This is a genomic window from Kribbella sp. NPDC020701, assembly GCF_055562215.1.
Genome location: NZ_JBVHFT010000015.1, coordinates 54,859 through 109,591, shown reverse-complemented (window position 1 = coordinate 109,591; position 54,733 = coordinate 54,859). Strand labels below are relative to the sequence as shown.

General features: G+C 67.9%; 60 protein-coding genes, 1 tRNA gene and 1 pseudogene (1 of these 62 cut by a window edge). 34 read left to right on the top strand and 28 right to left on the bottom strand.

Annotated elements, in window-relative coordinates; genetic code table 11:
- Positions 1–414 precede the first annotated feature (414 nt).
- Positions 415–912, bottom strand: coding sequence for a MarR family winged helix-turn-helix transcriptional regulator (locus tag ACZ3HV_RS31425; protein WP_465689507.1), 498 nt, complete (start codon positions 910–912; stop codon positions 415–417).
- Positions 913–1,009: 97 nt separating this feature from the next.
- Here ACZ3HV_RS31425 and ACZ3HV_RS31420 point away from each other — a divergent pair, with 97 nt between their 5' ends.
- Positions 1,010–1,795, top strand: a complete 786-nt coding sequence (locus ACZ3HV_RS31420; protein ID WP_465689506.1) for a methyltransferase domain-containing protein — start codon at positions 1,010–1,012, stop codon at positions 1,793–1,795.
- Positions 1,796–1,797: 2 nt separating this feature from the next.
- The gene (locus ACZ3HV_RS31415) at positions 1,798–2,145 is read left to right on the top strand and encodes a VOC family protein (protein WP_465689504.1); all 348 of its coding nucleotides are present in this window, start codon (positions 1,798–1,800) and stop codon (positions 2,143–2,145) included.
- Between the two features lie 39 nt (positions 2,146–2,184).
- Here ACZ3HV_RS31415 and ACZ3HV_RS31410 read toward each other — a convergent pair whose 3' ends face one another.
- From ACZ3HV_RS31410 to ACZ3HV_RS31385, 6 genes are all read right to left on the bottom strand, one after another.
- Positions 2,185–4,647, bottom strand: a complete 2,463-nt coding sequence (locus ACZ3HV_RS31410; RefSeq protein ID WP_465689502.1) for an ABC transporter permease — start codon at positions 4,645–4,647, stop codon at positions 2,185–2,187.
- A 1-nt stretch (position 4,648) separates the two neighbouring features.
- Positions 4,649–5,428, bottom strand: coding sequence for an ABC transporter ATP-binding protein (locus tag ACZ3HV_RS31405; protein WP_465689500.1), 780 nt, complete (start codon positions 5,426–5,428; stop codon positions 4,649–4,651).
- Between the two features lie 98 nt (positions 5,429–5,526).
- Positions 5,527–6,198 carry a response regulator transcription factor gene (locus ACZ3HV_RS31400; RefSeq protein WP_360362284.1) on the bottom strand — a complete coding sequence of 224 codons (672 nt, stop codon included), beginning with the start codon at positions 6,196–6,198 and terminating at the stop codon, positions 5,527–5,529.
- A complete protein-coding gene (locus ACZ3HV_RS31395; protein WP_465689498.1) occupies positions 6,195–7,379 on the bottom strand; it encodes a sensor histidine kinase in 1,185 nt (394 codons plus the stop codon). The genes ACZ3HV_RS31400 and ACZ3HV_RS31395 overlap by 4 nt, the downstream gene beginning before the upstream one ends.
- 74 nt (positions 7,380–7,453) lie before the next feature.
- The gene (locus ACZ3HV_RS31390; protein WP_360362290.1) at positions 7,454–8,056 is read right to left on the bottom strand and encodes a TetR/AcrR family transcriptional regulator; all 603 of its coding nucleotides are present in this window, start codon (positions 8,054–8,056) and stop codon (positions 7,454–7,456) included.
- Positions 8,057–8,152: 96 nt separating this feature from the next.
- Positions 8,153–9,154, bottom strand: coding sequence for an acyl-CoA desaturase (locus ACZ3HV_RS31385; protein ID WP_465689496.1), 1,002 nt, complete (start codon positions 9,152–9,154; stop codon positions 8,153–8,155).
- Between the two features lie 121 nt (positions 9,155–9,275).
- On the opposite strand from ACZ3HV_RS31385, the gene ACZ3HV_RS31380 reads away from it, so the two are divergent.
- Positions 9,276–9,347, top strand: a tRNA-Gln gene (locus ACZ3HV_RS31380).
- Positions 9,348–9,586: 239 nt separating this feature from the next.
- On the opposite strand, the gene ACZ3HV_RS31375 is transcribed toward ACZ3HV_RS31380, so the two are convergent.
- A complete protein-coding gene (locus ACZ3HV_RS31375; RefSeq protein WP_465689495.1) occupies positions 9,587–10,018 on the bottom strand; it encodes a hypothetical protein in 432 nt (143 codons plus the stop codon).
- Positions 10,019–10,276: 258 nt separating this feature from the next.
- On the opposite strand from ACZ3HV_RS31375, the pseudogene ACZ3HV_RS31370 reads away from it, so the two are divergent.
- The 6 genes and pseudogenes from ACZ3HV_RS31370 to ACZ3HV_RS31345 form a co-directional block, all read left to right on the top strand.
- Positions 10,277–10,459 (top strand): annotated as a pseudogene (locus tag ACZ3HV_RS31370) (ArsR family transcriptional regulator); the annotation flags it as partial.
- A 10-nt stretch (positions 10,460–10,469) separates the two neighbouring features.
- Positions 10,470–11,105: an SRPBCC domain-containing protein gene (locus ACZ3HV_RS31365; protein ID WP_465689493.1), complete on the top strand. Its 636-nt coding sequence runs from the start codon at positions 10,470–10,472 to the stop codon at positions 11,103–11,105.
- Positions 11,106–11,228: 123 nt separating this feature from the next.
- Entirely contained in the window at positions 11,229–11,639 is a 411-nt protein-coding gene (locus ACZ3HV_RS31360; protein ID WP_465689491.1) for a hypothetical protein, read from the top strand.
- Complete coding sequence (locus ACZ3HV_RS31355; RefSeq protein WP_465689489.1) at positions 11,636–11,794, top strand: hypothetical protein; 159 nt, start codon at positions 11,636–11,638, stop codon at positions 11,792–11,794. Before ACZ3HV_RS31360 ends, ACZ3HV_RS31355 begins: the two co-directional genes overlap by 4 nt.
- Positions 11,795–12,032: 238 nt before the next feature.
- Positions 12,033–12,629, top strand: coding sequence for a hypothetical protein (locus tag ACZ3HV_RS31350; RefSeq protein WP_465689487.1), 597 nt, complete (start codon positions 12,033–12,035; stop codon positions 12,627–12,629).
- 21 nt (positions 12,630–12,650) lie between these two features.
- Positions 12,651–13,088, top strand: a complete 438-nt coding sequence (locus ACZ3HV_RS31345) for a hypothetical protein (protein ID WP_465689485.1) — start codon at positions 12,651–12,653, stop codon at positions 13,086–13,088.
- A 510-nt stretch (positions 13,089–13,598) separates the two neighbouring features.
- On the opposite strand, the gene ACZ3HV_RS31340 is transcribed toward ACZ3HV_RS31345, so the two are convergent.
- On the bottom strand, positions 13,599–13,883 hold the full coding sequence (locus tag ACZ3HV_RS31340; protein WP_465689483.1) for a hypothetical protein: 285 nt from the start codon (positions 13,881–13,883) through the stop codon (positions 13,599–13,601).
- Positions 13,884–13,889: 6 nt separating this feature from the next.
- On the bottom strand, positions 13,890–14,072 hold the full coding sequence (locus ACZ3HV_RS31335) for a hypothetical protein (RefSeq protein WP_465689481.1): 183 nt from the start codon (positions 14,070–14,072) through the stop codon (positions 13,890–13,892).
- 1,411 nt (positions 14,073–15,483) lie between these two features.
- On the opposite strand from ACZ3HV_RS31335, the gene ACZ3HV_RS31330 reads away from it, so the two are divergent.
- Positions 15,484–15,855, top strand: a complete 372-nt coding sequence (locus ACZ3HV_RS31330; RefSeq protein ID WP_465689479.1) for a hypothetical protein — start codon at positions 15,484–15,486, stop codon at positions 15,853–15,855.
- A gap of 67 nt (positions 15,856–15,922) precedes the next feature.
- Here ACZ3HV_RS31330 and ACZ3HV_RS31325 read toward each other — a convergent pair whose 3' ends face one another.
- Positions 15,923–16,828 carry a GNAT family N-acetyltransferase gene (locus tag ACZ3HV_RS31325; protein WP_465689477.1) on the bottom strand — a complete coding sequence of 302 codons (906 nt, stop codon included), beginning with the start codon at positions 16,826–16,828 and terminating at the stop codon, positions 15,923–15,925.
- 216 nt (positions 16,829–17,044) lie between these two features.
- Here ACZ3HV_RS31325 and ACZ3HV_RS31320 point away from each other — a divergent pair, with 216 nt between their 5' ends.
- Positions 17,045–17,713 carry a hypothetical protein gene (locus ACZ3HV_RS31320; protein WP_465689475.1) on the top strand — a complete coding sequence of 223 codons (669 nt, stop codon included), beginning with the start codon at positions 17,045–17,047 and terminating at the stop codon, positions 17,711–17,713.
- Between the two features lie 541 nt (positions 17,714–18,254).
- On the opposite strand, the gene ACZ3HV_RS31315 is transcribed toward ACZ3HV_RS31320, so the two are convergent.
- From ACZ3HV_RS31315 to ACZ3HV_RS31275, 9 genes are all read right to left on the bottom strand, one after another.
- Positions 18,255–18,587: a hypothetical protein gene (locus ACZ3HV_RS31315; RefSeq protein ID WP_465689473.1), complete on the bottom strand. Its 333-nt coding sequence runs from the start codon at positions 18,585–18,587 to the stop codon at positions 18,255–18,257.
- A gap of 804 nt (positions 18,588–19,391) precedes the next feature.
- Positions 19,392–19,646 (bottom strand): hypothetical protein, encoded by a 255-nt coding sequence (locus ACZ3HV_RS31310; protein ID WP_465689471.1) that lies wholly within the window; start codon positions 19,644–19,646, stop codon positions 19,392–19,394.
- A 598-nt stretch (positions 19,647–20,244) separates the two neighbouring features.
- Positions 20,245–20,832 (bottom strand): GNAT family N-acetyltransferase, encoded by a 588-nt coding sequence (locus ACZ3HV_RS31305; RefSeq protein WP_465689469.1) that lies wholly within the window; start codon positions 20,830–20,832, stop codon positions 20,245–20,247.
- Positions 20,833–20,990: 158 nt separating this feature from the next.
- Positions 20,991–21,395: an NUDIX domain-containing protein gene (locus ACZ3HV_RS31300; protein WP_465689467.1), complete on the bottom strand. Its 405-nt coding sequence runs from the start codon at positions 21,393–21,395 to the stop codon at positions 20,991–20,993.
- A 308-nt stretch (positions 21,396–21,703) separates the two neighbouring features.
- Positions 21,704–23,077: an alpha/beta fold hydrolase gene (locus ACZ3HV_RS31295; RefSeq protein ID WP_465689465.1), complete on the bottom strand. Its 1,374-nt coding sequence runs from the start codon at positions 23,075–23,077 to the stop codon at positions 21,704–21,706.
- A gap of 193 nt (positions 23,078–23,270) precedes the next feature.
- Positions 23,271–23,816 carry a DUF2231 domain-containing protein gene (locus tag ACZ3HV_RS31290; RefSeq protein WP_465689463.1) on the bottom strand — a complete coding sequence of 182 codons (546 nt, stop codon included), beginning with the start codon at positions 23,814–23,816 and terminating at the stop codon, positions 23,271–23,273.
- Positions 23,817–24,298: 482 nt separating this feature from the next.
- Positions 24,299–24,766: an NUDIX hydrolase gene (locus ACZ3HV_RS31285; protein ID WP_465689461.1), complete on the bottom strand. Its 468-nt coding sequence runs from the start codon at positions 24,764–24,766 to the stop codon at positions 24,299–24,301.
- Between the two features lie 241 nt (positions 24,767–25,007).
- Positions 25,008–25,586 carry a DinB family protein gene (locus ACZ3HV_RS31280; protein WP_465689459.1) on the bottom strand — a complete coding sequence of 193 codons (579 nt, stop codon included), beginning with the start codon at positions 25,584–25,586 and terminating at the stop codon, positions 25,008–25,010.
- Between the two features lie 220 nt (positions 25,587–25,806).
- Positions 25,807–26,622 (bottom strand): alpha/beta fold hydrolase, encoded by an 816-nt coding sequence (locus tag ACZ3HV_RS31275; RefSeq protein ID WP_465689458.1) that lies wholly within the window; start codon positions 26,620–26,622, stop codon positions 25,807–25,809.
- A gap of 47 nt (positions 26,623–26,669) precedes the next feature.
- On the opposite strand from ACZ3HV_RS31275, the gene ACZ3HV_RS31270 reads away from it, so the two are divergent.
- Entirely contained in the window at positions 26,670–27,212 is a 543-nt protein-coding gene (locus ACZ3HV_RS31270; protein ID WP_465689456.1) for a DUF402 domain-containing protein, read from the top strand.
- Here the strand turns inward: ACZ3HV_RS31270 and ACZ3HV_RS31265 are convergent.
- Positions 27,202–27,534, bottom strand: a complete 333-nt coding sequence (locus ACZ3HV_RS31265) for a VOC family protein (protein WP_465689454.1) — start codon at positions 27,532–27,534, stop codon at positions 27,202–27,204. The two genes, ACZ3HV_RS31270 and ACZ3HV_RS31265, sit on opposite strands and share 11 nt — an antisense overlap.
- Before the next feature lie 17 nt (positions 27,535–27,551).
- Positions 27,552–27,917: a hypothetical protein gene (locus ACZ3HV_RS31260; protein WP_465689452.1), complete on the bottom strand. Its 366-nt coding sequence runs from the start codon at positions 27,915–27,917 to the stop codon at positions 27,552–27,554.
- Between the two features lie 188 nt (positions 27,918–28,105).
- Here ACZ3HV_RS31260 and glmU point away from each other — a divergent pair, with 188 nt between their 5' ends.
- Both glmU and ACZ3HV_RS31250 read left to right on the top strand, forming a co-directional pair.
- Positions 28,106–29,572, top strand: a complete 1,467-nt coding sequence (glmU, locus tag ACZ3HV_RS31255; protein ID WP_465689451.1) for a bifunctional UDP-N-acetylglucosamine diphosphorylase/glucosamine-1-phosphate N-acetyltransferase GlmU — start codon at positions 28,106–28,108, stop codon at positions 29,570–29,572.
- Between the two features lie 13 nt (positions 29,573–29,585).
- Positions 29,586–30,566, top strand: a complete 981-nt coding sequence (locus tag ACZ3HV_RS31250; RefSeq protein ID WP_465689449.1) for a ribose-phosphate diphosphokinase — start codon at positions 29,586–29,588, stop codon at positions 30,564–30,566.
- Positions 30,567–30,611: 45 nt separating this feature from the next.
- On the opposite strand, the gene ACZ3HV_RS31245 is transcribed toward ACZ3HV_RS31250, so the two are convergent.
- Together ACZ3HV_RS31245 and ACZ3HV_RS31240 are read right to left on the bottom strand one after the other, a co-directional pair.
- Positions 30,612–31,091, bottom strand: coding sequence for a hypothetical protein (locus ACZ3HV_RS31245; protein WP_465689447.1), 480 nt, complete (start codon positions 31,089–31,091; stop codon positions 30,612–30,614).
- A gap of 114 nt (positions 31,092–31,205) precedes the next feature.
- Complete coding sequence (locus ACZ3HV_RS31240) at positions 31,206–31,886, bottom strand: hypothetical protein (RefSeq protein WP_465689446.1); 681 nt, start codon at positions 31,884–31,886, stop codon at positions 31,206–31,208.
- Positions 31,887–32,021: 135 nt separating this feature from the next.
- On the opposite strand from ACZ3HV_RS31240, the gene ACZ3HV_RS31235 reads away from it, so the two are divergent.
- The 10 genes from ACZ3HV_RS31235 (at position 32,022) to ACZ3HV_RS31190 (ending at position 43,686) form a co-directional block, all read left to right on the top strand.
- Positions 32,022–33,986: a sensor histidine kinase gene (locus tag ACZ3HV_RS31235; protein ID WP_465689445.1), complete on the top strand. Its 1,965-nt coding sequence runs from the start codon at positions 32,022–32,024 to the stop codon at positions 33,984–33,986.
- A gap of 124 nt (positions 33,987–34,110) precedes the next feature.
- A complete protein-coding gene (locus ACZ3HV_RS31230; RefSeq protein ID WP_465689443.1) occupies positions 34,111–34,539 on the top strand; it encodes a LuxR C-terminal-related transcriptional regulator in 429 nt (142 codons plus the stop codon).
- Between the two features lie 23 nt (positions 34,540–34,562).
- The gene (locus ACZ3HV_RS31225) at positions 34,563–35,324 is read left to right on the top strand and encodes a DUF1932 domain-containing protein (protein WP_465689441.1); all 762 of its coding nucleotides are present in this window, start codon (positions 34,563–34,565) and stop codon (positions 35,322–35,324) included.
- 270 nt (positions 35,325–35,594) lie between these two features.
- On the top strand, positions 35,595–36,239 hold the full coding sequence (locus ACZ3HV_RS31220; RefSeq protein WP_465689439.1) for a 50S ribosomal protein L25/general stress protein Ctc: 645 nt from the start codon (positions 35,595–35,597) through the stop codon (positions 36,237–36,239).
- 41 nt (positions 36,240–36,280) lie between these two features.
- On the top strand, positions 36,281–36,856 hold the full coding sequence (gene pth / locus ACZ3HV_RS31215) for an aminoacyl-tRNA hydrolase (RefSeq protein ID WP_360362352.1): 576 nt from the start codon (positions 36,281–36,283) through the stop codon (positions 36,854–36,856).
- Complete coding sequence (gene mfd / locus ACZ3HV_RS31210; protein ID WP_465689437.1) at positions 36,853–40,479, top strand: transcription-repair coupling factor; 3,627 nt, start codon at positions 36,853–36,855, stop codon at positions 40,477–40,479. Before pth ends, mfd begins: the two co-directional genes overlap by 4 nt.
- Positions 40,480–40,507: 28 nt before the next feature.
- Entirely contained in the window at positions 40,508–41,134 is a 627-nt protein-coding gene (locus ACZ3HV_RS31205; protein ID WP_465689435.1) for a SurA N-terminal domain-containing protein, read from the top strand.
- A gap of 9 nt (positions 41,135–41,143) precedes the next feature.
- Entirely contained in the window at positions 41,144–42,205 is a 1,062-nt protein-coding gene (locus ACZ3HV_RS31200; RefSeq protein ID WP_465689433.1) for a nucleoside triphosphate pyrophosphohydrolase, read from the top strand.
- Positions 42,206–42,517: 312 nt separating this feature from the next.
- Positions 42,518–43,375: a phosphotransferase enzyme family protein gene (locus ACZ3HV_RS31195; RefSeq protein WP_465689431.1), complete on the top strand. Its 858-nt coding sequence runs from the start codon at positions 42,518–42,520 to the stop codon at positions 43,373–43,375.
- An 86-nt stretch (positions 43,376–43,461) separates the two neighbouring features.
- Positions 43,462–43,686 (top strand): hypothetical protein, encoded by a 225-nt coding sequence (locus tag ACZ3HV_RS31190; protein ID WP_465689429.1) that lies wholly within the window; start codon positions 43,462–43,464, stop codon positions 43,684–43,686.
- 55 nt (positions 43,687–43,741) lie between these two features.
- Here ACZ3HV_RS31190 and ACZ3HV_RS31185 read toward each other — a convergent pair whose 3' ends face one another.
- On the bottom strand, positions 43,742–43,972 hold the full coding sequence (locus ACZ3HV_RS31185) for a hypothetical protein (protein WP_465689427.1): 231 nt from the start codon (positions 43,970–43,972) through the stop codon (positions 43,742–43,744).
- A 121-nt stretch (positions 43,973–44,093) separates the two neighbouring features.
- Here ACZ3HV_RS31185 and ACZ3HV_RS31180 point away from each other — a divergent pair, with 121 nt between their 5' ends.
- From ACZ3HV_RS31180 to ACZ3HV_RS31155, 6 genes are read left to right on the top strand one after another with little or no spacing between them, the layout of a single operon-like run.
- A complete protein-coding gene (locus tag ACZ3HV_RS31180) occupies positions 44,094–44,654 on the top strand; it encodes a LysR family transcriptional regulator substrate-binding protein (protein WP_465689425.1) in 561 nt (186 codons plus the stop codon).
- A complete protein-coding gene (locus ACZ3HV_RS31175) occupies positions 44,651–45,175 on the top strand; it encodes an RNA 2'-phosphotransferase (protein WP_465689423.1) in 525 nt (174 codons plus the stop codon). Before ACZ3HV_RS31180 ends, ACZ3HV_RS31175 begins: the two co-directional genes overlap by 4 nt.
- Positions 45,176–45,235: 60 nt before the next feature.
- A complete protein-coding gene (gene eno, locus ACZ3HV_RS31170; RefSeq protein WP_360362373.1) occupies positions 45,236–46,516 on the top strand; it encodes a phosphopyruvate hydratase in 1,281 nt (426 codons plus the stop codon).
- A 14-nt stretch (positions 46,517–46,530) separates the two neighbouring features.
- Positions 46,531–47,139 carry an FtsB family cell division protein gene (locus ACZ3HV_RS31165; RefSeq protein ID WP_465689421.1) on the top strand — a complete coding sequence of 203 codons (609 nt, stop codon included), beginning with the start codon at positions 46,531–46,533 and terminating at the stop codon, positions 47,137–47,139.
- Entirely contained in the window at positions 47,136–47,618 is a 483-nt protein-coding gene (locus ACZ3HV_RS31160; protein WP_465689419.1) for a DUF501 domain-containing protein, read from the top strand. The genes ACZ3HV_RS31165 and ACZ3HV_RS31160 overlap by 4 nt, the downstream gene beginning before the upstream one ends.
- On the top strand, positions 47,611–48,573 hold the full coding sequence (locus ACZ3HV_RS31155; RefSeq protein WP_465689417.1) for a Ppx/GppA phosphatase family protein: 963 nt from the start codon (positions 47,611–47,613) through the stop codon (positions 48,571–48,573). The genes ACZ3HV_RS31160 and ACZ3HV_RS31155 overlap by 8 nt, the downstream gene beginning before the upstream one ends.
- Positions 48,574–48,666: 93 nt before the next feature.
- On the opposite strand, the gene ACZ3HV_RS31150 is transcribed toward ACZ3HV_RS31155, so the two are convergent.
- Positions 48,667–49,239, bottom strand: a complete 573-nt coding sequence (locus ACZ3HV_RS31150; protein ID WP_360362385.1) for a TetR/AcrR family transcriptional regulator — start codon at positions 49,237–49,239, stop codon at positions 48,667–48,669.
- Between the two features lie 134 nt (positions 49,240–49,373).
- Here ACZ3HV_RS31150 and ACZ3HV_RS31145 point away from each other — a divergent pair, with 134 nt between their 5' ends.
- The gene (locus ACZ3HV_RS31145) at positions 49,374–50,795 is read left to right on the top strand and encodes an MFS transporter (RefSeq protein WP_465689415.1); all 1,422 of its coding nucleotides are present in this window, start codon (positions 49,374–49,376) and stop codon (positions 50,793–50,795) included.
- Here the strand turns inward: ACZ3HV_RS31145 and ACZ3HV_RS31140 are convergent.
- Positions 50,775–51,308, bottom strand: a complete 534-nt coding sequence (locus tag ACZ3HV_RS31140) for a flavoprotein (RefSeq protein WP_465689413.1) — start codon at positions 51,306–51,308, stop codon at positions 50,775–50,777. The two genes, ACZ3HV_RS31145 and ACZ3HV_RS31140, sit on opposite strands and share 21 nt — an antisense overlap.
- A 17-nt stretch (positions 51,309–51,325) precedes the next feature.
- On the opposite strand from ACZ3HV_RS31140, the gene ACZ3HV_RS31135 reads away from it, so the two are divergent.
- Positions 51,326–52,159 (top strand): uracil-DNA glycosylase, encoded by an 834-nt coding sequence (locus ACZ3HV_RS31135; RefSeq protein ID WP_465689411.1) that lies wholly within the window; start codon positions 51,326–51,328, stop codon positions 52,157–52,159.
- Positions 52,160–52,172: 13 nt separating this feature from the next.
- Here the strand turns inward: ACZ3HV_RS31135 and ACZ3HV_RS31130 are convergent, their stop codons facing one another.
- Entirely contained in the window at positions 52,173–54,065 is a 1,893-nt protein-coding gene (locus ACZ3HV_RS31130) for an alkyl/aryl-sulfatase (protein WP_465689409.1), read from the bottom strand.
- A 92-nt stretch (positions 54,066–54,157) separates the two neighbouring features.
- Between ACZ3HV_RS31130 and ACZ3HV_RS31125 the strand changes: the two genes are divergently transcribed.
- Together ACZ3HV_RS31125 and ACZ3HV_RS31120 are read left to right on the top strand one after the other, a co-directional pair.
- Complete coding sequence (locus ACZ3HV_RS31125; RefSeq protein ID WP_465689808.1) at positions 54,158–54,661, top strand: SulP family inorganic anion transporter; 504 nt, start codon at positions 54,158–54,160, stop codon at positions 54,659–54,661.
- Positions 54,649–54,733 carry the 5' end (the start) of an STAS domain-containing protein gene (locus ACZ3HV_RS31120; RefSeq protein ID WP_465689407.1) on the top strand. 431 nt of this gene lie beyond the right edge of the window, so 85 of the gene's 516 nt are visible here — the first part of the coding sequence; the start codon lies at positions 54,649–54,651; the stop codon falls past the right edge of the window. Before ACZ3HV_RS31125 ends, ACZ3HV_RS31120 begins: the two co-directional genes overlap by 13 nt.

Genomic DNA, 54,733 nt, shown 5'->3' with positions numbered 1-54,733 from the left:
AGGAACAGCACACGTAAACACCCCCCACCCCCCCCCCCCCCCCCCCCCCTCTCCCCCCCCCCCCCCCCCCCCCCCCCCCCCCCCCCCCCCCCCCCCCCCTACTCCGGGTGAGCGGGCCCCGTGCCGGCCGGCGTTGTTCGGGCCCCGAGCCCCGGACACCGCGCGGCCACTTTCGGCGGACCACCTCTCGCCGCCGAAGTCACCATCTCTTGGACGTTTGGTAGCCGGTCAACCACCGACAGTGAGGACCCTAGTAGGGCCCTTCACTCAGTGTCGACAGTCGTGAGCTACAGCAGCCTCTCGATCTCGTTGCAACTAGCAACGATCGAAACAGGCCGGAAGTGACGGGCGGTCTTTTCGGATTATTGCGGCACAATTCCAGCGATCGTTTGCCTGATTCGCTGGGCCGAATGATCAGTGTTTTTCCAGGTCGAACGGGCGGACCAGTTCGCGCAGCACCCGGGCGATCTTCGCCTGGTCGCGCTCGCTGATCGTGCCCAGCAGTTTGCGCTCATGGGCGAGCAGATCGGCCATCGCGGCGTCGACAGCATCGCGGCCGGCGGTGGTCAGTTGCACGAGCACGCCGCGGCGGTCGGCCGGATCCGGCAGGCGCTCGACCAGACCGCGCGCGGTCAGCCGGTCGACCCGGTTCGTCATCGTGCCGGAGGTGACGAGGGTTTCCTTCAGCAGTTTGCCGGGGGAGAGTTGGTACGGCGCGCCGGCCCGCCGCAGCGCCGCGAGTACGTCGAACTCCCAGGACTCCAGTCCGTGCGTCTCGAACGCCTGGCTGCGGGCGCGATCCAGGTGCCGCGCGAGCCGGCTGACCCGCGACAGCACCTCCATCGGTGCCACGTCGAGGTCCGGGCGCTCCCGGCGCCAGGCCTCGAGCAGCCGGTCGACCTCGTCTTCCATGGTTCGAGACTACGTCATCAAGACTCTTGACATCAAGACAAGTCGGGGGACTAGAGTATCTCGATGTCAAGATAAATGCGTCAGAGAGGTGCTCACCATGCGCACGTCACCAGTGTGGAGTCCGGAGCAGTACGGTACGTACGCCGACGAGCGCGGCCGCCCGTACGCCGATCTGGTCGGCCGGGTCCGGGCCGCGGACGTCCGTACGGTCGTCGACCTCGGCTGTGGTCCCGGCGGCCTGACCGTGACACTGCGGGAAGTGTGGCCGGAGGCAACCATCGTCGGCGTCGACAACTCGCCGCAGATGCTCGAGGCGGCGCAGCAGTTCGCGGACGAACGGCTGAGCTTCGAGCTCGGCGACGTTCGGGAATGGGCCGTGGAGCCCGGCTCGGTGGATGTGATCGTCACCAACGCGACCCTGCAGTGGGTCCCCGAGCAACTGGATCTGCTGCCCGGCTTCGTCCGCGCGCTGCGTCCGGGCGGCTGGCTGGCGATCCAGATCCCCGGCAACGGCAACGCCCCGTCGCACGCGATCCTGCGCGAGCTCGCCAACACCGAGCCCTATGCGGAGTATGCGAAGGACTCGTCCCTGCGCCCCGATGTCCCGGGTCCGGCCGAGTACGTCGATGCGCTCAGCGCCGAGGGGTGCGTGGTCGACGCGTGGGAGACGACGTACTTCCACCTGCTGTCCGGCGACAACGCCGTACTGGAATGGGTGAAGGGGACCGGGGCGCGGCCGGTGCTGCAGACGTTGCCGGACGACCTGCGGGTTCGGTTCGAGGCGGAGTACGGCGCTCGGCTGGCCGAGGCGTACCCGCAACGGGACTACGGGACGCTGCTGCCGTTCCGCCGGATCTTCGCGGTCGCGCACAAGGAGGGGTGACGATGCGACTCGATCATGTGCAGGTGTCGTGCCCGCCGGGCGGGGAGGACGTGGCGCGGGCGTTCTACCGGGATGCGCTCGGGATGACCGAGGTGGAGAAGCCGGAGCTGCTGAAGGCGCGTGGTGGGTGCTGGTTCAAGCAAGACGGCGCCGAGATTCACATCGGCGTCGAGGCGGACTTCCAGCCGGCGAAGAAGGCTCACCCCGCGCTGGCCGTGGACGACCTGGACGGGCTGGCGGCCAAGCTCGAAGGGCTTGGCTTCCCGGTGACGTGGGACAACGAGACAATCCCGGGCCGCCGGCGGTTTCACACCGCCGACGGCCACGGCAACCGAGTGGAAATCCTCTGAGCGGGTCGCCAAGCCCCTCGAGCCGGGCGAGCCGCCGGCTTACTCGGTCGCCAGGGCGCCGGCGGGGGCGACCTTGGCGGCTCGCCGCGCGGGCAGCACCGAGGCGAGCAGGCCTGCGACGGCCGCGACGGCCGCGATCACGACGAGCAGGGTGACGGGTACGGCGTACTCGACGCCGCCGTCGACCGTCTGGCCGCCCATCAGCGCGCTCGTCCCGGTCCAGCCATAGATCAGGCCGAGCGCGATCCCGAGACCGGCCGCGACCAGTGCCATCAGCAACGATTCGACCGCGAGCATGCCGCGCAGCTGACGCCGGGTCAGCCCCATGGCGCGCAGCAGCGCGTTCTCCCGGGTCCGCTCCAGGACCGACAAGCTGAGCGTGTTGCCGACACCGACCAGCGCGATCAGCACGGAGACCCCGAGCAGGCCGACACCGACGATCAGCAGGACATCGAAGATCTTCGTGTAGCTGGTCCGCTCGGCCAGCCCACCGGTGACCCCCAGCTCCTTGATCGAGGGGATCGACTGTTGCACGGAGTCGATCACCTGCGAGCCGTCTGCCTTCGGGTCCGACGCCAGCCAGAAGCCGGTCACCGCGGCGCTCGGCGAGAGCTTCGCGAGATCGGTGGAGGTGACGGTGATCGGGTCGAGTCCGGTCGCCAGCCGAGCCTTCACGGACAGCTTGTGGGCGCCGGACACGATGGTCACCGGAGCGCCCTCCTCCAGGTTCAGCATGCGGAGGGTCTGGTAGTCGAGCAACGCCGTACCGGGCTTGAGCTGGGCCGCGATCGCTGGGTTGTGAATGACGGAACCCGCCGCGGCCTGGTCGATGCCGGTCACCGGCAGCTCCTGGCCGTTGGTTTTCACGGTCACCTGGCGAACCGGGACGACCTGCGTGATGCCTTTGATGTCCCGCAGTTGCTGCTCGGCACCGGACGGCATCTTCTCGTTGTACGCGTTGACCATCAGGTCGACCGGATACTGCCCGTCCATCGACACGTCGAACGTCTTGCGCACCGACGCGATCCCGACGCAGGTCAGGCTGATCAGCGTCACGCCGATCAACAGGGCCGACGTGGTGGCCGCCGTACGCTTCGGGTTGCGGATCGCGTTGGCGACCGCGATCCGGGCCGGTACGCCGCCACCGCGAGCCGGCAGCGCGCCGATCAAGCGGATGAGTGCGGGCACGAGCAGCGACCCGATCGCCAGGATGCCGAGGAACGACACCGCACCACCGGCGACACCGACCAGTACCTGGTGGCCCGAGGCCCCGGCCGCCACCAGCAGCCCACCGCCGGCGAGCAACAGGAAGCCGAGGATCAACCGCAGTACGCCGGCCTTCGAAGCGGCAGCCGGAGCGGCTTCGGGACGAAGGGCGGCCAGCGGCGCGACCTTGGTCGCCCGGCGAGCCGGTACGACGGCCGCCATGATCGTGGCCACCGTCCCGAGCAGGAGCGGCACGAACACCGACAACAGGTCGAGGTGCAGGGCGACCGGCGGGATACCCCAGTCGAACTCGCGGGACAGCGCCAGCCCCAGCGCGGACAGCGCGACGCCGAAGACGACCCCGATCGCGGACGCGACCACTCCGACCACCGTCGCCTCCGCGAGTACCGAGGAGAACACCTGGCGGCGGGACGCGCCGACGCAGCGCAGCAACGCCATCTCGCGGGTGCGCTGGGCGATCACGATCGTGAAGGTGTTGCCGATCACCAGGCAGGCGACGAACAGCGCGATCACGGCGAACATGCCGAACACCCCGCCGAGGACGTCGATGCCGTTCGTGTAGCCCTCCACCTCGTGCTGGATCCAGGCGTCACCGGTGTAGACCTTCAGGTCTCTCGAGACGGCACTCTGGACGGCGGCCGCCATCGCCTGCTGGTCGACGCCGGGCTTGGCCGCGACCGCGAGCGCCCGGACGAACGCGTCCGGTTCGAAGATCTTGACCGCGGCCGGGGTGGCCACGGCGGACGCCGTACCGACGGATTTCGCGTCGTCCAGCAGGCCGGTGATGATGACGTCCCACGACTTGTTGTTGTACGAGCTGATCCGCAGCGTCTGACCGACCGAGAGCTTGTGCTTGGCGGCGAGCTTGGCCGGGATGGCGATCTCGTTCGTTGCGGTGGGCAACCGTCCGGACGACGTACCCGGTCCGGCGATGTGGGTGGTGTCGTAGAGCGAGTCGATCTGCAGGCTGGTCGGACGGACCAGGCCTGGGAACGACACCTCCAGGAACGCCGTGGTCATCGTCACCGCGGACGCGGTCTGCGGAAGCTTGCTGACGTTGGCGATGTCGGACGGCGTGATCTCGCCGTTCTCGGGGTACGCGAGCGCGTCGACGCCGCGGTACCGGGCGCCGATCGTCTCGTCGATGCCGTGCGACGCGGACGCGTGCGCGGTCATCGCCAGGGTGCCGAAACCGACACCGAGGACGATCGCCAGGCAGGCGGCGACCAGGCGGCCCAGGTGGGCGCGCAGCGAGGAGAGGATGGAGCGTCGCACCTCAGGCCCCCAGCCGCCGCAGCGCGTCGAGCACGGTCTCCGGGGTCGGCTCGCGCAGTTCGCCGGCCAGCTTGCCGTCGGCGAGCATCACGACGCGGTCGGCGTACGACGCCGCGAGCGGATCGTGGGTCACCATGACCACCGTCTGGCCGAACTCCCGGACCGACCGGCGCAGGAACCCGAGCACCTCGGCCCCGGACCGCGAGTCCAGGTTGCCGGTCGGCTCGTCGGCGAACACGACCTCGGGGCGGCCGACCAGCGCACGCGCGACGGCGACCCGCTGCTGCTGACCGCCGGACAGCTCCGACGGGCGGTGCGTGAGGCGGTCCTGCAACCCGAGTACGTCGATCAGCGTGCTCAGCCACTGCTGGTCGGGTTTGCGGTTGCCGAGCTCGAGCGGGAGCAGGATGTTGTCCTTCGCGGACAGCATCGGTAGCAGGTTGAACGCCTGGAACACGAACCCGACCCGGTCCCGCCGGATCTTGGTCAGCTCGGCGTCCGGCAGCCGGGTCAGCAGGGTCTCGCCGAGCAGCACCTGACCGCCGGTCGGGGTGTCCAGTCCGGCCAGGCAGTGCATCAGCGTCGACTTGCCCGAACCGGACGGTCCCATGATCGCGGTGAACTGGCCGACCCCGAAGTCGACCGACACCCCGTCGAGCGCGGCGACCGCGGTGTCGCCCTGTCCGTACACCTTGCGCAGGTCGTGCGCCCGGATCGCGGTTCGCGGCGTACCGTCCTGCGGCAGCCGCCCTGCCGCAAGCTCACCGGTCTGCAAGCTCATGTCACTCCTTGGTTCAACGTGATGTTGTCCAAGAAGTTAGTGATCCGCGCGCCTGGTTTCGTCGGACCAGAGTGGGGACTGCGGGTCCTACCTGGGTATTACTTGGTCGGCCTGACGAGCCCGGTCTCGTACCCCAGGACGACGAGCGCGACCCGGTCGCGCAGGCCGGTCTTGGCCAGGATCCGGCCGATGTGGGTCTTGACCGTTGCCTCGGACAACGTGAACAGCCTGGCGATCTCGGTGTTCGACAGACCGCGGGCCACCTCGACCAGGACCTCGCGTTCCCGGGCGGTCAGATCGGCCAGGTCGGGGCGCTCGGTCTCGGCGTCGGGCAGTGCGCCGGCGAAGTGCTCCAGCAGGCGCTTCGTCGTACTCGGGGAGACCACCGCGTCACCGGAGTACACCTGCCGGATCGCGGACAGCAGGTCGGCCGGCGGGGTGTTCTTGAGCAGGAAGCCGGCCGCGCCGGCCTTGATCGCGGCGAACGCGTACTCGTCCAGGTCGAAGGTGGTGAGCACGATCACCTTCGGTGCCTGCGGCAACGACTGCAGCCGCCGGGTGGCCTCCACGCCGTCCAGGCGGGGCATCCGGACGTCCATCAGGACGACGTCGCAGGCGGTCACCTGGATCTTCTCGATCGCCTCGCCACCGTCGCCGGCCTGGCCGACCACCCGCATGTCGGCCTGGGAGTCCACCAGCATCGTGAATCCGGCCCTGACCAGCTCCTGGTCGTCCACCAGGAAGACCCTGATCACGTCGGTCTCTCTCACTGCTGTCCTCCAGACGGAAGGTTGTACGGGAGCTTGGCGATCACCTCGTAACCGCCGCCCGCCTTGGGTCCGGCGCTCACCGTACCGCCGGAGATCGAGGCGCGTTGCCGCATCCCGACCAGTCCGTGACCCGGGTCCGAGCTCGGTGCGACCCCACCACCCCGGCCGTCATCGGTGACCACCACGGTCAGCATCTCGCGGCCGAAGTCCAGGTTCACGCAGGTGCGCGCTCCCGGCCCGGCGTGTTTCAGTGTGTTGGTCAGACCCTCCTGCACGATCCGGTACGCCGTCAGTCCGAGCAGCGCGGGCAGATCCCGGGGCTCGCCGGTCACCTCGTAGTCGACGGTCAGCCCGGCGTCGCGGACGTTGTCGATCAGCTCCGGCAGGCTCGAGACACCGGGTTGCGGGCGCGGCTGGTTCGGGTCGAGCTCGGGTTGCTCGTCCTGTTTGAGCAGGCCGAGCATCTTGCGCATCTCGGTCAGGCTCGCGCGGCCGGTGTCGCCGATGGTGGCCAGGGCCTTCTTCGCCTGCTCCGGTGACTGGTCCGCGGCGTACAAGCCGCCGTCGGCCTGGACGATCATGATCGACAGGCCATGCGCGACCACGTCGTGGATCTCGCGGGCGATCCGGGTCCGTTCGTTGCCCACGGCCAGCTTGGCCTCACGGTCGCGGTCACGTTCCAATTGGTCCGCGCGTTCCTCGAGCTGAGCGACGTACAGGCCACGGGTACGGCGGCGCTCACCGAGGGCCCAGACCCCGAAGACGAGGGCGCCGAGGGCGGCCATCATCGTGATCTGCTGTTTCCAGTCGCCGCCGTTGTAGTAGCGCGCGGTCGCCATCAGGACGCCCAGGCCGCCGATGCCGAGGGCGATCCGGCTGAGCGGCACCGCGCCGTACACGGAGATGGCGTAGAGGGCGACCAGCAGGCCGACGTTGCCGGCCATCAGGTCGACGCCGGCCAGCCACTGCAGAACGGCCAGCGCCGAGACGCCGAAGAAGACCAGTTCGGGGTGGGTGCGGCGCCAGATCAGCGGGATCAGCATGCCGAACGCGAGGATGCCGCCGAACCTGTTCTGGGCCACCGACAGGAAGCCGAAGATCATGGTCAGCCCGCCCGCGAGCAGCAGGTCGAACGCCTTGCTGCGGGCAGGCACGGGCCGCGCGGTCAGGATCCCCGTCATGCGGGCCAGAGTACGGGGATCGCCCAGGTCAGAGGTCATTCCACGGTCGGATGTCGGCGTACGACCAGAGGTTGTTACTTGTGCGGTCTGGTGGACAGCGTCGGCTTGGCCTCGAGGCCGGACAGGCCGTTCCAGGCGAGGTTGACCAGGTGGGCGGCGACGTCCTGCTTCTTCGGCTTGCGTGCGTCCAGCCACCACTGGCCGGTGAGCGCGACCATGCCGACCAGCATCTGGGCGTACATCGGCGCGTTCTTCGGGTCCAGGCTGCGGCGCTTGAACTCCTCGGCCAGGATGTGCTCGACCCGGGTTCCGACATCGCTCAGGATCGAGATGAACGAGCCCGTCGACGACCCGACCGGCGAGTCGCGGACCAGGATCCGGAAGCCGTCGGAGTTGTTCTCGATGTAGTCCAGCAGCGCGAGCGCCGCCTGCTCGACCAACTCGTGCGCCCGGCCGGCCGTCAGCGCCCCGGTGACACCGTCGAGCAGGGCACGGACCTCGCGGTCCACGACAACGGCGTACAGGCCTTCCTTGCCGCCGAAGTGTTCGTAGACGACCGGCTTGGAGACCTCGGCGCGGTGCGCGATCTCCTCGACCGAGGTCGCCTCGTACCCCTTCTGGGCGAACAGGCCACGGGCGATGGTGATGAGTTGCTCGCGACGCTCGGCACTGGTCATCCGCACTCGGCCGGACCGCCGCGGTTTGGGTTCCGTCACGTCGAGATCACGTCAGCATCATGCCGTACTTCGGTGTTGCGAGCGGATGTTTTACGCTCAGGCCGCTTTCAATGTGCGGGTGGCGGCGTCGGCCCGGCGGGCCTCCAGGCGCTCCCTGACCGGCCAACGGACGTCGCTGACCCAGTGCAGCCTCTCGAAGAACCAGATGCAGCGGGCGGACGTGTCGAGCTGTCCCTTGAGTACGCCGTGCCGCGCGCAGGTCGGGTCCGAGTGGTGCAGGTTGTGCCACGACTCACCTTGGCTCAGGATCGCCAGCCACCACACGTTGCCGGACTTGTCGCGGCTCTTGAACGGCCGGTCGCCGATGGTGTGGCAGATCGAGTTGATCGACCAGGTGACGTGGTGCAGCAGCGCGATCCGCACCAGGCTGGCCCAGAAGAACGCGGTCAGCGCGCCCTCGATCGACCAGGACCAGAGTCCGCCGATGATCGCCGGGAGGAGCAGGCTGACGACAACCAGGAGCGGGAACATCCGGGACACCTTGACGATGTCCTTGTCCTTCAGCAGATCCGGCGCGTACTGGCGCTGCGGGGTCTGCTCGGTATCGAACAGCCAGCCGACGTGCGCGTGCAGAAACCCCTTGGTCAGCGCGCTGAGGCTGGTGCCGTATTTCCACGGGCTGTGCGGGTCGCCGTCACGGTCGGAGAACTTGTGATGCTTACGGTGATCGGCCACCCACCGGATCACCGGGCCCTCGATCGCCAGTGAGCCGGCGATCGCGAGCGCGTACTTCATCGGCCGGTTCGGCCTGAAGGACTTGTGCGTGAACAGCCGGTGGAACCCGATCGAGATGCCGTGTCCGGCGATCGTGTAGAAGACCATCGCGAGTACGACATCGCGCCAGCCGAGGAATCCGCCCCAGGCGATCGGTACGGCCGCGAGCACGGCGAGGAACGGGATGCCGATGAACAACGCCAGCGCGACCTGCTCCCACGGGCGCTTCTGCTCACCCCCGAGCGTTCCGGTGTCGACGTCGAAGTCGTCGGCCTGCTGGGCGCGGGTGGGCGCCTCCGGTGCGGCTACGGCGGGTGGAGTCATCAGGTTTTCCCTCGGGTGGGGGACTGCTTACCTACGCTACCGTAACCTACGGAGGCGTAGGTAAGGAACCCCTCAGCGTGTCGACGACCCCACTCATGGCAAACTGTCCCGGCAACCACGATCCCCCGTGGGGTAATCGGCAGCCCGCGAGACTTTGAATCTCGAAGACCAGGATCGAAACCTGGCGGGGGAGCACCAAGAACCCCCAGGTCAGAGCGTTTCTGACCTGGGGGCTCTCTCATGCAGGGGCCGTTTTGCCAACGGATTTGCTAACAAGCCACTAAGTCGGAGGCGTCGTCAGACTCGGCGTTCATCGCTGTGGTGGTCCCATCAACCGCAGCGGCGAAGGTGGCCGCGACGCCGTCCGCGTGCTTCCGGATCACGTGCGCGTAGACCCGCAGAGTGATGGCCGGGTCAGCGTGCCCGAGGCGCTCAGCGACGACGTGAATCGGCACGCCAGCCGTCAGAAGCATGGGTGGCGTGAACGTGGCGAAGGTCATGCAGACGCGCCGGAGGAAGCGGCTTCGGCGGCCGGGGCAGCTCCTGCCGGGGAGTCTTCCTAGTGCCAGGGATCGCGGGCTCGTTGAACTGCCGAATGAGTACGGCGATCAGATTGGTGACCGTGTCGGGCGGAACCGGCCTGCCAAGGCCGGTGGTGAACACATAATCGCCGTCGATCCAGGCATCTCCCGCGATCTCTCGATCTGCCTTCTGACGGCCCCGGTGTTCACGCAGGATCGCCATGGTTTCGGCGTCGAGCGAGACTGTGCGCTCACGACCACTCTTCGGGGTGCCCTCAGTCCTCTGACCGCCGACCATCCCAGCCGTTCCCCTGATGCGGATCGCGGGAGTCTTCCAGTCCACGTCCGACCACCGAAGGAACAGCTCGCCGGGCTCGGATCATCCTCATCCCGACCATCGCCTGAGCCTCCCGCCGATCCTCTGATCCGCCAGTAGATCCGCGACACCTGTCCGCCAACTGATCCGCAACAGCCTCGAAGCATGGCGACCACCTGAGGGGCCTGGGCCAACGCACGGATCTGCCGATGAGCGGTTGCCCACCGGGGAGCGCTTCGGCGTCCGAAGGGTTGACACATATCCATATGGAGATATGTTCGAGCGGTGGCCCGCGCCTCGACAACTTCGGATGTCTTCAACGCAGTCGGTGACGTCCACCGCCGCGCGATCCTCGATGTGCTGCTCACAGGCGAGAAGGCGGTTGGGGCGATAGTCCGCGACGTCTCGATGTCTCAGCCCCAGGTCTCCAGGCACCTAGGGGTGCTCGGTGAGGTGGGACTCGTTAGGTGCCGGGCCGATGGCCGCCGCCGGCTCTACCGCCTGGCTCCAGAGCACCTTCAACCCTTGCACGACTGGGTGGCCAAGTACGAGCGGGCGATCAACGACCGACTGGATCGGATCGAGGACTACCTCGAAGAGTTGCAACGACAAGGAGAGGACAGTGGCACCTGATCGGCACGGCTCTGCAGTCATCACGTTCCCAAACGAGCTCGAGGTTGTCATCACCCGAGAGTTCGACGCTCCGATCGCTCTCGTCTTCGACGTTTTGACGAAGCCCGAGCACGTGAGCAAGTGGGGTGCGACACCCCCGGACCGGATGACGGAGTGCTCGATCGACTTGCGGGTCGGGGGCAATTACCACTCCTCCTTCGTGACCGGAGACGGCACCGTGTTCTCGTTCAGCGGGACATACCTGGAGGTCGAGCCGCCGGTCCGAACCGTGGAGACGTGGCACTTCAACTGTTGGCCGGATGTTGAGGCAGTCGAAACGATGGAGCTGCAGGAACGTGACGGAGTAACGACGTTCACCTGGAGACTGGCGTTCCGCGACAAGGCCGGACGCGACCACATGACCAGTTTCGACGGCCAGCAAGACAGCCTCGACGAGATGGAATACATCCTCAGGTCACTTCTCAACCCCAGCCGCGACTAACAACAAGGGAAACGCACTGACATGCCGCATTCCGCGCGCTCATGCCGAGTTCACATTGGGATGCGCGAGCCCGCCCGACGGGCCGACGGATGAATCGCACACCGTGCGGCTACGCTGCGGGCCATGTCGACAAGGGAGGACCAGGTGTTCGATGCGGTGGTCCGACGGATCGCCGCCGGCGGGTACATCGACGAGGTGCCAGCCAGTCGGTTGGCGCCGCTCCGACCCGCGCCGCCTGCCGCAGTCGAGGAGGCCGAGGAACTGGCTGGCCTGTCGCTGCCGTCGCTGCTGCGCCGGCTCTACCTGGAGGTCGGCAACGGCGGCTTCGGCCCTGGTTACGGTCTCCTCGGCCTCGGGGACGGGCATCGAACTGGTGGCCTGGACGCGCTGACCGGGCTCACTGGCGGTGTCCTCATTCTGTGCGGCTGGGGTTGCGGCATCAGCAGTGAGCTCAACCTCGCCGACGGCCAGGTCTGGGGCTACGACCCGGCCCGGCCCCGGACGGCGTGTCAGGCACGTTCCCGCAGCACATGACGATCGTTGACTGGTTCTCTCAGTGGGTCGAGGGCACGCTGTACCAGCCGTGGCTGGTCCAGGACCCGACGACCGGCGAGTGGCGCGGGGCAACCGACACCGAGTACGCGGAGATGATCGAGGAGGCGTTTGGCCCCAGCGGCCCGGAGAACTGACCGCCGGGCGCTGAGTCAACGAAGCCGGAGCGACTCCGCGTGATCTGGCCAAGAGAATGGGCGCTGAAGAGGTCGCTGCACTGTTCACCGAAACGCGCTGACATGCCGCAGATAGTGAAGGCGTGGACCTGCTGGTACGACGACCGTTTCTCCCAGACCCTCCGCCCGTTTGTTCGCGTGCCGGTGGTGGACCGCGGTCTTCGACGATGGCATGCGCAGCGAGGAGCATGATGGCTGCATGCCCGATTTCATGTGGCTCCCGGCCAGTCAAGCATCGACAGAGGACGTCGAGGCGGTCTTCGCCACGGGCGGAGCCCGCAAGTGCCGTTGCCAAGCGCTGAAGGTGCCCGGCTGGATCTGGCGGGACACGACCCAGGAGCAGAGGGATGCCGCGCTGCTGGAGCAGACCGCCTGCGGTACCACGAGCGGACCGACGTCTGGGCTGATCGGGTACGTCGACGGTGAGGCGGCCGGCTGGGTCGCGGTCGAGCCGCGGGAGAACTACCCGAGGCTGTGGAGCCGGAAGCAGGCGTGGATGCGGATGGACCCCGAGCTTGAGGGCGTTTGGTCAGTCACGTGCTTCGTCGTGCGCAAGGGCCGGCGTCAGTCGGGGCTGACCTACGAGCTCGCCGCCGCCGCCGTTGAGTACGGCGAGCAGGTCGGCGCCCGCGTTCTGGAGGGGTACCCGATCGAGCCGCCGCCGGGCAAGTCCGTGATCTGGGACGAGGCGTCGGTCGGGCTGGTGCAGGTCTTCCTCGAGGCTGGTTACGAGGTGGTGGCTTCGCCCACCCTGCGGCGGCGTGTGGTGCGGCGACGACTGGGCAACCATTCATGACCGTCGCCCGACGAAGGGACCATGTCGCTCGGACGTGCCGCAGATGGCGTGCGCTGCGGCAACCGGATCTGCCGCGATCCGCGCCATGCCGATGAGCGTCGGCCTTGGCGATTCGGGCTGCTGCCGTGCTTAGATCCTCGCGTGCCGCTTCTGAGCCGTGAACAGTACCTCGCGACCATAGGTGATCATCCTGGGCGCGTCAATGACGCCGCCACGCCTCCAGTCGACTTCTGGAGGTACGTCGACCAGATCCCCGCGACTGATCTTGGTGGCTACGACTTCTCACAGAGCGACGTCTCACATGCATGGAACACCGTCGAAGGCAAGTGGCAGCACGTGCTCATTGACTGCACAGAGCCGAATGTGTTCCTCGTTGTCGTGCTGGATCTCGCTCCGCCTCGCATATCCGGGCACTACCTGCTCAACCTCAACGTCGAGTACGGCACCGAAGGTCGCTGAACCCGGCCGCTCACGCCACGGGTGGCGACGCAAGCCGGAATGCCCGGAGTAGCCGCGATCCGTGCTCCAGACTCTCGCACATCATCTGGCGGACGACCGTTGCACATCACCGGCGGAGGACAGATGGACCACGACGTGTCGTGTGCCAATGCCTGACGATTCCGTGCCAAGTGTGATGGTTGACACCTCGCCTAGGAAATTGAGGGACCGTCCGGGGCCGGTCTGCCTTGATGTTTACGGATTGGACGGTGGTGGTGCGGCGGATCACGCGAATTTTCGGCGCTGTCTTCATCCGCTGCTGCCGCAAGTGACCGGCTCTACGACGTGATGTTCGCTCATCGGCCGCCGAAGCTCAGCGGACCGGGTCGCTGGGGAGGAGGGCTCGCCACCAGGGGGTGTCGAACCATCGGTCGTAGCGGGCTTGTTGTTGTTCGACGGTTCCTGTCGTGTTTGGTGGGGCGTAGTCGAACATCCAGGCTCTGTGCCGGATACCTACGAGGGTTCGGCGGGTCAGGAGATAGACCTCGTCGTTGTTCCAGTCGCGGCCTTGCGCATGATGGCGTCGGTCCTTGCGCCGGCGCAGCACAGACTGTAGGCGAGTGGGTCGGTCTGGCGGCGGAGATCGATGAACGCGTTCCACAAGCCCTGTGCGGTCGCAGTCCAGGTCGCCCCGTCCGGAGCCGACAGGACCAGAGTCCATTGCGACTGCTGATCCGCCCGCAGATCCAGGGACCAGGTCGCCTCGACTCCGTCGATCGAGACGACGATCGGCTCCACAACGTGATACTCGCCCATCGGAGCTCAGCGGACCGGGTCGCCAGGGAGCAAGGCTCGCCACCAAGGCGTGTCTATCCAGCGGTCGTAGCGGGCCAGTTGTCGATCGACGGTGGTGACCTTGCCGGCGGGGGTGTAGTCGAACAACGAGGCCTCGTGGCGGATGCCGATGAAAGGTTCGGCGGGTCCAGAGATCGACGATGTAGCCACCGTACGATCGGCCGCGGCGCATGAAGGCGTCGGTGCGGGCGCCGGCGCAGCAGAGTCTGTAGCCGAGGGGTTCCACTTGGCGGCGCAGGTCGACGAACGCTGTCCACAGACCCTGGCCGGAGCTGGTCCAGGTCCTGCCGTCCGGCGTTGTCAGGACCAGCGTCCAGTGGGAGTCGGTGGTGGAGGTCTCGTCGACGGAGCATTGCTGTTCCTTGCCGTCGAGCCAGACCGTGAGCGGCTCCACCTCGTGATAGTCGATTCGGCCGTTCATCGTCGTGCGAACCCCGGATTCTTGATCGTGGGGCCTTGCCATCCCCACTTGCCGGTGAATCTAGCGGACTTGATGAACTCAGGTGCGATCTGTCCTACGAAGCTGTTCCTCGAGCCGATCCCATGACTGCTGCTGGCTCGGGTCCAACGGGAGCATGGGTACATCGCTCAGGTATCGGTGAGCGAGCTCTACCAGCTGGTTCGGCGAGACATCGCGAAGGGCACGGAAATCCCGCGCGTTCACGTCGAGCGTGTAGGCACCGCTCGGCCCATCGCTCAACACGGACACGACGATGCACCTGTGGAACCCTTCTCGCTCCGGGCCCCACGCCACGATGTAGTGGTAGCGCGGCTCGTCCCGGTGTCGCTGGAGCCACTCCGGACGACCCACAGCGCTCACGCCTGGAGTCTGCACTGCTCTCTCCATGAGCCCCTCGAGGACGTCGGTCGGGATGACCTTGATGTCGCCGAGGCCCGCCCCGTTGTTCCAAGGCGACCGATCGGGATCGAGCCTCGGCCACCGCCGAACCCGACCACGCCACCCGAACAGCAGTCCCATGGCTGGACCTTATGTGACGAGTCGCTGACACGCGAGCGTCACACGAACCCAGGGAGTCGATCAGGTAGCTGCAGCCGTGGTTGAAGTCCGCCCGCGTTCGCGATCGTCCTCCAAGGGCCGACATGCCGAGCGCGAGCACGGTACAGGTCACCACGGACCGCAGCGAACGGGGAATGGGCGAACTCATACCTTGCGGTCGAGCGCGGAGGACTGTGCATCCAGTTGACATGTACCCGTCAACTGCGGACACGCCATTCACAGCAAACGACGGCGATCGGGTGCGATTTACGCGGGGTTCAACGGGCAACATCAGGAGCCGAGTAGCAGCGACGATCGTGCGCGACGCGGCGAATGCCCAAGAATCAAAGGGGGTTCGGGCTGGAAGGAGCAACGTCGGGTAGATCATCCCGACCATCGCCTGACCCTCCCGCCGATCCTCTGATCCGCGAGTAGATCCGCGACACGTGTCCGCCAACTGATCCGCAACAGCCTCGAAGCATGGCGACCACCTGAGGGGCCTGGGCCAACGCACGGATCTGCCGATGAGCGGACGTATGGACGGTGGGCATCTAGGGTTCCTGCATGACCGATGACGGCGTTCGCGAACGACTCCTGCAGGTCATCTGGAAAGAGATTCGTTCGAGCGACGAAACCAACGTCTTGAACGTTCCCGCGGCTCGTCGCTCCGTCGAAGCGGGCGCGTCTCCAGACGACCTGGCCCGAGCGATGACCGCTTCCTCCTACGAGACGGCGTTCCGATTGCTGTTCCTACTGTCTGCCGAGCATGCCGAAGAGGCGAACGACAACGCCCGGAGGGGATGGATGATCGTCGAGACCGGCCTCGACGACTCTGACGAGCCAACGCCCGACACCGGCTCGGACCTGGAGTTCCTTCACGAGGACCTCTTGTCGTCCGATCCGACTGGCGGGGCGGGGCAGGACCTCTTCACCTAGGGTCCATCCGCCCCGGTAGCCGCGATCCGCGCTGTCATGCCGATGTGCGGAAAAGGGAAGAGGCGTATCAACAATATGTTTTGCGCCATTGGTCTGCGGTGCCGAGGATCGTCATGCCTGCGCGCTGGTACACGTCACCGGCGTGGGTTTCGTTGTGGGTGTCGACGTCGACGCCCACGCTGCTGTGTCCGCGCCTGTGGAGCTCGGTGAACGCTGTCGTGAGAAGCGCGGTTGCCAGCCCCTTGCCTCGGTATTGCGGGAGTGTTCCGAGCCAGGCGATCCAGGCTCGGTCGGCGGGTGCGCGGGCGATGAGCGCTGCGGCCGGTTGGTCTGCGACGAAGGCAAGGAGCCATAGCGACCGGTCGTGGCCGTCGCGGTGTTGTTGGCCGGAAAGGAAATCGTCGAAGCTTTGTCGTCGGTGGTTCCAGTGTCCGTCGTTGGCCTCTTCGAGGACGGCATGAACGGTTGCCATCTCAGCCTCAGAGGATACGGGGCGGATTACCACTTCGCCTGTCGTCGGTGCCTCGGAGAACCTGGTCAGGTCTGCCTTCATTCGGGTGTAGCTGTGCACGATCGTCCAACCCGACGCGACCAACTGCGGGACGGCGAGGGCTTGTGGAAGCTGGAAAACCGTGGCTTCAACAGGCTTCGTCTCGGCACCCTCCAAGATCCACTGGTCAACCAGCGCGAGCAGCCTGCGGGCCACCTCGCCGCCCCCCTCGCGTGCGTCAACGCGCAATTGGACCCGGAGCTGGCCGGGCTGCGGCGCAGGATGCAGCAGCACCAGCCCGTGAATGTCACCCTCATCTATGGCGACCTGGCTACGCCTCGCAAGATCAAGCCCTGGAGCGGCCAGCAGATCAGCGATGTCGGCTCTTGATGTCTCAGCTCGCCCGATCTCTGCAACATCGGCTGAACGGAACAGACGAACAAGCGCATCCGTGTCTTCAACGCACACCGGCCGCTGGATCACAGTTCGAACCTCGCACGGCAGCCGCGCAGACAGCAACCGGATTACCCATCGTTCGAACATCCGCAAGTAGCCGCGATCCGCGCGGTCATGCCGAAGAGCGGATGCTCGGGCTCTCCCGGGCTACTGAGCGTGGGGTGCCGGGCCTGCTCCGAACGGCGCCCGGCCAGCACTAGGCCTCTAGATATGAAGAGTCTCTGTCGTACTAATCTGCGGATCATGGCCTTGCAACCGGATGAGTTCTATGACCACGCAGTCGCCGCTGCGGATAGCGCGCGCCGGCTCCCGCTGGCACGTATGACGGGGTGGGAGATCAGTCCGTTCGAGCCGGACGGGCTGCGCGTCGCGCCGCTGCGCCCGCCGGTTCTGCCCGAGCCAGCGCGGCACGGCGAGGACCCATCGGACTGCAACGACTGTCGCAACCGGAACGAAGGAATCTGGTTCGACGCCCACTGGCGGCTGGCCCAGATCACAGGAGTCGGCGTGCCGCTGGTGCTCATGCTATATCCGCGCGATCACTACGACATGGCGGACCTGCCCGATGAGCTGGCCGCCGAGCTGGGACTGTTAAACACACACCTCGTCCGCCACATGCAGGCACTGCCGCGCGTCTCGCGGGCCCACGTTTACCGCATCGGAGACGGTGCTGCACACCTGCACATCTGGTTCTTCGCCCGGCCCGAGGGACAGGCCCAGCTGTACGGGTCGTGGCTGGTCGTCTGGGACGACCTCTTGCCGGAGTACCCGGCGGACGTGGCGGAGGCAGACGCTGCGATCGTCGCGGACGCGTTGGTCGCCTCCTACGGAGGCCGCCGGTCGGCCACCAGCGAACCGCCAGCCGATCCTGGGCGACTGGATCAAACGGCGACGACCCACGAGCCGAGGTGACCAAGGCCGACAACGTCGGCGTCCCGCACCCAGCGCCGCCGGATGTCGTGGACCCGCTCGGCCGACAGGGTGAGCGCCATGAATACGACTCGCGCGAAGTACGACCTCGACGATCAGGAACTCGCTGACGTCGCCGTCCTTCTCGGCCGCCCCGTCACGCGCATCGTCGCCCATTGATGATCACACGCGCCTCATACTCGGTTCGAAGGTCGAATTCACGCTCACGACGCCGATAGGAAGAGTTGAGGCGTCTGGGGCCGCACCAAACTAGCCTCTGCCCATGAGCGAAGCATTCCGGGCCGAAGGAGTGTGGCGGCCGATTGAATACGCCGAGGCGTGGGCGGCGTTCGACGCTCGCTTCGACTTCAAGCCTGACTACTACGAGCGTACTGTGCCTGCCATCCGGCTGCCTGAGATCCATGATGAACATCCTTCCGGAGCACAAGCTCCTGATCTCGGATGTCCGTCAAAACGGGTCAGGCCCAGTAGGAGGGCTGATAGTGGTGGCTCGCCACACGCAGGACGGATCAGGTGGGATGAGTCAGCGCGCTCCGAAGGTTCCGATGCCGGGTCCGGTGCCGGCGGACCTGATGCCGACACCGTTGGACATCACGGCCGACGCTCTGATCGATTGGATCGCGAAGAACCCGGATGTGAATGTGGGCGGTGTTCGGATTCTTCGGGATATGAAGACGCAGCCGTGCAACGTCGGCGTGGAGCTTCTGGGCAGCGAGGTGCAGAGGGGAAACCCCGCCTTGTCAGCAAGATCAACCTCGGCGCCTCCCTCAAGTAGATCCCGCACGTCTGTCACGCGGCCTTCAGCGGCCGCGTAGTGCAGGGGCGAACGGCCAGCCCTGTCCAGTCTGGTCTCCACCCGCGGATTGTGTCAGCGGTGGTCGGTCCAATGTGGGTTGCGACGCGGCGGGAACTTCGCTCATGCCGCGTTGAGCGCGGCTACGCTCGACCGGACAAGTAGCCGCGATCAGTTCGTTGGTCGCGGAGGCATGTCAGGATGCTCCCCCCATGAAGTGACCGCTAGGTCATGCACCTGCGAATCGCTGAAGTCGATTGACCGCCACGGGACGTCGAACTCAGGGCAGGCCGCCCATACGTCATCCCAGGACCGCGCCCGCAACGTCCGTCCGTCCGGCTGGCGGGTCAGGCGAAATGAGCCATCGGCCAATCGGGGCCCGATGACGAAACGTCTCTCCGTCACGGGAACATCCTGACATGCCGCGTTCCGCGCGGTCGTGCCGATGACAACCATCAGCTGGCACACGACTGTCAGGCATCAGCCGTCACAGGACACAGTCCCGCCGATCTTGTGATCCGACAACTGATCCGCCGATCTTGTGATCCCTCTTGCCGAATTTGGCTCTTATGGATCAAGGCGCGCCTTCGGCGCGCGGCGCGGCGTGCGCATGCGGCCTCCGGCCGTTCACCGCCGCGCCCGCTCTCGGTGTCTTCCCCAGGACTAAGGGCATTGCCTCCGGCGGGGCCTCACGACTCCGGGTCACAGGGCCGATTTGGCCGGCTAGGTCGGAGTCGGGTCGGGGTGCGTCTTCCCGCCTGCCGCTCAGCCCAGTCCTGATCGCGCTACGCGTGGGCTGAACGGCAGACGGGAAGACGCAGAGGCTCAGCCATGTGCAGGCAGCGCCCGAAGGAGGCATGACGATCGTTAGTCATCGTCATCTTCTCGGAATGCGTCAACGGCTCGCTCCCGCAACATGTCCAGTTGGATGGTGAGGATGCCGATGACCTCTTCGATGTTCATTCCTTCGGTCTCGCGGAATGCCCAGCTTGGGCGGCCTTCGTCGTCCAGGCACTTGACCAGGATGACGCCTTCCAGAGCGGTCCAGCCTGGCAGTAGCGGCGGGACTCGGAAGCCGTCGCCGATGAGCTGGGCAAGAGGTTGTCCGTAATCAGTCGACATGACCAGCATGCTCTCAGGTGATCGCCGCTGGGGTGCTAAGAGGGATCTTGCTAACGGATTTGCTAACAAGCGGTGTAGACCGGGGTGGACGACCAAGCGCGAGCGGGGCCGGGTCACGCTCAACGCCGGAGCGTGTGAACGCCTCGTGTGGACGGGTGCGGACGGGGCTGCGGCAACTTTGAATCTCGAAGACCAGGATCGAAACCTGGCGGGGGAGCTAGAACTACCGGGGTTATTCCGCGCGGAGCTCGCGCGCTCCTGCCGTCGCGTGCTGCGCACACGACCGCTGGGACCGCAAGCCGAGTAGCACCATCTGGCCTGGCTGTGATCCGCCAGACCGGATGCGCGACACGTGTCCGCCAACTGATGCGCCTATCAGCGGATGATTGTGCTGGGAAGAGACGGCGACCTCGCAACCTCCCGCCGCGAACTCGTCGAGCTCTGAAGGAACCGATGGGCGTCCGGATCGGTCGCGAGAGCCCGCCAGAAGGTCTCACGAAAGTGCGCACATAAGCGCAATCGTCGAGAAGACGAGCGACTCGTGGAGACGGCGCGGTGCCGGGTGGCCGTGGTCTCCCGCGTGGAGCGAGGGACCGGTTCAGTTGCGCGTGCTCGGGTCGACCTCGCGCACCATGACGCAGTTGCCCTGGCCCTTGGGTCGGTCGTAGGTGAAGCCCTCGCGCTCGTACATCGTGCGGGTGCCGTTGTAGAGGAACGACGAGTTCTTCTTCCGGACCCCGCCGGTGTCGTGCGGGTAGCCCTCGACCAGGCCGCCGCCGGCCCGCGCGATCAGGTCGACGGCTCCGCGCAGGGCGATCGCCGCCAGGCCCTGACCGCGAAGGCCGCGCTCGACCAGGATGCAGGTGACCCGGTAGTCGGGCAGTCGCTCGGCAGTGGCCACGTACTCCTTGCGGTGCTGGATGTTGGGCAGCTCCTCGGGTGATCCGTACTCCGCCCAGGCGACGGCCCGGTCGCCGTCGTAGACCAGCGCCGCGTGCGCGATCCCGTCGGCCACCAGACGTTGCTTGAGCGCCCGGTTCCCCTCGGCGCTCTGGCCCTTCTCCGCGCAGTCGGGATGGAAATGCGTGCACCAGCAGCTGGCGAACATGCCCTTGTTCCGCTCGACGAGAGCGGCGAAGTCGTCGAAAGTCTCCGGCGTGAGCGCCTTGATCGTGAAGTCAGACATGCCAGCAACGTACCCCCGATTCCGGACGTTCGGCGTCCGGTAGCTCACGCTGCCAGGGCGGCGTACCCGCCGTCGCGGGTGAGGAGCTCGGCCGGGTGAAACGCAGTCATCTGCCGCATTCCACGCGCTCCTGCCGATGAGCGGACGGTTCGTAACGGCTATTCGGTTGCGACTTGGATGACGCTCAGGATGCTTGACAGGCTGGCCGGGTCGGCCATCTTCAAGTTTGCTAGGTCGCTGGGCCGGAACCAGCGAAGATCGTCGTGCTCCTCGGGTGCGGCGTTGACAGGTTCGCCTTCCCAGCGTGTGACGAGGAACGCGTGCTTGTCGAGGGTGGGGTCGCTGATCGTCATCGGGATGGGCAGGGGGTGGTGGATGTGGACGCCGAGTTCTTCGAGGCATTCCCGAGTGACGGCTTGGTGAGGCAACTCGCCTGACTCGACATGTCCGCCGACGAGGTCCCAGCAGTCGGGATACCACCGACGCGATGGGTGGCGATGCACCAGGAGCACGAGACCGTCGCGCACAAGTGCAGCGACTGAGATCGGAATCGGGGCGACCATGGCGACACACTAGGCGCGAACGCACTCCCATGCCGCGTTTGGTGCCTACGCGTCAGTCAAGTGGCGGCCGGTCGAGGATTTCCACGTAGACGATCTCATCGTCGACGACGTCGAGGATCAGCATGCCGGTCCAAGGCGGGTCGAGAAGGACGTTGCGGTGCTCAGGCCCGTAAGCGCCGTCGGGTGGACGGGCTGCGTAGAAGCTTTGGCAGAAGTCATCGCCACATCCGCACGGCTGCACAACCTCAAGAGAGTTGACGGAACTCGCGAGGCCGGCCCCGTCCTCGGCTGCGGATGGAGATTTGGTGTCAGGGGTGGGTGAGCGGTGTCCCGGTGCGTGCGGAGACGATGACGTCGTGGATTGCGCGGGTGACCGCTGCTGCGTGATCCGGGTTCTCCACGAGGGAGGCGTGGGTTGCTCCTGGAACGACGCGATGGAGGCTGTTGGTGGACAGAGTGGCTGTCTTGTTCTGGTCAGCCATCCATCCCTCGGAGTTTCCGCGTTCGGCGGTCAGGACGACCAGTGGCTTCGCATCGAGGCTGCGGAGTGTTCCCGCCTGGGCCGTGGACCGATTCGCGACGCCGTACTCATCGAGCGTCCCGCTCAGTCCCTTCCCGGTGGCGGCGGTGGCGCGGGCATCGTCGCGGTACTGCGGCGGGAGATCGGCGTAGGAGATGTTGGCCAGAAGCCGGCCGATGCCCAGCCGTGAGGTTGTCGCGAACAACGAAGACACGTGCTTCAAGACGCTGTAGGAACCCGTCTCCGGCGGGGGCGCGGGCTCGTTTTTGGCGGCGGTGGAGTCAATGAGGACGAGACCGGCGACCTCCCCGGGATACCTTGAGGCATACGTCCTCACGTACAGCCCGCCAAAGGAATGTCCGGCCAGGACATACGGACCCGGGACCTGTGCACGGTCCAGGAGCGTGTGGAGATCTGTGGCGATCTGCGCACCATCGGGTGGACTCGCAGCCGGATCGCTCCAGCCGCGGCCCGCCCGGTCGTAGACGCATACTCGGCTGTCACTGGCCACAGCGGGAGCGATCAGCCCCATAGACGCCGCCGATCCGCCCGCGCCGGGCTCGAGGATTACCGTCGGACTACGGGAGCCGTGGCAGTCCAGGTGGAGTCGGTATGGTCCCACGTCGACGAGTTGCCCGGGCCTGGCAACCGCCGGTGCGGTGGACCGACTGATCCTTTCGTACCCGCCGCCCACGGCGAGAAGTGCCAGGACGACCAGCACCGGGCACAGCAGCCACGCCCTGGTGCGGCTCTGCAGCTCACGCCTGGCGCGGACCCACACCCAGACCACCAAGACCACCACAAGGGGCGGCCACACCCACCCCAGCGCGTCCACCACAGAGTCCGGGACCATGAGCACCACCGCACCGGACACGGCCATGAAGATCGCGGGCACTAAGGCCCAGCGCTGAGGTTGGTCGGTGAACCGCACGGACAGCAACCCCAACAGCGCCCACCCGAGCGCAAACCCGAACAGCACCATCGCGGTGGAGAAGTTGATATCCACGGTGTCGACTGGCAGGAACGCGAGGATGACCGCCGCGGCGAACCCAGCGGCCAGCGATCCGGCCACGACTGTGCCGATCTGCGTACGCGCTGACTCTGGTGCGGGAGCAGCAACCTGGTCGGCGCGCGTGGTCCCAGTCGAACTTCGGTGGGTCATGACAACCACCTCCCCCTTGTCGAGGCCCCCCGCCCTCGTCTTCCAGCATGCGCTCAACGGCGCGGGCGACGGAATAGCCCGACCGTGCCCACGCAATGCCATACGGCTCGCGACCGGTGCCCCCGGCCCGGTCCGCCCGCTCCAGGCTGCTGCAGGCCGTGCCGATGATGGGCACTGCATTGGGTTGAGAGGTCTAGTTGCGCTCAGCCATGGGAGTTCGACGAGCAGTTCCGCGGTGCAGAGCTAGATGGCCGCCGAGGAAGCCCGCACCCGCCACGACCAGGTTCCCGGCTACGGCAAGCTTTGTGCCGAGCCGGTGCTCGCCGCGCAGACGCGCGACGAGCGAGCCGGCAAAGAGGAACGTCGCAGCGTCCATGCCGAGACCGTGGACCGCACCGATCCTGCGTTCAGTGCCTGACAGTTCCGCCCAGTCGCCGGCGCCTGCGAGAGCCGTCGGCACGGACGCCAGCAGCCCGAACCCGGCGAGGAGCGTCGCCCCGCGACGCGACTCGGACCCACCGGCGAGGTCGAGAAGGGACGTGCCGAGCCAGCACCCGGCGGTCACGTCGGTCAGCGACGGATGCAACGAATGACCGAGTACGTCGGTGTGCAGCGGGCTGCGTCGTACCCATTCGATCAGCGGCCCGTAAGCCAGCTCCTGAGCGCGGGCAAGCCACTCGGAGAGCGGGCTTTCGCCGACCGCGCGGACTGCGCGTTGCGGCAAGGATCTCGATGCCACGCGTATCAAGATACGCTCACGGCCGTCGCCCCTGGAAGCGCTGGCTGACGCTTTGCCGACTACGCCGATCACAAAGCGCGGACCTGCCGCGATTCCGTGCCTCGGGCTGGCGATTGACGTAGCCGGAGACGCGCGGAGCCATCAACGGGGGAGGATGACGCCATGTTGTGGGATGAGATCGCTCGCGATGCTGAGGACCACGGCGATTGGGACCGTGCGATATCGGCCGTGAGTGCTGTCGCGGAGTGCTACAGCGCTCATGATTGGCGACACAACGCGCACCTTTGGCATATGGATCTCCTCGCTCGGGCCGGGCGCCTTGACGACCTTGCTGCGCTGGGGCAGGACGACGTGCACGCTCGGAGGCGGCTCAAGCGGCAACTGTCAGAGGAAGGCCATTCCAGCTCGCCTGATCGTGTCGGTGGGGAGTGAGGGATGTACTTCGCCCACGGCCCTAGGCCGATTGTCGATAGTACGAAGGATCACGGACAGAGTGTCGCGAGGGCTGCGTCGATGGGGAGTAGGTCGGCTAGGGGCTCGCTAGGGTTCCACCAAGTGCTGTGGGACATTTCGTCATTCGGCGTGAAGGGCTGCGGCGAGACAATCTGTCCTCGGTAGATCGCCAGAGACTCGAGACGGTGGTCGGGTGCGACTCGGATGCGCGCTACGCCCGCGAAATCGAGGGAGTTCGGACGCTGCCCGCTCTCTTCGGCGAGTTCTCGTATCGCGGCCTCGCGAGGCGACTCGCCGGGATCGAGCATGCCTCCGGGCAACTCCCACGCCTGCCGGAACCTGTTGAAGACCATGAGGCAGTCGCCGCGACACCACAGCACCACGAGCGACGCCGTCAACGGCACGGATGGATCCAACCCAGCAAGCTCGTCTTCGCGGAGCCGATCGAAGCTCAGCAGTGCGGATCCGTCGGCGTTCTCTACCGGAAGCTCGTACACGGTTCACGAGTCTCGCATCAGCGCCAGTCCGACGGATCCCAATTACCGCCGTTGTCCATCCAAGCTTCTGCGACGCTCAGTCCAGTGGCGCGGGCCAGGTGTTGGCGGGTAGGAGGTCGCGGAGGCTGGACGTTTGGTGACTGCCTAGGACTACCTCGGTGTCGAGGTTTTGCAGACACCGACGTACACGTTGCCGCCGTCAGTTTGGCGATGGGATTTCTCGCGGGTGCGTCCGGTCGGCTCACGGTGCGCGGAAGTGGTTGGCGGCCTCTTGAACGGCGGTTCTTCTGTTGTGCCAGAACGTCGCGTCCGCATCGACGGTTGCCTCGTTGCCGCCGATTCGGCCGTCGATGAGTTCGCGGATGATGTCGGCGTGGCCGGCGTGCTGTTGTGTCTCGGCGACCATCCTGATCAACAGGACGCCCAACGTTGTCTCCTGGTGGCCTTCGGCCCAATGCGCTACGTGGCCTGGGCTGTCTAGGTCGAGCTCGGCGACAGTGAGGTCGGAATGAGTGCCGGCCTGCCGGTAGACGTCGGTGATGTAGTCGCTCGATTCGTCGGGTGTGGCCCACATGTCGATCTCGGAGTACGGGTCGTCTCGGAACCAGGACGGGCGCACGATGGGTGGGCGGCCGAACGACTGACCGAGATAGCCGTACTCCAGGCCGGCCAGATGCTTGACCAAGCCGAGCAGGTTCGTGCCTGTTGGAGTCGCTGGACGGCGCCGGTCGTACTCCGACAAGCCGTCCAGCTTGGCGAGCATTGCCGCCCGGCTGCCCTGCAGGACCCGCAACAGCTCAGCCTTGAGATCGACCATCATCTGTACCTCCCGACCGACTCGGATCTAGGTCAACGTTTTCTTGTAGAAGACGGCAGTTCTCGACGTTGGTGACCGCGAACATGCCGACCGCCTGCCCGACCAGCCCCAGCTCCACCAACCACTCCAACCCATCGCCGACAGTCGCCGGCCAACCCTATGCACCGGGCCGACGGTGCAGGCGGCGTACAGCACTCGCCGAGATCGACGACGAGGCATGCGGTTAGGCGAGGAATTGGCGGATGTGGTTGGACCAGGTTTGGGGGGTCTCGAAGTGGCACATGTGGGCGGTGTTGGGGATTACGGCTAGTTGGGTGGTGGGGACGGCGGTGTGGAGGCGGTGGGCTAGTTGGAGGGGGAAGCCCATGTCTTTTTCGCCGTGGAGGATGAGGATCGGGTTGGGGAAGTCGCGGAGGATCTGTTCGGGGTCGCCGGGGCACCAGGGGTGCATGAGGCCTTGGATTGCACGTTCCTCGGACCAGTCGCCCAGGTCTGGGCCGATGGCTTGGAGGAGTTCGAGATAGGCGGGGGCGAGGTCCAGGTCCCAGACGAAGATCGTGGAGTTGCGGAGGGCGCCGTTCGCGGCGTCTTCGGTGTGTTGGCGGCGTTCGTACTCCCGCCAGCCGGCTAGGTATTGGGCACTCTCGGTGCTGCTGTAGGCGGTTGTTGATGCCAGCACCAGGCGGCGGACCTGCTGCGGGTGCTTGTCCACGAAGTGCATCGCGGCGCGGCCGCCGGTGGAGAAGCCGAGGAGGTCCACCTGTCCGAGGCCAAGCTTGTCGATCAGGCGGTGGGTGTCTTGTACGACGTACTCCGGTTGGAGCTCGTCGTCCGGGAGACCGCGTGTGCTCCGGCCGCAGCCGCGGAAGTCGAAGAGGACGATGTGGTGGTCGCGGGCCAGGGGCTCGAAGCCGGGGAGCAGGTAGCCGTGGCCGACGTCCGGGCCGCCGTGCATCACTACCAGGGAGGGTTTGCCGGTGCGTTGACCGAGCTCACGGACGTACAGGGTGACGTCGCCGACGTCCACGAAACTCTCCATGCGGGCAGCATTCCAGAGCTCACCGACAGTCATGAGAGGGTCGCGAGGTGACCACAACGCCGCCCATCGAGAACGTTCGGGTCCTTCATCGCACGGGGCAGTGGTGTCCCGGTCGCCGGATCGGAGAGGTTGTCGCGTACGACGTACGGATCCTGCCCGAGTATCAGGTGGCTGGACGGCCGACCGTCGATCGCAGCTATCTGTTGCTTGACCAGGGCATCCAGTTGACCAGGCCGGTTGTGTTCGAAGGCCCGGTGGAGGGCTGGTGGTACGTCGACCTGGTCGACGTCGAACGCACTGAGGCTGGACTTGTCGTCCATGACCTCTACGCCGACTTTCTCGTACCGCCCGGTGCTGATCGCTATCACGTACTGGATCTCGACGACCTTGCTGATGCTCTGAGCAGTGGCGAGATCACAGCTGCCCAGTGCGCCACCGTCCTCAGGAATACCCAACGCTTTGTCGAGCGGCACCTGCGCGGCACCGAGAAAGGCTCGGTCGGTCCTCCGCAGCAGTTCCCGCCGGCGAGCATCGCACCGCTCGAGTCGCTGCCTTCTTTCTTCGAGGGCAGCACCCCAGTCACTCGATGACGCAGAAGACGGTGCCGTCGGGGGCTGCTAGTACGACGAAGTCCGCGTCTGGTGGGTAGGTCCAGTCTTCGACGCGGGTGGCGCCTAGTCCGATCAGGCGGTCTACCTCGGACGCGAGGGTCGAGGTGGTGCGGTCGACCCAGAGGTCGAGGTGCGTACGGTCGGTCTCGTCGAGGTGGAGGCGAGTGGCGGGGCCGCCGGGAGGGATGAGGAAGTCCGGGTTGTCGGGGGAGGCGTCGTACCCCAGGGCCTGCTTCCAGAACTCGGCGGCACGGCCGAGGTCGTTGGTGTTCAGCACGATCGCTCCGAGAGTCAGGCCCATCGCTGTGCTCCTATCCGTCAGTGCGGGATGACGACTATTTGGTGGGGGTCTTCGTAGAGGATTTGGCCGGGGTCGGGGGAGGTGTGGCGGGTGCAGGGGATGGCGTGGGCGGCGAGGATGGTGAGGTAGCCGGGGATTCGGTCGAAGAGGTGGGTGGCCGTGGGCTTGAACCAGGCGGCGGCCAGGAGGTTGTCGGCGTAGACGGTGGGGTCGACGTGCGACGGGTTGGTGTACGTGGCGTCGTACCAGGCGTTGTTCTCGCGGCGAAAGGCTTCTTCCTCAGGAGTCAGGAGGCCACGGTGCCCGAGCTGGTTGACCAGGCCGAAGATTCCGATGTGCCGGCCGCGGTGGTCGGGGGTGGGGCTCTGGTAGCGGATGTACACCTCAGATGAGTACCACGGCGGCGGATCGAGCACGGAGAGTGACCGAAGACGCAACGTGAGACCGATCACGGCCGGGGGATCTGGTCAAGGGCGTTCTGATGAGCAAGTAGGCTTGCGCGGGCACTGGTTCGAGTGCCCATGCTGATACTTGTTCGAGAAACTCGCAGGGAACTCGAGGAGAAGACCGCGTGACTTCCCATCGCCCCGCGGCGGTCGTCATCATGGCCGCCGGGCTCGGAACCCGGATGAAATCGGCGACCCCGAAGGTGTTGCACGAGATCGGCGGGCGCAGCCTCGTCGGGCACGCCGTGGTCACCGCCCGGGCACTCGCCCCCGAACACCTCGTCGTCGTGGTCGGCAACGGCCGCGAGCTGGTGGAAGCCCACCTCAAAGACGTGGACCCGGGAGTGAAGACCGCCGTGCAGGAGCAGCAGCTCGGCACCGGTGACGCGGTCCGGGCCGGGCTGAGCGCCGTACCGGTGGACTTCGACGGCTCGGTGATCGTGACGTCCGGCGACGTCCCGCTGCTCGAGGCGGAGACGCTGCACGAGCTGATCGCCGAGCACGACAAGCACGGCAACGCGGTCACGGTCCTGACCGCCCGCGTGCCGGATCCGACCGGGTACGGGCGGATCATCGCCGGCGAGGACGGCACGGTCGCCGGGATCGTCGAGCACAAGGACGCGACGCCCGAGCAGCGGGAGATCGACGAGATCAATGCCGGGATCTACGTGTTCGACGCGGCCACGCTGCGCGACGGGCTGAGCCGGCTGACCACCGACAACGCGCAGGGCGAGCTCTACCTGACCGACGTACTCGCGATCGCCCGGAACGACGGCAAGCGAGTCGGCGCGCACGTCACCGAGGACGCGATGCAGACCGAGGGCGTCAACGATCGCGTCCAGCTGGCCACGCTCCGCGCCGAGCTGAACCGCCGCACGCTCGGCAAACTGATGCGCGATGGCGTCACGATCGTCGACCCGAACACCACCTGGGTCGACCAGACCGTCCAGCTCGCCCGCGACGTCACCCTGCTGCCGAACACCCAGCTCCACGGCGAAACCACCGTGCAAACCGGCGCCACGATCGGTCCGGACACCACCCTCACGGACGTACAGATCGGCGAGGGCGCGACGATCATCCGCACGCACGGATCCAGCTCGGAAATCGGCCCCGGAGCGTCTGTCGGCCCGTTCGCATACCTCCGCCCCGGCACCAAGCTGGGCGTGAAGGGCAAGATCGGCACCTTCGTCGAGACCAAGAACTCCACCATCGGCGACGGCGCCAAGGTGCCGCACCTGACGTACGCCGGGGACGCGACGATCGGCGACGGCGCGAACATCGGCGCCGGCACGATCTTCGCAAACTACGACGGGGTCGCGAAGCACCCGACCCACATCGGCAAGCACTCGTTCATCGGCAGCAACTCGGTCATCGTCGCGCCGCGGACCGTCGCCGACGGTGCGTACCTGGCCGCCGGGACCGCGCTGACCGAGGACGTCGGCCCGGGTGAGATCGCGGTGGCCCGGGGCCGGCAGCGCAACATCAAGGGCTGGGTCGCGCGAAAGCGGGCCGGGACCAAGACCGCCAAGGCGGCCGAAGAAGCTCTCGCGGCGGAACAGTCCGCGCAGGGCGACACTGGCGAGACGGCGTAACGGGAGGCTGGCCATGAGCGGGATGAAGCGAACCACCGAGAAGAACCTGATGGTGTTCTCCGGCCGGGCTCACCCCGGTCTGGCCGAGGAGGTGGCCGAGCAGCTCGGCGCCGGCCTGGTCCCGACCTCGGCGTACGACTTCGCCAACGGCGAGATCTACGTCCGGTTCGAGGAGTCGGTCCGGGGCAGCGACGCGTTCGTGATCCAGAGCCACACCTCGCCGATCAACGAGTGGATCATGGAGCAACTGATCATGGTCGACGCGCTGAAGCGGGCGTCGGCCAAGCGGATCACCGTCGTCCTGCCGTTCTACGGGTACGCGCGGCAGGACAAGAAGCACCGTGGGCGCGAGCCGATCTCGGCCCGGCTGATGGCGGACCTGTTCAAGACCGCCGGCGCGAACCGGCTGATCTGTGTCGACCTGCACACGTCGCAGATCCAGGGCTTCTTCGACGGCCCGGTGGACCACCTGATGGCGATGCCCATCCTGAGCGAGTACGTCCGGAACAAGTACGGCGACCAGCAGCTGGCCGTGGTCTCCCCGGACGCCGGCCGGATCAAGGTGGCCGAGCAGTGGTCGGCCCGGCTGAACAACGCGCCGCTGGCCTTCATCCACAAGACCCGCGACATCGAGCGGCCGAACGAGACGATGGCGAACCGGGTCGTCGGTGAGGTCAAGGGCCGGGTCTGCATCCTGGTCGACGACATGATCGACACCGCCGGGACCATCACGAAGGCGGCCGACGCGCTGTACGCCGAAGGCGCCGCCGGCGTGGTGATCGCCGCGACCCACGCGATCCTGTCCGGTCCCGCGGTGGACCGGCTGAAGAACTGCCAGGCCAGCGAGGTGATCGTCACCAACACGCTGCCGATCGCCGAGGACCGCCGGTTCGACAAGCTCACCGTAATGTCGATCGCGCCGCTGATCAGCCGGGCCATCCGCGAGGTCTTCGAGGACGGCTCGGTGACCAGCCTGTTCGAGGGCCGCGCCTAGACAGCAGGGCGTACGACGTCACGCCGTACGCCCCGACGTGGTCGGTCAGGCGTTGATCCGCCGTCCCGTCAGCTTCCCGGTGACCGTCTCTACCACCTCGGTCGCGCTGCCCGGAGCGAACACGGTAACCCGGTAGGTCGCCGAGATCATGCCGTGCGACAGCGTGCCCCTGAGCTGCACCCGGACCGTCGGCCCGACCGATTCCGGACCTTGCTCGCCCGGGAAGCCGGTCCAGAACGTCGCCCGGAACGACTTGCCCTTACTCGACCAGGTACCGGTGAACGGTGGTCCGGCCGGGCTGATGTCGTGCGACACGAACACGCCGCCGCCGGCGAAGCTCAACACGAGCCGGACCTTGTCGGTCGTACCGTCGTCCTGACGCACGCACATCCAGCTGCCGAGCAGCCCGTTGTCGTTGCCCGCCACCGCAGGCGTGGCCGTCGCCAGCCCAGCGATCGCCACACCACCCGCGGCGATTCCTGCACCCCTCAGCGCCTGGCGGCGTCCCACTGCGTTCTCACCCATTGGATTCCCCTCCCCAGAGATCCGCTGTTCCTTCCAAGCTGCACCCGGCACCACGCCGTGACAACGGTTCGGCCCACTCGACGACGAGGGGTAGCGCGTTGCCTCCTCGCCGTACTAATCGACGGCGGTACGCCGCCACGCGTAGTACGCGATCGCGATACCGCCCGTTGCCATCGGCACCTGGACGGTCAGCCCGATCCACCCGTTGCCCGGGACCACGAAGCTGATCACGATGAAGAGCACGAGCAGCGGGACCCAGCGGGGTACGGCGTGCGACCGCCACAACCCGACCACCTGGACGACCGTGCCGACGGCAACCAGCAGCGCGCCGGCGAGCACCGGACCGAACAGGTGCAGCAGGTCGTTGTTGACGCTGGCAATCACCGGCGTACCGGCCGTGGCGTCGACTCCGGTGGCGAAGTAGTACGCCGCCGCGAGCCCGCCGACGCCGACCGCCTGGAACGCGATGCCGATCCACATCATGAAGCCGCCCGCGGTGGCCCAGGCGGCGCCGCGCTTGCGGACGAGGTAGGTGGTGAGGAACGCCTGGGCCGGCACACCCAGCAGCGCGCCCGCGGCCAGGAGCACCAGCAGCCCCCACCAGCGGTCCCGCAGCGGCTGGATGTCGGCGTACGAGTAGGTCTCGCCGCCGCCGGACGGTTCGGGCCAGAGCACGCCGCCCGGCATCGCGATGAGGTTGCTGATGGTGAGAACCAGGCCGACTGCGCCGATGCGCCGGCGGGTGACCGGATCGGCGGACGGAGCGACGGCTGGCCGGACAGTTTCGGTGGACATGCTGACCCCCTGCGAGAGAAACGGACAGGTTCAGCGAACGCCCGATCCCCAGGCCGGCACATCGGAGCCGGTACGGACGCCGGCCTCCGTGCTGGCTCGGAGCCGTCCGGCGTACGGCGGACTTACTCTGACGACATGCGGTGGCCGCGGTGGGGCGCGCTCGGCACCTTCCTGATCGTCGTTGCGATGGTCGCGGGGAGTACCTGGGTGCTGATCGCGTACCGCACCGGGCCGCACACGCTCCGGAACTTCGTCGGCCTGGCCGCGATCGGTACCGCGATCGCCGTACTGGGCCTCGCTGTCAGCCGGCGTGAACCGGCCAACCCGGTCGGCGCGATCCTCGGCTGGATCGGCGCGATCGCGGTCTTCCTGACCGCACGCGACGTCTACTACAACGCCGCGGTCCACGATCCCGGGCGCCTGCCGTTGGACAGCCGAGTCGTGGCCTGGCTCGAGGAGAGCGGCTGGTGGCTGCTGGTCGCGGTCGCGTACCTGCTGCTCTACTTCCCGACCGGTCGCTTGGTGAGCCGCCGCTGGAGGCCGGTCCCGCCGGCCTTGCTGGCGCTCGGCGTGGCGCAACAGGTCTTCGGCGTGTTCGCCTCGGAGCCCTTCCTGCCGCCGTTGCAGGAACTGCCCAGACCTTATGAACCGCTGTCCGGAGTCCTTCGGGTCGTGAGCGACGTCGAGTTCTTCGCGTTCCTGGCCCTGTGCCTGATCGCGATCGTCCCCGTGGTGATCCGGTTCCGCCGGTCGACCGGCAAGGTCCGGGCCCAGCTCGAGTGGCTGATGCTCGCCGGCCTGGCCGCCGTCCTCTACCCATTCGTCTGCGGCGCCGAGATCATCGTCACCGGCGACACCGGCATCGTTGCGACCATCGTCGGCATCGTCGCCCTGGTGTCCCTCCCGGCGTCCGTCGGGGTGGCCATGCTCCGGTACGACCTGTACGACGTCGATCGCGTGGTGGCCGACAGTGTCACGTACGGCATCGTGATGGTCGTCCTCCTCGGCACGTACGCCGTCGCCGCCGTATCACTGGGTCTGGTCGTCAGCGACTCCGCAGCCGTCGCCGCGGCCGCCACGGCCGTGTGTGCGCTGGTCCTGTCGCCGTTGCGCTCTCGCCTGCAGCGCTCGGTCGACCGGCGGCTCTACCCACCACGTCGCGCTGCCCTGCTGGCGATCGAGGACCTGCAGCGACGGATCCACACCGAGCAGGCGCAGCCGGAGGAGTTGGAGTCCGCTCTGCGTACCGCACTGCGCGATCCGGCGTTGCGGGTCGGCCTACTGGTCCCCGGGGCCTCTGGCTTCGTCGATGCCGCCGGTACGCCGGTCAGCGGACCACAGCTGGTTCCGGTGATGCTGGGTGGTGCGCAGATCGGCGTACTGGCGTCCGATGCGACGAGTCCCGCTGTACTGAAGGCCGTGGCGGCTGGGGCTGCCAGTCTGGTCGAGGTGACGCGGCTGCGGGCCGAGTTGGCCGGTGCGCTGCGTGAGGTCGAGGCGAGTCGGGCGCGGCTGGTGCAGGCGGGGGACGCCGAGCGGAGGCGACTCGAGCGGGATCTGCACGACGGCGCTCAGCAGCGGCTGGTCTCGCTGGGGATGGCGATGCGGCTGGCGCAGCGGCATCTGGGCGACGGGTCGGTCGATGTCGACGGGCTGCTCGACCAGGGCGTCGCGGAGCTGACCACTGCGGTCGCTGAGCTGCGGCAGATCGCCCACGGGTTGCGGCCGGCGAGCCTCGACGACGGACTGCACGCGGCGTTGAGCGCGATCACGCAGTCGATGCCGATCCCGGTCCGCCTGCAGATCCCGTCCGAACTGCCCGAGGAACTGGCCACGACGGCGTACTTCGTGGCGGCCGAGGCTGTCACGAACGCCGCGAAGTACGCGAACGCGACGTCGATCGCGGTCCGGGTGGCCCGGTCGACGGGCGAGGTGCGGGTGCTGATCGAGGACAACGGCTGCGGCGGAGCGGCACCGAGACCTGGTTCTGGTCTGAGCGGGTTGCTCGATCGGGTCGCGGCGGTCGGTGGGTCTCTGGAGCTGCGTAGTCCCGCCGGCCGGGGTACGACGATCGAGGCGGTGCTGCCGTGCGGATCGTGATCGGGGAGGACTCGGCGTTGTTCCGGGAGGGGCTGGCGCGGTTGCTGGCCGACGCAGGGCATGAGATCGCCGGCCTGGCCGTGGACGCGCCGACGACGGGGCCCGGGCCGCTCGTCGGCTCCGGATGCAGAACCCCGAGCTGGGCATCGTGCTGCTCTCCCAGCACGTCGAGACCCGGCACTCGGTCGAGCTCGTCGCGACCGGCCGCTTCGGCTACCTGCTCAAGGATCGCGTACTCGCGCTGGACGAGTTCCTCGACGCGTTGGACCGGGTCGCCTCCGGCGGATCGGCACTCGATCCCGAGGTGGTCGCCCGGCTGATCGGACGGCAGCGCGCCGACGATCGCCTTGCGCCGTTGACCCCTCGCGAACGGGAGGTCCTCGCACTGATGGCCGAGGGCTGCACGAACGTCGGCATCGGTCGCCGACTGTTCCTGACCGAGCGGACCGTGGAGACCCATGTCGGCAGCATCTTGGCGAAGCTGGGGCTGATCACCAACGATGAACAGCACCGCCGGGTGCTCGCCGTACTGGCCTATCTTGGAGACCACTGACCGCTCTCCCAGAGGACTGGCCCATGCGAATCGCTGTCTTCCATCCCGGCGCTATGGGCTCGAAGCTGGCCGCTCAACTGGTCGCCGCCGGCCATGAAGTGCACTGGGTGCCGGAGGGGCGCAGCGAGGCATCGGCCGCGCGTGCAGCGGAGGCCGGGCTGATCGGTACGCCGTTCGCCGAAGCGGTCCGCGGGGCCGAAGTGGTGCTGTGCTCGTGTGCACCGCAAGGTGCAGTGGATATCGCCAAGCAGGTCGGCAGTGCGGGCTTCAGCGGCCTGTACATCGAGGCGAACCCGTTGTCCCCGATGTCGTTGCGCGAGGCCCAGTCGGCGGTGTCGGAGGCGACCTTCGTGGACGCCGGTGTGGTGGGTCCGCCGCCGACCGGTGGGCCGAGTCCGACGCACCTGATGCTCTCGGGTGCCGCCGCTGAGCAAGCGGCCGAGCTCTGGGCCGGCACGGCGGTCACCCCGATGGTGGTCGGTGCGGAGCCAGGGGCGGCCAGCGCGGCGAAGTCGTCGTACGCCCTCTACAACAAGGGCAAGGCGGCGCTGGCGGTGCTGGCCTTCCAGCTCGCGGAGAAGCACGGCGTCACGGACGCGCTGATCGCCCAGCAGGTCCGCGCGGACGCGGGATCGCTCAAGGATCCGCGGTTGCCGGAGAATCTCAGGAGCGTGGCCTGGCGCTGGGGTCCGGAGTTCGACGAACTGGCCGAGACCCTGGACAACGCCGGCCTGGAAGGCGACGCGGCCCGCGCCCTCCGGAAGGTCTGGACCAGACTCAGCTGACCGGACACCCGAAAACCGGTCACGACCGGTGAGCCGGACGGGGAGAGAAGTGCCCGGGGGAACGGATTTCCTGTCTGGGCGAGGTGGTGGGTAGACTGTTTTGGTTGCCTCGGCGAGGGACGCCCCCCGAGAACTGATGGGCGCGGCTCCGTGATCGACGCGGTGGTTCGTTGCCTGACGCCTTCTCGGGGTCACCAGGCGCCCGCTGAGGCCGCAGCCGAGTTCCACCTAGACAACTGATCACCGCAACGCACCTGAGGAGTTCATCTCGTGGCCGAGGTCAAGATCCAAGCCGAATCGCGCACGGAGTTCGGCAAGGGTGCTGCCCGCCGAATCCGCCGGGACAACAAGGTTCCCGCCGTCCTCTACGGCCACGGCAGTGACCCGGTGCACATCACGCTGCCCGGTCACGACACCATGCTGGCCCTGAAGACCGCCAACGCCCTGCTGATGATCGAGGTCGAGGGCGGCGAGTCGCACCTGGCGCTGCCCAAGCAGGTCCAGCGCGACCCGATCAAGGGCTTCATCGAGCACGTCGACCTGGTCATCGTCCGGCGTGGCGAGAAGGTCCAGGTCGAGGTCGCGGTCCACCTCGAGGGCGAGGCCGTCAGCGACACGCTGGTCGTGCTGGAGCACCCGAGCGTCCTGGTCGAGGCCGAGGCGACCCACATCCCCGACGGCGTCACCGTCTCGATCGAGGGCCTCGACGTCGGCGCCCAGATCCACGCCTCCGACCTGCAGTTCCCGGCCGGGACGACGCTGGCGATCGAGCCGGACACCCTGATCGTGAACATCACCCAGGCCCAGACCGCCGAGCAGGTCGACGCCGAGCTGGCCGACGCCGAGGCCGAGGCCGGGATCGAGAGGGACGAGCCGACTCCGGTCGAGGAGCCGGTGGCCGCCGCCGCCGAGTAGTCTGCGCCTCACTACACAGACAGCAGGAAGGGCCGGGATCCGTGGCGGACGACGTGTGGTTGGTCGTCGGACTGGGGAATCCCGGCCCTTCCTATGCCCGCACCCGGCACAACATCGGTCACCTGGTGGCCGACGAGCTGGCCGCCCGCACCGGCGGCAAGTGGAAGCAGCACAAGCAGGTCAAGGCCGAGGTGATCGAGACCCGGATCAGCGGGATCCGGACCGTGCTGGCCAAACCCCGCTCGTACATGAACGAGTCCGGCGGCCCGGTGTCCGGGCTGCTGAAGTTCTTCAAGCTGGAACCGGCCAACCTGCTGGTCGTGCACGACGAGCTCGACATCGACTTCGGCGTCCTGCGGTGCAAGTTCGGCGGCGGCGACAACGGCCACAACGGGCTCAAGTCGCTGCGGAAATCGCTTGGCACCGGTGAGTACTATCGAGTCCGGTTCGGTGTGGGTCGTCCGCCGGGCCGGCAGGCTCCCGCCGACTTCGTCCTCAACGAGTTCTCCTCGACCGAACGCAAGGATCTTCCGTTCGCCGCCGACCGGACCGCGGACGCGGTGGAATCCCTGCTCACCGACGGCCTCGAAGCCACCCAAGGGAAGTACAACTCGTGAAACTGAGCGGTCTGGTCGACACCCTGATCACCGATCCGGTGGTGGCCGAGGCCGTTCGTGACGCCAAGGCGGACGGCGTTACGACCCTCGACCTGAGCGCGCCGACCCCGATCCGCCCGGTCCTGCTCGCCGCGATCGCGTCGGAGCAGAACGGCGCCGACCGCCCCGTACTCGCGGTGACGGCGACCTTCCGGGAAGCCGAAGAGCTGACCGAGGCCCTGCAGTGCCTGGTCGAGCCCGGCACGGTCGCCTACTACCCGGCCTGGGAGACGCTGCCGCACGAGCGGCTCTCCCCCCGCTCGGACACGGTCGGCCGCCGGCTCGCCGTACTGCGTCGCCTCGTGCACCCGGACCCGTCGGACGAGACGACCGGGCCGATCAAGATCCTGGTCGCGCCGGTGCGGTCCGTCCTGCAGCCGCAGGTCGCCGGGCTGGCCGATCTGAAGCCCGTGCAGTTGCACGTCGGCGACTCGGTCGACCTCGAGGACGTCGTCGAGCAGCTCGCCGGAGCGGCGTACCACCGGGTCGATCTGGTCGAGCGGCGTGGTGAGTTCGCGGTCCGCGGCGGCATCATCGACGTCTTCCCGCCGACCGAGGAGCATCCGCTGCGGGTCGACTTCTTCGGCGACGACATCGAAGAGATCCGGTACTTCGCGGTCGCCGACCAGCGCTCGCTGGAGATCGCCGAGCACGGGCTGTGGGCTCCGCCGTGCCGCGAGCTGCTGCTGACCGAGGAGGTCCGGTCGCGCGCCGCCGTACTGGCCAAGGAGCACCCGGAGCTGGCCGAGCTGTTCGAGAAGCTGGCCGAAGGACATGCGGTCGAGGGCATGGAGTCGCTGGCTCCGGTGCTGGTCGACGACATGGAGCTGCTGGTCGACCTGATGCCGGCCGGTACGCACGTCGTCGTGAGCGACCCCGAGCGGGTCCGGGCCCGGGCGCACGATCTGGTCGCGACCAGCCAGGAGTTCCTGGAGGCGTCGTGGGCCGCGGCCGCCGGTGGTGGCGAGGCGCCGATCGACCTGGGTGCGGCGGCGTACATGTCGCTGGGCGACGTCCGGTCGCAGGCCCTGGGCAAGGGCCTGGCCTGGTGGAGCCTGTCACCGTTCGCGGCCGCGCCGACCGATACGCCGGAGCTGCGGGACTCGATGGGCGAGCGGATCTCGTTCGACATCGACCCGGACGCGGGTGCGGTTCGCAGCCGGATCATCGCCGCGCACGAGGTCGACCCGTACCGCGGTGAGACGGCGGCCGCGGTCGAGGACGTCCGCGGCTGGCTGCGGGACGGCTGGCGGGTCGTGTGTGTCACCGAGGGTCACGGTCCGGCGCAACGCCTGGCCGAGGTGTTCTCCGAGGCCGAGCTGCCGGCCCGGGTGGTCGAGGGGATCGAGGAGATCCCGGCGCCCGGCGTCGTACTGATCTCGCAGGGCCAGCTGGACCACGGGTTCATTGCCGACGGCATCAAGTTCGCGGTGCTCACCGAGAACGACCTGGCCGGCCAGCGGTCGGCGGCCGAACGGCGTTCCCAGCAACGGATGCCGAGCCGGCGGAAGAAGGCGGTCGACCCGCTCGAGCTGCAGCCCGGCGACTACGTCGTCCACGAGCAGCACGGCGTCGGCCGGTACGTCGAGATGATGCAGCGGACCGTCGGCACGGGGGCTCAGAAGGCCACCCGCGAGTACATCGTGATCGAGTTCGCCCCGAGCAAGCGCGGGCAACCCGGCGACCGGCTGTACGTGCCGACCGACCAGCTCGACCAGGTCACCCGGTACGTCGGTGGCGAGCAGCCAACGCTGGACAAGATGGGTGGCGGCGACTGGGCCAAGCGCAAGGGCCGCGCCCGCAAGGCGGTCCGGCAGATCGCCGGCGAGCTGATCAAGCTGTACGCCGCCCGGCAGGCGACCAAGGGTCACGCCTTCGCCAAGGACACCCCGTGGCAGGCCGAGCTGGAGGACGCGTTCCCGTTCGTGGAGACGCCGGACCAGCTGGCCACCATCGACGACGTGAAGCACGACATGGAACGTGTCATGCCGATGGACCGGATCGTGTGTGGTGACGTCGGCTACGGCAAGACGGAGATCGCCGTACGGGCGGCCTTCAAGGCGGTCCAGGACGGTAAGCAGGTCGCCGTACTCGTGCCGACGACGCTGCTCGTGCAGCAGCACTACGCGACCTTCGCCGAGCGGTACGCCGCCTTCCCGGTGAACGTGGCGCCGCTGTCACGGTTCCAGACCGACAAGGAGGCCAAGGCCACCATCGACGGCCTGGCCGACGGGTCGGTTGATGTGGTGATCGGGACGCACCGGCTGTTCAGCGGCGAGGTCGCGTTCAAGGACCTCGGACTGGTCGTGGTCGACGAGGAGCAGCGGTTCGGCGTCGAGCACAAGGAGCAGCTGAAGCGGTTGCGGACGGCGGTCGACGTACTGACGATGTCCGCGACGCCGATCCCGCGGACGCTGGAGATGTCGATCACCGGGATCCGCGAGATGTCGACGATCGCCACCCCGCCGGAGGAGCGGCACCCGGTGCTGACCTTCGTCGGCGCCTACGAGGAAGGCCAGGTGACCGCAGCGATCCGGCGCGAGCTGCTGCGCGAGGGTCAGGTCTTCGTCGTCCACAACCGGGTGAACACGATCGAGAAGGCGGCCGCCCGGATCCGCCAGTTGGTCCCCGAGGCCCGGGTGAGCGTCGCGCACGGCCAGATGAACGAGCACACCCTCGAGAGCGTGATCCAGGGTTTCTGGGAGAAGCAGTCCGACGTCATCGTGTGTACGACGATCGTCGAGTCCGGGATCGACATCTCGAACGCGAACACGATGATCGTCGAGCGCGCCGACCTGCTCGGCCTGTCCCAGCTGCACCAGCTCCGCGGCCGGGTCGGTCGCGGCCGGGAGCGCGCGTACGCGTACTTCTTCTTCCCGCCGGAGAAGCCGCTGACCGAGACGGCGCACGACCGGCTCGCCACGATCGCGCAGCACGCGGACCTGGGCGGCGGCATGGCGGTCGCGATGAAGGATCTGGAGATCCGCGGCGCCGGCAACCTGCTCGGCGGCGAGCAGTCCGGGCACATCGCCGACGTCGGCTTCGACCTGTACGTCCGGCTGGTCGGCGAGGCGGTCGCGGAGTACCGCGGCGACACGCAGGCCGAGGAGCCCGAGGTCAAGATCGAGCTGCCGATCGACGCGCACCTGCCGCACGACTACATCCCGTCGCAGCGGCTGCGGCTGGAGATGTACCAGCGGCTGGCGGCGGTCCGCGACGAGGACGGCATCGCCGAGCTGGTCGAGGAACTGCACGACCGGTACGGCGACATCCCGCAGCCGGTGCTGAACCTGATCGAGGTGGCGAAGTTCCGCAATCACGCCCGCCGGGCCGGCCTGCACGACGTCACCCTGCAGGGCAACCTGATCCGGTTCGGACCGGTCGAGCTGCCCGATTCGAAGGTGCTCCGGCTGAACAGGCTGTACCCGAAGAGTCTGGTCAAGCCGCAACTGCGTACGATCCTGGTGCCGAGACCTGCCACCCGGCCGGTCGCCGGTCAGCCGCTCCGCGATCAGGAGCTGCTGCAGTGGTGCACCCGGTTGATCGACGACGTGATCGCCGAACCGGTCGGGGTACCGGCGTGAACCTGAACTGGACGAACGAGGAGATTCGGTGAGCACATCGCGACGGCTTCGGGCCATCGGTGCCGCAGTGGCTACGGTGCTGCTGGTCGGCGGTTGCGCGGCGGGGACGCACCCGGGCGCGGCGGCTGTGGTCGGCGGGACCGAGATCAGCGTCGGCGACGTCGACAAGACCTCGCGCGCGGTCTCCACGGCCCTCGGCCAGGACTTCAACGCCAACGTCACGCTGGGTGAGCTGGTGAACAACGAATTGGTCGAGCAGGTCCGCGACGAGCGGTCGATCCCGGTCAGCGACGCGGAGATCGCCGAGGCGGCCAAGCTCGTGGTCCGCGACGAGGCGTCGTACCAGAAGTTCCAGCAGGACACGGTCTCGCGCGACTTCCTGAACCAGGTCGCGGCGGCCGCCGTCACCACCATCAAGCTCGGCGGTGGCACCGGCGTCAACGACCCGCAGGCGCAGCAGAAGCAGCAGGCCGGCATCGCCGCGGTCAAGGACGCCTCGAAGGACATCAAGGTCACCATCGCGCCGCGCTTCGGCCAGTGGACCGACGGCGCCATCAACGGCAACATCTCCGGCTCGCTGTCCTCGGAGTCCGCGCAGGCCAAGGCCAGGCGCGAAGCCGCAGAGGCCCAGCAGCAGCAACAGGGCCAGGGCTGAGGCCGCCGCATGCCTGGTGACCCCACGGGCGGGATCACGGTCGTCCTGACCAGCCCGCGGGTGGCACCAGGCCTGCTCACCCGCGCCGCGTGGCAGGCCTTCACCGACGCCGACTCCATCGGCGCCGGCCCCGCTGGAGCTGGGCAGCTGCGGCCGGATGTGCAGGCGCTCGTCGGCTCCGGCTTGACCGTGACCCAGGTCGAGGGCAGCGTCGCCGAACACTGGGCTTGGTTGTCGACCGCGGCCGGCTCCGGCCGACAGGTCGCGTGGCTCGTCGGTGAGGATGGCGAGCCCGGTCTGCTCCGGGTCGTCGCCGACCAGCTCACGCGCGACCCGCGACCGCCGTACGAGGTGGAGATCCTGCACGGCTCGTACGACGTACCCGGCGCACGACTGATCGACCTCGTGCGCGTGATGGACCGCCTCCGCCGCAACTGCCCGTGGGACCAGGAGCAGACCCACGAGAGCCTCGCGAAGTACCTCCTCGAAGAGACCTACGAAACTCTCGAGGCCATCGACACCGGCGACCGCGCCCACCTCCGGGAGGAACTCGGCGATCTGTTGCTGCAGGTCGCCTTCCACTCCCGGATCGCCGAGGAGGACACCGACGACGGCTTCTCGATCGACGACGTCTCCGGCGACATCGTCGAGAAGCTGGTCCGCCGCCACCCGCACGTCTTCGGCACCGTCGACGCAGCCGACGCGGCCGCCGTCGAAGCCAACTGGGAAACCATCAAGGCCGCGGAGAAGCAACGCTCCTCCGTCCTCGAAGGCATCCCCCTGGCCCTGCCCGCGCTAGCCCTCGCCGACAAGATCCTCGGCCGCGCCGCCAAGGTCCTCTCCGCCGACGCGACGCCGGCGGCCTCCAGCGCCGAGCCCACACCCGTTGCGCCCGGCTCCGACGCAGAGCCGACGCCAGCGGCGCCTGGCTCCGAGGCCGAGCGCATCGGCGCGGAGCTGCTGGCCTTGGTCCGCGAGGCCCGCACGCTGAACGTCGACGCCGAGCAGGCCCTCCGGACCACCATCCAGCAGCTGGCCGCCGAGATCCGCGCCACGGAGTCCCAGCGCTGACCCGTCCGCCCCGCCGCCCAACGCCGACGCGGCATCCCGGGAAACGACGCGGACCTGCCACACTCACCAACCCCCGGGGTCAGCCGCCGAAGGGGCACGGCTGAGCGGCCCAGTCTCCGCCGCGCGCTGCTTGATGAGTGGCACAGGTCCGGTCATCTTCGGGAGGCGGACGTCCAGGCCATCACATTCGGCGAAGTTGGCCGTGGGTAGGCGGGGAGTCGTGCGCGCGGCCATCGTTGTGATGGCCTGGCGGTCCGGCTTGCGGCGGAGAAACCGGATGCTTGGCAGGCCCGCCGCTGGCAGGGTGGGCGCGTGGACGTCCCCGGAGTGCTGCAGGAGCGGTGGGGTCTCGAACCGGTGCGGCTGGAGGCGCTGACCGGCGGGATGGGGTCAGAGACCTGGCTCGCCGCGGCGGACGGCTGGCGAGTGGTCGTGAAGTCCGTGCACGCCGCGGACTCGGCGTTCGCGCCCGGCCTGGAGCTGGCCGTGCGGCTGGACGACGCAGGCTTCGTCACGGGCCGGCCGCAGGTGAGCCGCGCCGGCCGGGTCGTCGAACGCGTCGATGGTCGGCAGGTCGGCGTACTGGAATTCGTCGACGGTACGCCGCTGACAGGAGACGCGGCGGATCAGCGGGCCGTCGGGGAGGCGCTCGCCCGGCTCCACAAGCTGTCGAAGACCGCACCCGGTGAGCTGGAGGACTGGCTGCAGCTGGTGACCCAGTTCGAGCCGTACTTCGACCTGGAGGACTGGATCCGTCCGGCCGTCGAGAGCGCGCTGAACGGCGTACGGGCGTTCGACGACCTGACCTGGGCGTGGCTGCACGGCGACCCCGCCGCCGAGGCCTTCCTCCGCCAACCAGACGACACCGTCGCCCTGATCGACTGGGGCGCCGCAATGCACGGTCCCGTCCTGTACGACATAGCGTCAGCTGTCATGTACGCCGACGGCCAACCAGACCACGTCGTACCCGCCTACCTCCGTCAGCACCCCGACCTCGAGCAGGAGATCCGAGCCGGGCTGGACGCCTTCCTCCGCATCAGATGGTCCGTCCAAGCCGGCTACTTCGCCTGGCGCTGCGCCAACAACATCCGCACCGGCATCGCCGACCCGGCCGAGAATCGCAAGGGTCTCGCCGATGCCTGCCACGCCTTCGCTTCCGCGGACCGCTGATCGTGGTCAGCGGCTGGGCGGGTTCGGACGGGGATGTCGCGTAGACGGGGGCGGGCGGCAGCTTCAAGCTGCGCGGCGGGGCGATCGTGCGCGACGGCGACCGGATCCTGTTGTGTACCACTGACGATCAGGACGGCTGGTACCTGCCCGGTGGGAAGGTCGAGTTCGGCGAGACTACGGCGGCCGCGGTCGCCCGGCTGGTCGGTGGACTGCAGCCGCGCACGGTTTGCGGAAACAAGGGCCGCCAGGCGACCAGAACTTTCCGAGAAGGCGGTGTAGCTCACAGCCCGGAACGTCGACCCCCGAGGTGAGCGGCGCCGCTCAGCTGTGCGGCGGCGGGGGTGTGAGCGTGTTGGTGGGGCGGGGTTAGGTGTGGGCTAGGTCTTGGCGGATTGCGGTTTCGGTTGTGAGCCAGTTGTTGAAGAGGTAGCGGTGGGGGACTACTGGGGTGATCGCCGCGATGACGTCCGGCTTGTCGTCCACGAAGTGCGTGATGCCGAGTTCGGCGCAGTGGATCGCCTTCTCCGGCCGCCGCAGACAGAACCGAACGTTGCCCTCGGCAATCCCGGTCTGATCGAAGAACCCGTGATGCCGCACCACTCCAGCGACCGCTGCCGACGCCGGCGAACGGCTGGCCGCCTTCGCGAACGAGACGAAGGACCGCGCCGCCGACTTCCTGGAATCCCTCGACGCCGCGCCGCCGCGCCCGCTGGTACTGATGGCAGGGTCCGGTGCATATCTGTATCTGCTCGGCGAACCGATCCGGCGCATCCTCAGGAAGGGTCACGAGCTGCGGCTGCTCACCGGCGACGCGTCCGCCACGCTGGCCGCGGTCCGCGACGGTTCGGCAGACATCGGGGTCACCGCGCTCACAGTCCCGCCGGACGACCTCGAATGTGAACTGGTGGCGCAGTATCCGCAGACCCTCATCACCCGGGCCGATCACCGGCTCGCCGACCGGCGCAGCGTGAAGCTGAAGGACCTCCAGGACGAGGCGCTCGTCGTACCGCCGAAGGATCGGCCGCATCGACAGCAGCTGGAGCGGAGCCTGCTGGATCACGGCATCCGCTGGTCCGTCGCGGTCGAGGCCGAAGGGTGGGAACTGCTGGTCCACTTCGTCCGTCTGGGGATCGGACCGGCCGTCGTCAACGGTTCCGTGCGTACGACGGGCGCCGTACGGAGGATCCCGGTCAAGGATCTGCCGCCGATCCGGTACTACGTCGTCGCCCGTGCGGATCGGAGTGACCGGGTGGCCGAGCTGAAGGGGATGTTGGTGTGAGCAGGGACAGCCGGGCGATCTCCAGACTGCTCAGGCACACGGCGGGTGAGCGCGGTCTCACGATGAGTGCGGACGGTTGGGCGGCGATCGCCGACGTACTGAACCTGCTCGAGCTGCCCCGGGGCCGGCTCGACGCGGCGGTGATGGAGAACGACAAGCAGCGGTTGCAGGTGAACGGGGAGCGGATCCGCGCGTGTCAGGGGCATTCGCTCGACGGGATGCCGGTGACGCGTGAAGCCTTGGAGAACAGTTGGGAACGGGTGTACCCCGAGGACCTGCTCTGGCACGGGACCAATCGCGCCGCTCTGCCTGCGATCCACCGGGAAGGCTTGCGGCCAGGACGGCGTACGCACGTGCACTTGGCGTCGTCGAAGGACAGTCCGGTCGGGCGGCGTACGGCCGTAGAAGTCTTGCTGGGTGTGGATTCCGGCAATCTGGAGGTCTTTCGGGCGCCCAACGGAGTGTTACTGACGCGGGAAGTACCCGCGGATGCGATCGTTAGGGCCGACGCGGTCCACTGAGGCTGGTGGTCTGGAGGCTAGGCTCGGGACCGATTCGTCATCGAGAACTTGGGAGTCAATGTGGCCACCATCGAGGCCGTCGGCGCCCGCGAGATCCTCGACTCGCGCGGCAACCCCACTGTCGAGGTCGAGGTTCTGCTCGACGACGACACCGTCGCCCGGGCGGCCGTGCCCTCGGGCGCGTCCACCGGTCAGTTCGAGGCCGTCGAACTGCGCGACGGTGACAAGGCCCGGTACGGCGGCAAGGGTGTCCAGAAGGCGATCACCGCCATCCTGGAGGACATCGACAAGGAGATCGTCGGGTACGACGTCCACGAGCAGCGGCTGATCGACCACGCGCTGCTCGACCTGGACGGCACCCCGAACAAGGCCAAGCTCGGCGCCAACGCCATCCTCGGTGTCAGCCTCGCCGTCGCCAAGGCGGCCGCGGACAGCTCCGGCCTGCCGCTGTTCCGTTACGTCGGCGGCCCGAACGCGCACGTCCTGCCGGTGCCGATGATGAACATCCTCAACGGCGGCGCGCACGCGGACAGCAACGTCGACGTGCAGGAGTTCATGATCGCCCCGATCGGCGCGGCCACCTACGCCGAGGCGCTGATGCAGGGCGCCGGCGTCTACCACGCGCTGAAGGCGGTGCTGAAGGAGCGCGGCCTGTCCACCGGCCTCGGCGACGAGGGCGGCTTCGCGCCGAACCTGGCCAGCAACCGCGAGGCCCTCGACCTGATCGCGGTCGCGGTCGAGAAGGCCGGCCTCAAGCTCGGCACCGACATCGCCCTGGCGATGGATGTCGCGGCCAGCGAGTTCCACACCGACGGTGTGTACGCGTTCGAGGGTGGCAAGAAGTCGGCCGACGAGATGATCGCCTACTACGCCGACCTGGTCGCGTCGTACCCGATCGTCTCGATCGAGGACCCGCTGAACGAGGAGGACTGGGACGGCTGGAAGAGCCTGACCGGTCAGCTCGGCGACAAGATCCAGATCGTCGGTGACGACCTGTTCGTCACCAACGTCGAGCGGTTGCAGCGCGGCATCACCGAGAAGTCGGCGAACAGCCTGCTGGTCAAGGTGAACCAGATCGGTTCGCTGACCGAGACCCTGGACGCGGTCGACCTGGCCCACCGCAGCGGCTTCACCTGCATGATGAGCCACCGCTCGGGCGAGACCGAGGACACCACGATCGCCGACCTCGCGGTCGCGACGAACTGCGGCCAGATCAAGTCCGGCGCCCCGGCCCGGTCCGACCGCACCGCGAAGTACAACCAGCTGCTCCGGATCGAGGAGGAGCTCGACGACGCGGCGGCGTACGCCGGTCGCTCGGCCTTCCCGCGGTACCAGGGCTGACCTCAGGAGTTGACATGCCGTCCCGTCGGGAATCCGGTGCACGACCCGGCTCGCGTCCGTCGAGCCGGACCCAGTCGCGTCCACCGGCCCGACGGGGCGACCAGCCCAAACGCCGTACGACGGGGACCGCGCCCGGCCCGGCCCGCACCCGGGGCTCGCGTAACCTCACCGGCCGGGCGGCCGTCGTACTACTCGTGCTCGGCGCGCTGATCGTGTCGTACGCGCAGAGCCTGCGGGTGTGGTTCGACCAGCACCAGCAGATCACCGCGCTGCAGCAGGAGATCCGGGACCGGGAGAAGCGCGTCGGGGAGCTGAACGACGAGATCGCCCGCTGGAACGACGACGCGTTCGTGAAGGCGCAGGCGCGGCAGCGGCTCGGCTGGGTGATGCCCGGCGAGGTCGGCTACCGCGTGATCGGCGCGGACGGCAAACCGGTGGGCGCACCGCCGGAGCCCAGTGCGCCGCCGGACGGTACGACGGAAGCCCAGAAGCCGACCTGGTACACCAAGCTGTGGGGGAGCGTCGAGGGAGCGGGTAAGCCGCCGGCCCCGGCTGTGGCGCCGACCCCGGCCATGCCCACCCCGAAGCCGATCCTCACGCCGTCGCCTAAAGTGACCCGGTGAGCGTTAGTCCTGCGGACGAAGAAGCGGTCGGCAAACAGCTGGGCCGCACCCCGCGCGGCATCCGGTCCGTCGCGCACCGCTGCACCTGCGGCCTGCCCGACGTCGTCGAGACCGAGCCGCGCCTGCTGGACGGTACGCCGTTCCCCACCACGTACTACGTGACCTGCCCGCGCCTGGCGTCCGCGATCGGCACCCTCGAGGCCGAGGGCATGATGAAGGAAATGACCGACCGCCTCACCACCGATCCCGAGCTGGCTGCGCGGTATCAGGCGGCGCATGACTCGTATCTGGCCCACCGCGAGTCGATCGAGCACGTCGAGGAGATCGCCGGCATCACCGCCGGCGGCATGCCCACCCGCGTGAAATGCCTCCACGTCCTGGTCGGCCACTCCCTGGCCGTCGGTCCAGGCGTCAATCCGCTCGGCGACGAGGCCCTGGAAGCCCTGGACGACTGGGGCCGCCGAGGCCCGTGTGTCTGACGCCGCCGCGTCCGCCGCGTCCGCCGCGTCCGCCGGGACCGCGAGCCGCGTCGCCGCCGTCGACTGTGGGACCAACTCGATCCGGCTGTTGATCGCCGATCTGGTGGACGGCTCGTTGGATGAAGTCGATCGCCGGATGACCATCGTGCGGCTCGGCCAGGGCGTGGATGCGACGGGCGCCTTCGCACCATCGGCGCTGGAGCGAGTGTTCAAGGCCTCCGACGACTTCGCCGCAGCGATCCGTGCGGCCGGGGTCTCCCGGACCCGGTTCGTCGCCACCTCCGCGGCTCGGGACGTGAGCAACCGGGGCGAGTTCTTCACCGGGATCGCTCTCCGGTTCGGCGTGGAGCCGGAGATCATCTCGGGTGCCGAGGAAGCCGAGCTCACCTTCGCCGGCGCAACCGCCGGACTCGCCGCCCTCCACGTACCCGGGCCGTACCTCGTCGCCGACATCGGCGGCGGCTCCACCGAGCTCGTCCTCGGCGACGCCAACGGGGTCATCGCGGCCCAGTCCCTCGACATGGGCTCAGTCCGGATGACCGAGCGACACGTCACCTCCGACCCCACGACCCCCGGCGAACTCGCTGCCATCACCAAGGACGTGGACGCGCTGCTGGACAGCTCGACTGTCCCCATCCGCGAGGCCCGCGCCCTGATCGGCGTCGCCGGCACGGTCACCACCGTCGCAGCGGTCGCCTTACGACTGCCGGAGTACGACCGCGACGCCGTCCACCACGCCCGCCTCACCCAGGCCGACCTCCGCGCCGCCACCTCCTGGCTGACGAACTCCACCCGCGCCGAGCGTTCCGCCGTACCGTCGATTCACCCCGGCCGCGTAGACGTGATCGGCGCCGGCGCCCTCATCCTGCAACGCCTGTTCGACCGCATGACCGTCAACGACGTCATCGTCTCCGAACACGACATCCTGGACGGCGTCGCCCTCTCGCTCGGCTGATCAGGGCGCCTGTGGATAACCCACGGCCGCCAAGGGCCGTTCGCTGTACGCTCAAGTCAAAAGGAAGAACGCGCGCCGCCCGCACCGTGATGATCAGCGGGCGCGGACTCCGTCGAGGGCGATCTCCAGTACGCGCACCCGCTGGTCGTCGTCGACGAAGCCGGCTGCGGTCAGGCCGCTGACCATCCGGAGCAGGTCGTCGAAGCTGACGTCCGTACGCGCCTCGCCCGCGGCCTGGGCGCGTTCGAACAGCGGTGTGCCGGCGGCGTACATCGCCTCCCGGGCCGTCTTGAACCGGTCCGAATCGCGGTTCAGCGACTCCCAGATCGCCCGCTTCGTCGCGGCGTACTGGACGAAGCGACGCAGCCAGGTGGTGAGGGCTTCCCACGGCGGCAGGTCGGCGACGTCCTCGGCCGCGAGACAAAGCTCCTCGATCTCACCGAAGTACACGGCGTTGAACAGGTCCTGCCGGGTCGGGAAGTTCCGGTACAGCGTGCCGATGCCGACACCCGCCTGCCGGGCGATGTCCTCCAGGGACGCATCGGCCCCCTTGTTGGCGAACGCGTCCCGAGCCGCGGCCAGCAGCGCGTCGAAGTTCCGGCGCGCGTCGGCCCGCGCCGGGCGCCGTACGTCGACCTGCAGGGCCGGCCTGCTCTGTTCACTCACCACTCGATCACCCTAGTCAGTTGAAACCGGAGGCACCCCTCCGTTATAGTGGAGGCATACCTCGACTTTACCAGGCCGGGGAATTCTCGCGCCGCCGAGCGTGGCGCGCTCCACCCCTTTCGAAGGACTTCTGCATGCCTGAAATCAGGTCTGGAAACCCACGGCTGACGCTGGCGGTGCTGGCGACGGTCGTGGCGTCGTTCTCGATGTTGCAGTCGCTGGTGAGCCCGGCGCTGCCCGTCATTCAGCACGACCTGCACACGACCGCGAGCACCGTCACCTGGGTGTTCACCGCGCTGCTCCTGTCGGTCTCGGTGGCGACCCCACTGCTCGGCCGGATCGGCGATATGTACGGCAAGGAACGCACGCTGCTCCTCGGGCTGATCGCCCTCGCGGTCGGCTGTCTGCTCGCCGCGCTGGCCCCGAACGTCGGTGTACTGATCGGAGCCCGTGTGGTCCAAGGTGTCGGCGGAGCGGTGTTCCCGCTGTCGTTCGGCATCATCCGCGACGAGTTCCCGGCTGAGCGGGTGCCGTCGATGGTCGGCGTGGTGTCCGCGATCATCGCCGCGGGTGGCGGGCTCGGCATCGTGCTGGCCGGCCCGATCGTGTCGTCGCTCGGCTGGCGCTGGCTGTTCTGGATCCCGATGATCGTGATCGCGCTCGCCGCGGTCATGGTTCGCCGCTACGTCCCTGAATCGCCCAACCGGGTGCCCGGACGGATCGACTGGCTCGCAGCCACATTGCTGTCTGGCTGGCTGGTCGCGCTGCTGCTCCCGCTCAGTGCGGGACGGTCGTGGGGCTGGGCTTCATTGTCGACAATCGGATTGTTCGCGCTTGCCGTCGTACTGCTGGTTGCCTGGATCACCGTCGAACTGCGCTCGCGGAACCCGCTCATCGACATGCGCATGATGCGGCTGCCGGCGATCTGGACCACCAACCTGGTGGCACTGCTCTTCGGTGCGGCGATGTTCGCGGTGTACGCGTTCGTACCGCAGTTCATGCAGATCCCGAAGATCGCGGGCTTCGGGTTCGGCTCGAGTGTCACGCAGGCCGGTCTCTTGATGCTGCCGATGCTGGTCACGATGGCCGTCACCGGTTCGCTGAGCGGTCCGTTGGCTCCGCGTTTCAGCGTGAAGTCCCAGGTGGTCTGGGGTTCCGCACTGAGCCTGGTCGCCTCGCTCGCCTTCGCCGAGTTCCATGACGAGCCGTGGCAGGTCGCCCTGTCGACCGCGCTGTTCGGCGTCGGTCTGGGGCTCGCCTACGCCTCGATGACCAGCCTGATCGTTCAGAACGTCCCGCGCGAGCAGACTGGCGCCGCCACCGGCATGAACGCCAACATCCGCACCATCGGCGGCTCGATCGGTACGGCGCTCGCCAGCTCGATCATCACCGGCCACATCCAGCCCAGCGGCCTCCCCGCCGAGTCCGGCTTCACCGACACTTTCCTTCTCCTCTCCGCCTTCGCCGCAGCCGCCGTCCTCCTCGCCCTCGCCATCCCCAAGGCGCGACGTGTTGTGGTGCCGGTTGCGCAGCCCTCAGAGGAGCTGGTCGCCTAACCCTTCGACCGCTGCGAGAACCCTGTCCCACGGCAACTCCCGCCCGTTCTGTGTCGGCGGTTCGAGCAGCTCCCACTCCACGAGTACGACGCCTGCCGCGCGCAGCGTCTCCAGATGACCGGCCCACGCGGGATGCCTCGCGTGGGCCGCGTTCACGCGCGGGAACACGACCATCGGCGTACTCCCAAGGCCCTCCGAGAGCACACTCAACGCCTGGTTGTCTCCGATGCCGAGCGCAAGCTTGGCCACCGTGTTCGCACTGGCCGGCGCCGCCACGAACAGGTCGATCGGCGGGTGCGGCCGAGCCTCCCCGGGTCGCCGGGGCTGCGACCGCACCGGCAACCCGGTGATCCGTTCGAGCTCCCACCGCTCAGCCGGCGCCATCCATGCGGCCGCCGTCGGCGTGAGGGAGATGGCGGGCTGGTGCCCGCGCTCGAGAAGCGGTTCGATCAGCCCCACACGCAACTGCTCGACACCGCCGGTTGCCGACGCGACCACTCCGATGACGCTCATGTCTCTAGTCTGAACGGATGAAGCTTCCACATCCGCTGACGGGGGAGTTGTTCGAGAGCCCCGTGCCGCCCGGGACCGGCTGGCCGGAGGATCCCGCCGTACGACGAACTCCGGTGGCGCACGACGCACCTGAGGTTGTGCGGCTGTCGGAGACCGGGCAACTGCGAGAGCTGGAGGCTCGGGTTTCGGTGTGCCGGGCCTGTCCGCGGTTGGTGGAGTGGCGAGAAGACGTTGCCGTAGGCAAACGAAAGTCCTTCGCCGACCAGCCGTACTGGGGCCGGCCGATCCCCGGCTGGGGCGCAGCCGAGCCGCGGATCCTGATCGCCGGCCTCGCGCCCGCGGCCAACGGCGGCAACCGGACCGGCCGCGTCTTCACCGGCGACCGCTCCGGCGACTGGCTGTTCGCCGCCCTGCATCGCGTCGGCCTCGCCAACCAGCCCACCAGCGAACACGCCGGCGACGGCCTCCACCTCATCGCGACCCGCATGATCGCCGCCGTCCGTTGCGCCCCACCCGCCAACAAACCCACCCCCACCGAACGTGACACCTGTGCCCCCTGGTTCCGCGCCGAACTGAACCTGGTCCTCCCCACCACCCAAGCCATCATCTGCCTAGGCAAATTCGGCTACGACGCCCTCCTCGCCGGCCTGGCCGCAGCAGGCGCCGACGTCCCCCGCCCTCGCCCTAAATTCGGCCACGCCGTAGAACACCCCATCGAAACCCCACACGGCAAAGTCACGGTCCTAGGCTGCTTCCACCCCAGCCAGCAAAACACCTTCACCGGCAAACTGACCGAGCCAATGCTCGACGCCGTCCTCACCCGCGCGAAGTCGATCGCCGGCCTTGGTTGAGGCGCGGTCCGAACTAGTCGGGCGTGACGATGCTGAAGTTCGGGTCTCCGGGGTCGAGAAGCCCGAACAGCCGGGCGAGGATCTCGGCGTCGCCGGTGAGCTTGATGCCGGCAGCATCCAGCCGGCCGGGATCGGTCGTCTGCTGGGCGAGGACCGGCAACGAGGCGCGTGGCAGGCTCAGGGTCACGTCGGCCTCTCCGCGCTGCGGCGCTGAGCTGTAGACGAGAGCGCCGTTGGACAGGCGGAGTCGGTAGCGTTCGTCGATATCGTCGAAGCTGATGTCGATGGCAAACGTCTCGTCCCATGCGCGAGGTCCATCGATCTGGATCGCGAGGGCGTCGAAGAGCATCGTCGGGCTGAGCTGGGCGACCATGTCGGTTGAGGCGGTCTGGGTCGGCGTCCCGAAGGAGCCCTCGCGCAGCTCGGTGGCACCGGAGAGATAGAAGTTGCGCCAGGTGCCGTTCTCGCTGCCGTAGCCGAGCTGCTCGTAGGTGTCGGCGAGCAGGGCGCGGGCGGCGGCATGGTCCGGCTGCGCGAAGACCACGTGATTGACGACCTCCGCGACCCAGCGGAAGTCGCCCTTGTCAAAGTACGACTGGGCCTTGGCCACGACGGCGTCGGCTCCGCCCATGAACTCGACGTACCGGGTTGCGGCTTCGACGGGTGGGTGTGGCCACAGCTCGGCGGGATTGCCGTTGAACCAGCCGATGTAGCGCTGATAGATCGCCTTCACGTTGTGGCTCACCGAACCGTAGTAGCCCCGGGCGTGCCAGGCGTTCTCCAGGGCGGGCGGGAGCTGGATCTGCTCTGCGATCTCCGCGCCGGTCAGCCCCTTGTTCAGCATCCGCATGGTCTGGTCGTGCAGGTAGGCGTACAGGTCGCGCTGGAGGGTGAGATAGCCGACCGCCTGCTCGTTGCCCCAGGTGGGCCAGTGATGAGAGGCGAAGACGACTTCGAGGTCCGCACCGAACAGGTCGATGGTCTCGGTGAGATAGCCGGCCCAGCCGTGCGGGTCGCGGACAACCGCCCCTCGCAGGGTGAGCAGGTTGTGCAAGGTGTGGGTGGCATCCTCCGCGGCGCACAGAGCCTTGTGGTCGGGGAAGTAGATCAGCATCTCTGCGGGCGCTTCAGTGTCGGGCGCCATCTGGAACACCATCCGGATCCCGTCGAGGGTCTCCTGGTGGCCGGTGGCAGAGATGAAATCGGTAGGCGCGATCAGCGTGATCGTTCCGGTCGAGGTGGTCTGGCCGAGTCCTGCGCCGACTTGCCCGCGGGGCCCGCGCGCCAGCACTGCGCCGTACATGTAGCCGGCCCGCCGGGCCATCGCCGTACCGGCGTAGACGTTCTCGGAGATGGCGTGCTCGGTGAACCCCTCCGGCGCGAGGATCCGCACCCGACCGGCGGTCACGTCGTCTTGTGAGACCACACCCTTCACGCCACCGAAGTGGTCGACGTGAGAGTGGGTATAGATGACAGCGTGGACGGGCCGGTCGCCGCGATGCTCTCGGTACAGAGCGAGCGCGGCGGCCGCCGTCTCGGACGAGATCAGCGGATCGATGACCACCAGACCGGTGTCGCCCTCGACGAACGTGATGTTCGACAGGTCGAGGCCGCGGACCTGGTAGATGCCCTCGACCACCTCGAAGAGTCCTTGCCGCGCGACCAGTTGCGACTGCCGCCACAGGCTCGGGTGCACCGCGTCCGGGGCGTCTCCCCGCAGAAATGCGTACGAGTCGTTGTCCCACAGCACCTCGCCACTTGCGGCCCGCACGACACCCGGGCTGAGCTCAGCCAGCAGACCCCGAGAGGTCGCATCGAAGTCAGCGGTATCAGACATCGGCAAGGTCGCCAGGGCGGCACGGTGCTGCTCGCGAACGGCGGCGCTGGCGTCACGTGGGGTCGTCATGGCCCCGAGTCTTACCGTCGGGGCAATCTCGGGCTTCACCCCAGCAGGATGAGTGCGTCGCTGTCGGTGTCGGTCACGCTTGGGTCGTGCGGATGGCCTCGGTGTTCTCGTCGCTGCGTGGCTACCGCGTGGGATGGCTGCGTGCCGATCTGATCGCCGGCGTGACGGTGTGGGCTGTCCTGGTGCCCGAGGCGCTCGCCTACGCCGCGATCGCCGGGGTTTCCCCGGTCGTCGGACTCTACGCAGCGCCACCGGCGCTGATCTTGTACGCAGTCTTCGGCAGCTCGCGGCACCTGGTCGTCGGGCCGATGTCGGCGACCGCGGCACTGTCCGCGGCGACCGTGGTTGCGCTGGCCGCGCAGGGCAGCGCGGACTACGCCAAGCTGACCGCGGCGCTGGCGGTGGTGACCGGCGTGGTGGCGGTGCTTGCCGGGTTGTTGCGCCTCGGCTTCCTGGCCGGTTTCATCTCCGAGCCGGTGCTGAAGGGATTCATCATCGGCCTGGCGTTGATCATCATCGCCGGTCAGCCACGCGGCTGGGGTCGATCTACGGTCCGGCCGCGCGCGCCGACTTCCTCGCGGCAGTGGTCGCGCTGACCGGCGTACTGGTGTTCGACACCCTGCCAGGCCTGTTCCTCGGCATCGCAGCCTCCGTCCTGCTGCTGGTCT

What these genes read in the sequence shown, in the direction of transcription:
- ACZ3HV_RS31300 (WP_465689467.1), bottom strand. Translation starts at nt 21,395, where the DNA reads ATGGTCGCCCCGATTCCGATCTCAGTCGCTGCACTTGTGCGCGACGGT.
- ACZ3HV_RS31265 (WP_465689454.1), bottom strand. Translation starts at nt 27,534, where the DNA reads ATGGGCCTGACTCTCGGAGCGATCGTGCTGAACACCAACGACCTCGGC.
- ACZ3HV_RS31130 (WP_465689409.1), bottom strand. Translation starts at nt 54,065, where the DNA reads ATGACGACCCCACGTGACGCCAGCGCCGCCGTTCGCGAGCAGCACCGT.
- ACZ3HV_RS31395 (WP_465689498.1), bottom strand. Translation starts at nt 7,379, where the DNA reads ATGACGGGGATCCTGACCGCGCGGCCCGTGCCTGCCCGCAGCAAGGCG.
- ACZ3HV_RS31225 (WP_465689441.1), top strand. Translation starts at nt 34,563, where the DNA reads ATGCGAATCGCTGTCTTCCATCCCGGCGCTATGGGCTCGAAGCTGGCC.
- ACZ3HV_RS31305 (WP_465689469.1), bottom strand. Translation starts at nt 20,832, where the DNA reads ATGTCTGACTTCACGATCAAGGCGCTCACGCCGGAGACTTTCGACGAC.
- ACZ3HV_RS31280 (WP_465689459.1), bottom strand. Translation starts at nt 25,586, where the DNA reads ATGATGGTCGATCTCAAGGCTGAGCTGTTGCGGGTCCTGCAGGGCAGC.
- ACZ3HV_RS31145 (WP_465689415.1), top strand. Translation starts at nt 49,374, where the DNA reads ATGCCTGAAATCAGGTCTGGAAACCCACGGCTGACGCTGGCGGTGCTG.
- ACZ3HV_RS31135 (WP_465689411.1), top strand. Translation starts at nt 51,326, where the DNA reads ATGAAGCTTCCACATCCGCTGACGGGGGAGTTGTTCGAGAGCCCCGTG.
- ACZ3HV_RS31360 (WP_465689491.1), top strand. Translation starts at nt 11,229, where the DNA reads ATGTCGACAAGGGAGGACCAGGTGTTCGATGCGGTGGTCCGACGGATC.
- ACZ3HV_RS31365 (WP_465689493.1), top strand. Translation starts at nt 10,470, where the DNA reads ATGGCCGCCGCCGGCTCTACCGCCTGGCTCCAGAGCACCTTCAACCCT.
- ACZ3HV_RS31200 (WP_465689433.1), top strand. Translation starts at nt 41,144, where the DNA reads ATGCCTGGTGACCCCACGGGCGGGATCACGGTCGTCCTGACCAGCCCG.
- ACZ3HV_RS31355 (WP_465689489.1), top strand. Translation starts at nt 11,636, where the DNA reads ATGACGATCGTTGACTGGTTCTCTCAGTGGGTCGAGGGCACGCTGTAC.
- ACZ3HV_RS31340 (WP_465689483.1), bottom strand. Translation starts at nt 13,883, where the DNA reads ATGGGCGAGTATCACGTTGTGGAGCCGATCGTCGTCTCGATCGACGGA.
- ACZ3HV_RS31320 (WP_465689475.1), top strand. Translation starts at nt 17,045, where the DNA reads ATGGCCTTGCAACCGGATGAGTTCTATGACCACGCAGTCGCCGCTGCG.
- ACZ3HV_RS31390 (WP_360362290.1), bottom strand. Translation starts at nt 8,056, where the DNA reads ATGACCAGTGCCGAGCGTCGCGAGCAACTCATCACCATCGCCCGTGGC.
- ACZ3HV_RS31345 (WP_465689485.1), top strand. Translation starts at nt 12,651, where the DNA reads ATGTCGCTCGGACGTGCCGCAGATGGCGTGCGCTGCGGCAACCGGATC.
- ACZ3HV_RS31420 (WP_465689506.1), top strand. Translation starts at nt 1,010, where the DNA reads ATGCGCACGTCACCAGTGTGGAGTCCGGAGCAGTACGGTACGTACGCC.
- ACZ3HV_RS31405 (WP_465689500.1), bottom strand. Translation starts at nt 5,428, where the DNA reads ATGAGCTTGCAGACCGGTGAGCTTGCGGCAGGGCGGCTGCCGCAGGAC.
- ACZ3HV_RS31275 (WP_465689458.1), bottom strand. Translation starts at nt 26,622, where the DNA reads ATGGAGAGTTTCGTGGACGTCGGCGACGTCACCCTGTACGTCCGTGAG.
- ACZ3HV_RS31180 (WP_465689425.1), top strand. Translation starts at nt 44,094, where the DNA reads ATGGCAGGGTCCGGTGCATATCTGTATCTGCTCGGCGAACCGATCCGG.
- ACZ3HV_RS31250 (WP_465689449.1), top strand. Translation starts at nt 29,586, where the DNA reads ATGAGCGGGATGAAGCGAACCACCGAGAAGAACCTGATGGTGTTCTCC.
- ACZ3HV_RS31235 (WP_465689445.1), top strand. Translation starts at nt 32,022, where the DNA reads ATGCGGTGGCCGCGGTGGGGCGCGCTCGGCACCTTCCTGATCGTCGTT.
- ACZ3HV_RS31295 (WP_465689465.1), bottom strand. Translation starts at nt 23,077, where the DNA reads ATGACCCACCGAAGTTCGACTGGGACCACGCGCGCCGACCAGGTTGCT.
- ACZ3HV_RS31330 (WP_465689479.1), top strand. Translation starts at nt 15,484, where the DNA reads ATGACCGATGACGGCGTTCGCGAACGACTCCTGCAGGTCATCTGGAAA.
- ACZ3HV_RS31415 (WP_465689504.1), top strand. Translation starts at nt 1,798, where the DNA reads ATGCGACTCGATCATGTGCAGGTGTCGTGCCCGCCGGGCGGGGAGGAC.
- ACZ3HV_RS31165 (WP_465689421.1), top strand. Translation starts at nt 46,531, where the DNA reads ATGCCGTCCCGTCGGGAATCCGGTGCACGACCCGGCTCGCGTCCGTCG.
- ACZ3HV_RS31230 (WP_465689443.1), top strand. Translation starts at nt 34,111, where the DNA reads ATGCAGAACCCCGAGCTGGGCATCGTGCTGCTCTCCCAGCACGTCGAG.
- ACZ3HV_RS31310 (WP_465689471.1), bottom strand. Translation starts at nt 19,646, where the DNA reads ATGTCGACTGATTACGGACAACCTCTTGCCCAGCTCATCGGCGACGGC.
- ACZ3HV_RS31350 (WP_465689487.1), top strand. Translation starts at nt 12,033, where the DNA reads ATGCCCGATTTCATGTGGCTCCCGGCCAGTCAAGCATCGACAGAGGAC.
- ACZ3HV_RS31240 (WP_465689446.1), bottom strand. Translation starts at nt 31,886, where the DNA reads ATGTCCACCGAAACTGTCCGGCCAGCCGTCGCTCCGTCCGCCGATCCG.
- ACZ3HV_RS31140 (WP_465689413.1), bottom strand. Translation starts at nt 51,308, where the DNA reads ATGAGCGTCATCGGAGTGGTCGCGTCGGCAACCGGCGGTGTCGAGCAG.
- ACZ3HV_RS31125 (WP_465689808.1), top strand. Translation starts at nt 54,158, where the DNA reads ATGGCCTCGGTGTTCTCGTCGCTGCGTGGCTACCGCGTGGGATGGCTG.
- ACZ3HV_RS31425 (WP_465689507.1), bottom strand. Translation starts at nt 912, where the DNA reads ATGGAAGACGAGGTCGACCGGCTGCTCGAGGCCTGGCGCCGGGAGCGC.
- ACZ3HV_RS31385 (WP_465689496.1), bottom strand. Translation starts at nt 9,154, where the DNA reads ATGACTCCACCCGCCGTAGCCGCACCGGAGGCGCCCACCCGCGCCCAG.
- ACZ3HV_RS31245 (WP_465689447.1), bottom strand. Translation starts at nt 31,091, where the DNA reads ATGGGTGAGAACGCAGTGGGACGCCGCCAGGCGCTGAGGGGTGCAGGA.